The following is a 57671-nucleotide window of genomic DNA, read 5'->3' on the forward strand; positions in this document are numbered from 1 at the left end:
CCACGCTGCACGCGATCATGACCGAAGTGCCGTACCTGACCCGAGTGCAGGGGCCGCTCGGCGCGGTCATCCTCGGCCTCCTGGTGGCGAATCCGGAAGCCCGGCTCACCGCGACGCAGGCCCGGGCGCAGCTCGCGCACGCCACCGGTCCGACGCAGCGCCCGGCCACCGCCGTGCTGCCGCGGCAGGAAACCCGGGTGGGCGGGCAGCCGACCCGGATGGCCGCGAAGCCGGAGGGCAAGAGCCGCCGCGGCCTGTGGGCGGGCGCGATCGCGGTGCTGGTGGTCGCGGCGCTGGCCGGCGGGTTCTTCCTGGGCAAACCGGTGTGGTCGCCGAAGAAGGACGCGCAGCAGGCCGAGACCGTCAGCTACGGCCCGGACGGCTATCTCAAGACCCAGATCTCCTCGTACCAGATCTGCTACAACGCCGTGGTCCAGCCGGGCGTCGTGATCAGCTCGGACAACAACGTCGACTGCAAGAAGAACCACACGCTCGAGGTCTACGACGTCGCCGACCCGCTGCCGCTGGAGAGCTGGAGCGACAGCGACGCGATCGTCGCCCCGTATCCCGGCCTGGAGGACATCAGCCGGGCCGCGGAGGCGCGCTGCGCGGCCGCGTTCCACTCCGCGGTGGTGCCGCAGCAGCAGCGCGCGGGCCTGTCGTACCGGGCGATCGTGCCGACCCAGCAGGCGTGGCAGGTGCAGCCGGACAACGACAGCAGCAGCGGCCCGAACCGCAAGATCTACTGTGTCCTGTCGCGCACCAGCAACGACCAGATCCCGGCGCAGATCACCGCCAAGGTCAAGTAGCCGCGCGAGAAGTTCCGCCGGGAGCGGCGCGGCGGCGGAAATTCTCCGAAGTTCCCGGTGGCACACCAGGTCGAGGCCTGGTTCGGCGGCCTGAGGAGGTACCGTCGGGGCCATGTCCACCTCACCTGCCGCCGCGCCCGGACGTCCGTTCGGCCGCGTGCTCACCGCGATGGCGACCCCCTTCGACCGAGCCGGGGCGCTGGACGTGAAGCGGGCCCAGGAACTGGCCGAGTACCTCGTGGACCTCGGCAACGACGGCCTCGTCGTCAACGGCACCACCGGCGAGAGCCCGACCACGACCGACCAGGAGAAGGCCGCGCTGATCCGCGCCGTCGTCGAGGCGGTCGGCGACCGCGCGACCGTCGTCGCGGGGGCGGGCACCAACAACACCGCGCACAGCATCGAGCAGGCCCAGTCCGCCGCCGAAGCGGGCGCGCACGGCCTGCTCGTGGTCACGCCGTACTACTCGCGGCCGAGCCAGGCCGGGCTGTTCGCGCACTTCACCACGGTCGCGGACGCCACCGAGCTGCCGGTCATGCTCTACGACATCCCGCCGCGCTCGATCGTGCCCATCGAGGTCGACACGCTGCAGCGGCTGGCCGAGAACCCGCGGATCGTCGCGGTGAAGGACGCGAAGGGCGACCTGATCGCCGGCTCCGAGGTCATCGCGAACACCCACCTCGCCTACTACTCCGGCGACGACGGCCTGAACCTGCCGTGGCTGTCGGTCGGCGCGGTCGGCGTGGTCAGCGTGATCGGGCACGTCGTGGCGGGCCGGATCCGCGCGATGATCGAGGCCTACGAGGCGGGCGACACGTCCACCGCGCGCACGAACCACCGCGCGATGCTGCCGGTGCTGCGGGCGATGTCGCGGGTCGGCGGCGTCGCGTTCAGCAAGGCCTCGCTGCGCCTGCGCGGGTTCGACATCGGCGAGCCGCGGCTGCCGATCGTGGCCCCGTTCGACGACCAGCTGGAGCAGATCGCGGCCGATCTCGCCCAGGGCGGCGTGCCGCTGGAGGACAGCGCGGCCTCGGACTGGCATGGTGCACGGGTGGCACAAGCAGATTCGCAGGCGGCCTACACCGCCCCCACCTCGCACACCAGCGTTGGGACAATGCCCCGGTGACCTCACTTCCCGCCGGACCCGGTCCGACGCACCTCCCGCCCGCACTTCCCGAGGGAGCCCTGCGCGTCGTCGCGCTCGGCGGCATCGGCGAGGTCGGGCGCAACATGACCGTCTTCGAATACGACGGCAGGCTCCTGATCGTCGACTGCGGCGTCCTCTTCCCCGAGGACGACCAGCCGGGCGTCGACCTGATCCTGCCGGACTTCCGCGCGATCGAGGACCGGCTCGACGACATCGACGGCCTCGTGCTCACCCACGGGCACGAGGACCACATCGGCGCCGTCCCGTTCCTGCTCCGGCTGCGCCCGGACGTGCCGATCTACGGTTCGCGGTTCACCAACGCGCTGCTCGCGGCCAAGGCCAAGGAGCACCGCCAGCGGCCGAAGCTGATCGAGGTCCGCGAGGGGGAGCGGCGCAAGGTCGGCGCGTTCGACCTCGAGTTCTTCGCGGTGAACCACTCGATCCCGGACGCGCTCGCGGTCGCCATCCGCACGCCGGCCGGCGTCGTGCTGCACACCGGCGACATCAAGCTCGACCAGCTGCCGCTCGACGGGCGGCTCACCGACCTCGCGGGCTTCTCGCGCCTGGGCGACGAGGGCGTGGACCTGTTCTGCGTCGACTCCACCAACGCCGAGGTGCCCGGGTTCGTCATGCCCGAGCGCGACATCGGCCCGGTGGTCGACGACGTGATCCGCAAGGTCGACCAGCGCGTCATCGTCGCCTGCTTCGCCAGCCACGTGCACCGCGTGCAGCAAGTGCTGGACGCCGCTGTCCGGCACGGCCGCCGCGTGGCGTTCGTGGGCCGGTCGATGGTCCGGAACATGGGCATCGCGGCCGAACTGGGCCTGCTGAACGTGCCGGACGGCCTGCTCGTGGACCTGGACCAGGCCAGCAACCTGCCCGAAAGCAAGGTGCTGTTCGTGTCGACGGGTTCCCAAGGCGAGCCGCTGTCCGCGCTGTCGCGGATGGCGCGCGGCGAGCACCGGCAGATCTCGATCCGCGCGGGCGACACCGTCGTGCTGGCCAGCTCGATGATCCCCGGCAACGAGACCGCGGTGTTCGGCGTCGTCAACGGACTGACCCGGCTCGGCGCGAACGTCGTGCACCAGGGCAACGCGAAGGTGCACGTGTCCGGCCACGCGTCCGCGGGCGAGCTGCTCTACCTGTACAACGCGGTCCGGCCGAGCAACGTGATGCCGGTGCACGGCGAGTGGAAACACTTGCGCGCCAACGGAGAGCTCGCGATCCGCACCGGCGTCGCGCCGGACAACGTGGTGATCGCCGAGGACGGCGTGGTCGTGGACCTCGTCGACGGCAAGGCCTCGCGCACCGGCCGCGTCGAGGTCGGGCACGTGTACGTGGACGGGCTGTCCGTCGGCGACGTCGGCGAGTCGACCCTGTCCGACCGGCTGGTGCTCGGCGAGGGCGGCTTCATCGCGATCACCGTGGCGGTCGATTCCAACACCGGCCGCGCGGTGACCAGCCCGACGATCTCCGGCCGCGGCTTCTCCGACGACCCGAAGGCCCTCGACGCCGTCGTGCCGCTCGTGGAGATGGAGCTGGCGCGGACGGAAGCCGAGGGCATCACCGACACCCACCGCATCGCGCAATCGGTGCGCCGGGTCGTCGGCCGGTGGGTCGCCGACACCTACCGCAGGCGGCCGATGATCGTGCCGACGGTCATCCCGGTCTGAGTCAGCTTTGAATCAGCTCTGATTCAGCGGCGCGCGCCCGCCAGCAGCAACGCCATCATGACGATCGCTGCCTGGCGGGCGAGCGCGTTGCGCGCTCTGCGTTGTTCAGCTCTGCTCGGTCGGTTGTCCATGAGATCCCCCAGGCGTCTCGTGCGGCTCGCTCCAGTGTGGCGGGCCCGCGGATAGGACACATCCCGCCCGAGGTTGGTTCCCGTCTCCGCCCGCAGGGGGAGTCAGGCCACCGCGGCGGTCTGTCTTTGGACCAGGTACGCGCCGCCGAGCAGCAGTGCGGCGCCGACCGCTTGCGGCCAGGCGAGGGCTTCGCCGAGCAGCGCCCACGCGAACGCCGCCGCCGCGACGGGCTCGAGCAGCCCGACGACGCTCGCCACCGAAGCGGGCAGGTGGCGCAACGCGGAGATCCCCGCGACGTAAGGGATCGCCGTCGACAGCACCACCAGGCAGATCAGCAGGAGCCACAGCGGGGGAGTCCACGGTCCGAACGGGACGGTCTGGCCCGCCATGCTCAGCGGCAGCGTCCACGGCGGAGCGGTGACGCTCACGAGCACCCCGCCGATCACCATGCCCCAGGTGACCAGCCCGAGCGGCTCGCGGTCGGCGACCGCGCGCTCGCCGAGCAGGAAGTACCCGGCCGAACAGAGCGCCGCGCCGCACCCGGCCAGCACGCCGATCGCGTCGAGCCGCAGCCCTTGCCACACCTGCGCGACCAGCGCCAGCCCGATCAACGCCACCGCCATCCCGAACCACAACATGCGCGGCAGCCGCTTCCGCCGCACCACGCGCACCCACAACGCGATCAGCACCGGTGACAGGAACTCCAGCAGGATCGCGATGCCGACCGGGATCCGTTCCGCGGCAATGAAATACAGCAACTGCGTGCCGGCGACGCCGAGCGCGCCGTACGCCAGCAGCATCGGCCATTCCCCGCGCCGGACCCGCAGCGTGTGCGGGGCGAAGAGCGCGGTGCCGATCAGCAGCAGGACTCCCGCCGTCCCGATCCGCAGCACCGCCACCTGTTCCGGCGTCATGCCCGCTTCCATCACCGGTTTGGCGAGCGTTCCGGACGTGCTGAAGAAGACCGCGGCGAGCAGCACGAGCGAGAGGCCGCGGCCCCGGTGGATCACCCGGGGTCGTTCCAGGACAGGGAGTTCGGTGGTCACGCGCGGGACACTACGGAGCGGAACGAGCGGGCGAAACTGAGTTATTCCCCGGTTTTCAGACCTGTCGCGACGTGTGTCGTGATCGTTGCCAGCCGTCGCCCCTGAATCCGCAGTGCCCGCAGTGCGGTGTCGTCTGGTGCCGCGGATTTGCGCGAGACGAACGAGCCGCCGTACGGGTTGCCGGACTCCATCAGGTGCGGGTCGGCGTAGCCGAGGGGGACGACGATCGCGCCCCAGTGGTAGAAGATGTTGTTGATTGCCAGCACGGTCGCTTCGAGGCCGCCGTGCGCGGTGGACGCCGACGTGAACGACGTCGCCACCTTGTCGGCCAGTTTTCCTTGCGCCCACAGGCCGCCCGTGGTGTCCACAAAGGACTTCAGCTGCGCGGCGGGCCCGCCGAACCGGGTCGGGCTGCCGAGCGCGAGCCCGTCCGCCCACTCGAGATCGGCCAACGAGGCGAGCTCATGATGCGGCCCGTCGTCGACCCAGGCCTGCCACCGCCGATTGCTCGCCACCGCTTCCGGCGGCGCGGTCTCGGCCACGGTGCGGACGCGTGCCTCCGCCCCGGCTTCGCCCGCCCCTTCGGCGAGCGCGCCGGCGAGGGCGGCGGTGTTGCCGGTAGCGCTGTAGTAGACAACCAGAATGCGGGTGCTCACACCTCGCGACCCTAGCCGGGCCGGCTGGGGTGTCCCACGATCCGGACTCAGCGCTGCGGCTTCCAGGGACTGACCGTGTCGGTCGGCCGGGTCGGGTCGTGGAAGCGCGGACGAATGGGTTCGTGGCGGCGCAAGGGGAGCATGCCGTCGGTGATGGCCTGCATGATTTTGGCGTGCGCGCGAACGCCCGCGCCCGGCCGCTCCGGCTCGACGTCGGACAGGTCGACCGGGGTCCCGAAATGCACCTTGAACCGAGGCCGCCGCAACGGCGCGCTCAACCCGGATTTCGCCAGCGGCAGCAGATCCGCGGGCCCGTTCACGGTCTCGGTGCCCCAGTACACGGCCTCGTGCGCGCCCCACTGGCTGATCGGAATCACCGGCACGCCCGCCGCGAGCGCGAGCCGGGCCGCCCCTGTCTTGCCGCGCTCCGGCCACAGCCCCGGATCGTGGCTGATCCGCCCTTCCGGATAAACGACGATCGGCTCGCGCGTAGTCCGCAACGCCTCGGCGGCTTCAGCGAACTGCCCGATCGCGGTCGCCGCCTTGGCCCGGTCCACGCGCAAGTGCCCGCTGACTTTGAGCGCCGGGCCGATCACCGGAGCGTCGAGAATCCCGCCGGCGAGCATGAAGCGGGGATTGATGCCGATCCGCTTGCAGGCCGCCATGAGCACGAAGGCGTCGAACACGCCGATGTGATTGGCCGCCATGAGCAGCGGTTTGCCCCGGAGCTCCCGCGGGACCGACCCGGTGACCGTGAGCCGCCCGACGAGGTTCACCAGCCCCCGGTCGATGTTGAGCATCGTCCGCCAGATCGCGGGGGCACGGCGCGGAGCCTCGTCCTGTTGCAGCGCGAACATGGGCAAAGCATTTCACGGGTGAGTCCACCTGGGACAACGCGGTTCTCGGTGAGGTGGGCCGGTGAGTGTCCTGGAGGCTGTCGTGGCTGCTCAGGGCGTCTGTGGGCGCTAGAGGTCCTTGGCTGCTGGAGTGTGCTCGGAGCGGAGGGACTCAGTGGTTCCTGCTGCTCAGGAAGCCGCTGCCGGTCGCGACTCGGTGGATTCCGCGTAACCGGAGTCCAACCAGCGAGTGCAGCCCCCGATGGTCGCCCCGTCGTCCTCGGCATTCCGGATCTGCAGCAACATCCCGGTCGCCGGATCGAACACCAGTTGCCGCGTACTGGCGAACGCCGAATCCGGAACGCTCACGACCACTCCCGGCAGATCCGCGTCTTCCACAACCAGCCCCGGCCGCCCGGCCAGCCACAGCAGCAACAACCGCTGCAACCGCGGCGGCACCACCTGCACCAGCCAAACCGTGGTGAAAGCCTTGGCCGCTCCAGCAGGACTCATCCGGCGACTCAGCGCGGCAGTCACCGACGACAGATCCGTCGCGACCAGAAAGTCCCCCATCAGCCCGCCGGGCGGGAAATAGCCGCTGGGCCGGACGACCGCGCTGCCCTGGGTGATCAGCAACCGTCCGGATCCATCCGGGGCGACCCAGTCCTCGCGGTCGAAGAACTCAGTGCTGGCGGACAGGATCCGGCCAGTGGTAGTCCGGTCGGTGTGCTGATGCCACCCGGACGTCCTGCGGTAGTGGTATCGCCCAGTACCGCGAGGAACAGGAGCGGAAGCGGTCCGGTCGGCAAGCGCGCGCACGACCTCGGCGGGGCTCGGCATCAAGGGACCTCGGCTTCCAGGGGAACGGCGAGGGACACCGTCGATGCTTCCACAAGATCCACTGTGATCTGGAGACGATTGTTTCGGGTGCGCTGCGAGTGGCACATGTGACTATCGGTCCGCGCCCGTTACCGTGGAGGCATGGCTGGGTCGGCGACGAGGAAGCGGAGCACGGCGGGAAGCGGCGGGAAGGCACCGGCGCGTAGTTCGCGTACTCCGGCGAAGTCTCGGACGGCTGCCTCGAGCAGGTCGTCCCAAGGCTCGGCCAGGGGCAGGAGCAGCTCCCGGCCGCGGACGTCGAGCGCTCGGCGCCCAGCCCCCCGGCGCAAGAACGGCGCGTTCGGGCGCGGAGTGCGCAGCACCTGGAACCTCGCCGCCAAGGGGATCGGTTCGCTGGCCCGCACAGTCGGGCGCACGCGGGAACTTGAAGCGGAACACCGTCGTGACGGGCTGGCTCTCGGGCTGATCGCGCTGGCGATCGTCGCGGCGGTCGGCGTCTGGTGGCGCGCGGCCGGGCCGATCGGGGCGGGCGTCGAGGTCGCCACCCGGACGGTGCTGGGCGCGGGGGCGGTGACGCTTCCGCTGGTGCTGCTCGTGGTCGCCGTCGCGTTGATGCGGTCCGAGCCGCAGCCGGAGACCCGGCCGCGGATGGTCATCGGCACGGTGCTGGTCGTGTTGTCCGTGCTCGGGATGCTGCACATCTTCACCGCGCTCCCGGACACCAACGACGGCCGCATGTACGCGGGCGGCATTCTCGGCGCGTTCTCCGGCGGGTTGCTGACCAAGGGCGTCACCACCTGGGTCGCGGTGCCGCTGCTGATTCTCGCGCTGCTGTTCGGCGTGCTCGTGTTCACCGGCACGCCGGTCCGCGACATCCCGCACCGCCTGCGCACCTGGGGCCTCGACGAGCAGGAACTGGCCGAGTACGAGGGCGGCCAGCACGAAGACGAGCACGACACCGAAGAACCCGAGCCCGAGCCGAAGGCCGTCCGGCTGCGGAAGCCGTCGCGGCGGCGCCAGGCCAGCGCCGACAAGGACGGCGAGCAGCTCGACATCGACGCCGCGCTCGCCGAGCCGGCCACGCCGATCCGGCCGCCGAAGCCGGTCGCGCCGCCCGCCGAGGTGCCGGAGAAGAAGCAGAAGAAGGCTCCGGAACCCGCGCTGTCGGTCACCCGCACCGTCGAGGGCGACTACGCGCTCCCTCCGCCGGACCTGCTGAAGCTCGGCGACGCGCCGAAGACCCGCAGCAAGGCCAACGACCAGATGATCGAGGCGATCAGCGGCGTCCTCGACCAGTTCAACGTCGACGCGCAGGTCACCGGCTTCACCCGCGGCCCGACGGTCACCCGCTACGAGGTCGAGCTCGGCCCGGGCGTGAAGGTCGAGAAGATCACCGCGCTGACCAAGAACATCGCCTACGCGGTGGCCACCGACAACGTCCGGCTGCTCGCGCCGATCCCGGGCAAGTCCGCGGTCGGCATCGAGGTGCCGAACTCCGACCGCGAGATGGTGCGGCTCGGCGACGTGCTGCGCGCGCCGTCCACGGTCAAGGACAACCACCCGATGCTGGTCGGCCTCGGCAAGGACATCGAGGGCGAGTTCGTCACCGCGAACCTCACGAAGATGCCGCACTTGCTGGTGGCCGGTTCGACTGGTTCCGGCAAGTCCAGCTTCGTGAACTCGATGCTGGTGTCGCTGCTGGCCCGCTCGACGCCCGCCGAATGCCGGATGATCCTGATCGACCCGAAGATGGTCGAGCTGACGCCGTACGAGGGCATCCCGCACCTGATCACGCCCATCATCACGCAGCCGAAGAAGGCCGCCGCCGCGCTGGCCTGGCTCGTCGAGGAGATGGAACAGCGCTACCAGGACATGCAGGCCAACCGGGTCCGCCACATCGACGACTTCAACGCCAAGGTGCGCTCTGGCGACATCACCGCGCCGCCGGGGAGCGAACGCGAGTACCAGCCGTACCCGTACATCATGGCGATCGTCGACGAGCTCGCCGACCTGATGATGACCGCCCCGCGCGACGTCGAGGACGCGATCGTCCGGATCACCCAGAAGGCCCGTGCCGCGGGCATCCACCTGGTGCTCGCGACGCAGCGGCCGTCGGTCGACGTCGTCACCGGCCTGATCAAGACGAACGTGCCCTCGCGGCTCGCGTTCGCCACCTCGTCGCTCACCGACTCGCGGGTCATCCTCGACCAGCCGGGCGCGGAGAAGCTGATCGGCATGGGCGACGCGCTCTACCTGCCGATGGGCGCCGGGAAACCGGTCCGCATCCAGGGCGCGTTCGTCGGCGACGAAGAAATCGCCGCAGTCGTCAACTTCGCCAAGGAACAGGCGCAGCCGGACTACAACGAGGGCGTCACCAGCGCCAAGGCGGGCGAGAAGAAGGAAATCGACCCGGACATCGGCGACGACCTCGACGTCCTGCTGCAGGCCGCCGAGCTGATCGTCACGTCGCAGTTCGGGTCCACCTCGATGCTGCAGCGCAAGCTCCGCGTCGGGTTCGCCAAGGCCGGACGCCTGATGGACCTGCTGGAAAGCCGCGGCATCGTCGGCCCGTCGGAGGGGTCGAAGGCCCGCGACGTGCTGATCAAGCCGGAGGAACTGGAGTCGGTGCTGTTCATGATCCGCGGCGGTTCCGACGCGGGCGGGTCGCCCGCCGGTGGCGAAGAAGAAGACTTCTGAGCCGCGCGTGCCAGGAACTTGAGCCGCGACCCCGGCCCGCTAAACCGTCCACAAAGGACGCCAAATACGCCGAAATGCCCGATTTGTCAGCATGTGGCCGGGTCTTGAAGTCCGTGAGGGGAACCCTGAGGGAATCTGATTCCCTCAGGGTTCCCCTCACGGACCACTACCGGCTTCCGCTCCCGGGCCCGAGGCCCACAGCGACGTGCGCTCAACCGGGCCGAATCAGCTGAGCTGGGGAAACAAGCCGGAAGCGCGTCCACATCACAGCCTTAAATTCCTGGCATGGGACTCAGAGTCCCTCAGGGTTCCCTCACCGACAGTCTGGTCCCGCCCGACTTAAGTTCTGGCATTGATTCTGAGCCGCGCGTGCAACCTGCCGGCCCGTCCGGCTCGTCCACTGCGCATGGACCTCAAGAAGCTCGCACTGGGTATCGGGACGGCCGCCGCGCTGGCCGGGTGCGCGGGCGGCACGGTCGCCGTCGCGCAGACACCGTCGCGACCGCCTGCCGCTGAACTGGGCGGGAACGTGGCGCTCACGCCCGGCCAGGAGGTGCAGGTCGCCGGCCGGGACCTGACGGTGCGCTACCGCCAGCTGGTCTCGGATTCGCGCTGCAAGCCGGGCAGGCAGTGCTTCGTGGCGGGGGAGGCGGTAGTGGCGCTGGTCCTGACCGAGCCGGGTCGCGGCGAGCACACGTCCGTCCAGCTGCACACCGGCCGCCAGGGCCCGGACGCGACGTCCTTCGCGGGCACGACGGTGAAGCTCGAGGCCGTGGACGGGTCGGGGAACCGGATTCTCGTGCGGTTCTCGTGAGGGTTCAGAACTCGAGCAGCATGCGCGAGTTCCCGAGCGTGTTCGGCTTGACGTAAGGCAGGTCGAGGAATTCCGCGACACCCGGGTCGAGCGAGCGCCGCATTTCCGCGTACACCTCGTGCGACACCGGGGCGCCGTCGATTTCGACGAACCCGTGTCCGGAGAAGAACGACGTCTCGAACGTCAGCACGAACAGCCGTTTCAGCCCCAGTTCGCGGGCCTCTTCGACGAGCCTGCCGACCAGCGCGCGGCCGATCCCGCGGCCGCGCGCCGCTTTGTCGACCACCACGGTGCGCAGTTCGCCGATGTCCTCCCACAGCACGTGCAGCGCGGCGGCGCCCAGCACGTCCTCGGTACCGGCTTCTTCGTCGGTCGCGACCCAGAATTCCTGCACCGCCTCGTAGAGCGTGACCAGATCCTTTTCGAGGAGCACGCGGCCCGCGTCGGAGTCGACGAGGGCCTTGATCTTGCGGACGTCGGCGATCCGCGCGCGGCGGACGGACGGAGGGCGGGAATCGGGCACCCGGTCAAGATAACTACCGCGAGGACCGGGTGTGCCGAGCGGCTCCATCGGGGGACCCCGGATGCGTGACGCTACGAGCCGTCACGTATAGCTAGTGTCCGCACATGACCAGTAGCCGGCGGCCACTGGCCGGCTACCGGCCCTCGGGAGGAACCTGCATGTCCGGCAGCACTGTGGCCGCCCCCGAACGATCCGGCCATCCTCCCGCCGGGCCGAGCGCGCAGGCGCGGTTCCGGCCCGAGCTGCAGGGCGTGCGGGCGCTCGCCTCGGTGCTGGTGGTCGTCTACCACGTGTGGTTCGACCGGATCTCCGGCGGCGTCGACGTGTTCTTCCTCGTCTCCGGGTTCCTGATCACCGGCCAGCTCTACCGCGCGCTGCTGCGCGGCCGGATCGAGCTGCGCGCCACCTGGGGCCGGATGATCAAGCGGCTCTTCCCGGCCGCGATGACGGTGCTGCTGACCGTCGTGGTCGTCTCGCAGCTGCTGCTGCCCCAGGACCGCTGGTTCCAGACCATCCGCGAGGTCGTCGCGTCGGCGCTGTTCTACGAGAACTGGCAGCTCGCGGCCGATTCGGTGGACTACTTCGCCCAGCACAACAGCGCCAGCCTCGTGCAGCACTTCTGGTCGCTGTCCATCCAGGGCCAGTTCTACCTGGTGTGGCCGCTGCTGTTCGTCGGGCTCGGCCTGCTCGTGCGCCGCCTCGGCTGGTCGCTGCGCGGCACGGTGAACCTGCTGCTGGTCGTCCTGTTCGCGGCCTCGCTCGCGTACTCGGTCTACCTCACCGCGGCCGACCAGCCGCTGGCCTACTTCCACGGCCTCACCCGCGTGTGGGAGTTCGCGCTCGGCGGCCTGATGGCGATGTTCCTCGACCAGGTGACGCTGCCGCGCCTGCTGCGCATCGTGCTCGGCTGGGTCGGCGTCGCCGGGCTGGTGCTGTGCGGCGTCCTGCTCGAGGTCGACAGCGTGTTCCCCGGCTGGATCGCGCTGTGGCCGACCGTCTCGGCCGGCCTGGTGCTGGTGGCCGGGCAGACCGGCAGCGTGCTCGGCGCGGACCGCTGGCTCAGCTCGAAATTCCTCGGCTACGTCGGCAATCTCAGCTTCTCGCTGTACCTGTGGCACTGGCCGGTGCTGGTGTTCTACCTGATCATCCGCGACCGGGCGGCGGTCGGCCTGCTCGGCGGCACGTTCGTGGTCGGCGTGTCGTTCCTGCTCTCGATCCTGACCTATCACCTGATCGAGAACCCGATCCGGCTGTCGAAGATCGGCACCGCGAAACACTGGGGCTCCTACCGGTTCGGCGTGCTCGCGCTGGCCCCGGTGCTCGTCGCGAGCGGCGTCTGGCAGGGCGTGAGCAGCGCGCGGGCGAACTACGAAATCGCCATCGGCGACCCGGACCACCCCGGCGCGATCGCGCACGCGCCGGGCTTCGTCTACCGCGGCACGCCGGCGCCGTCGATCGTGCCGCCGACGGTGAAGCTCGCCGACGACTGGGCCCGCATTTCGCCGGACCAGTGCTCGAAGTCGCCGCGCAACAAGGAACTGGAGATCTGCACGGAGGGCCCGGAGGGGCCGCCGACCAAGCGGATCGTGCTCGTCGGCGACTCGCACATCCAGCAGTACCTCGCCGCCTTCCGGCCCGCGGTCGTCTCCGACGGCTGGCAGGTCTCGACCATGCTGAAGGGCGCGTGCCCGTACTCGTCGGGCTCCGAGCTGATGCCCGGCGACAAGAACTGCATCGACTGGAACAAGGCCGCCACCGACGAACTGCTCGACACGCGCCCGGACGCGGTCGTCATGCTCGGCACGGTCAACGCCAAGCCGGGGCCGAACGAGTCGACGCCGAAGGGCTTCGTCGACGTCTGGTCCGAGTTGAACGACGCGAACATCCCGGTCGTGGCCGTCCGCGACAACCCGCGCTACGCGTTCAACATGGCCAGCTGTGTCGCGCAGAAGAGCCCGACCGACGCGTCGTGCTCGGTGCCGCGGCCCGCCGCGGTGGCCCCGGCGCCGTCGTGGGAGCGGGTCGAGGACATCCCGGACAACGTGTCGTTCCTGGACTTCACCGACTACTACTGCGACCAGAAGCGCTGCCGCGCGGTCGTCGGGAACGTGCTGGTCTACATGGACGACAACCACCCGTCCGCGACGTTCAACACGACACTCGCGCCGATCGCGGTCAAACAGCTCAAACAAGCCCTGCAGTGGTGACCGCGGGCGAGGGGCGAACGGGCGACTTCGGCGACTAGCCGTCGCGGAGCGTCCCGGGTTGGGCACAATGGGGCGGCGGCGGGCTTGCCGCACGGGCACCTGAGGGGGAGCTGGTTTTTTTGACGCGCGCAGGGTGGGACGCATTCCAGGCCGCACAGTCCGAGGCGGCGGCGGGCCGGACGGCCGCGCTGACCGGCCCGGACGGCGTCGGATGGCTGCTCGTCCCCGGCCAGGCGTGGCAGCGGCGGCTGCCGGACGGGAGCTGGCAGTACACGCAGCCGCCCGCGGACTCCGGCTACCGCGCGGCCGCCCGGCTCGCTCCGCCGCCGGGCGCACCCGCACCGGGAGCGCCGGGCGGGTACGGCGCGCCGCAGCAGTACCCGGGCGGCCAGCAGGGCTACCCCGGCAACGGACCTCGGCCGCAGTACCCGGGCCCGCAGAGCAACCCGGGCGGATTCCCCGGACCGCAAGGAAACCCGGGCGGTTACGCCGGTCCGCAGGGCAACCCAGGCGGCTATCCCGGTCCGCAGGGCAATCCCGGCGGATACGCGGGACCGCCTGCGCCGCAAGGGAACCCGGGCGGCTACAACGGCCCGCCTTCTCCTCCGCAGGGCTACCGTCCGCCGCAGCCCGGGTTCCCGCCCGCGCCGCAGGGCGGCCCGTGGTCCGGGCAAGTCCCGGCCCAGCCGCCGCCCGCGCCTTCGGGACCGCCGCCCGCCGCCCCGCCGTCCGCGCCGCCGCTCCCCGCGAGCGCCCCGGCGCCGAATACCGCGACTGCTCAGCCGCCGCAGATCCGGGTCGAGAACCTGGGCCAGTCCGGGATGTTCGTCGCCGGAACCGAGTCGATGGCCGAGTTCGTCGCGCGCGCCACCCGGATCGTCGCCTGGGCGGACGCCACCCGGCACGGCACCGCGAACGGCCCCGGCGAACCCCCGCCGCCCGAACCGGAACGGCCGGGTTCGGACGGCTCCGGCAACAACGTGCTCGGCGACATGGCGCGGCATAGCCGGTCGGTCACGCTGGACCTGCTGGCCGCGGGCAACCGCATGTGGCAGCGCAAGGAGCAGTCCCGCTACGAGAAGGCGTACGAGGAGTGGCAAACGGCCTACGCCGAGTGGGAGAAGCGCGAAGCGGCCCGGATGACGGCGGGCACCAAGCAGCCGAACCCGTTCGTCCTGCTCGTGGGGGAGGCGAACACCGGCCAGCGCCGGTTCACCCGGGCGATGAAGGCGTCGCTGACCGAGGCCGAGGTCGGGTTCGACACCGCCCAGTTCTTCGACTGCGCCGCCCTGCTCGCCGAGTACGCCGACGATCCGATCGAGCGCTCGGTGCCCGCGACGATCAACGACATCGAGAACGGCGGCTCCGCGCTGCTGCTCGCGGAGCGGGTCGACGCGCTGTTCGACAAGGATGTCGCCGCCACCGTCCGCCTGCTGCGCAATTACGCGCGCGACCAGGACAGCTGCCGCCTGATCATCCTGGACGGCACCGAGAAGGTGCTCGAACAGCTCCGCACCGAGGCCCCTGACCTGGTGCAGAACATGCTGCAGTACCGGCTGCCCCGGTTCGACCGGCCCGCCGCGGCGGCCGCGCTGCTCGACGTCCTCGCCCAGGAGCGCTCGTTCGGCCTGCCGTCCGACGTGCGCGACCGGCTCGCCGCGCTGGCCAAGGAACCCAGCGCCCGCACGGTGGAGGCGCTGCTGGACGCGTCCTCGCGGCAGGCGATCAGCCGCGGCGCGATGCCGGGCACCCGGATCGAAATCGGCCACCCGGACATCGAGCCACTCGTGGCCGCGGCGGGCCAGCGCGGCGGATCCTCGATCGAGGAGCTGCTCGCCGAACTGGACGGGATGATCGGCCTCGCCGCGGTCAAGGAGCGGGTCCGCTCGCTGACGTCGGAGATGACGATCGACGCGCGGCGGCGGGAAGCGGGCATGAAGGTCGCCGTGCGCAGCCGGCACCTGCTGCTGACCGGAAATCCGGGCACGGCCAAGACGACCGTCGCCCGGCTGCTCGGCAAGATCTATCAAGCGCTCGGCGCGCTCCCGAAGGGCCACGTCGTCGAGGTGACCCGCACCGACCTGGTCGGCGAGTACGTGGGCCAGACCTCGCTGAAGACCCGCGCGGCGGTCCAGCGGGCCGTCGGCGGCGTGCTGTTCCTCGACGAGGCCTACAACCTCGTGAACGACAAGGACGACGACTTCGGCCGGGAAGCCGTCGCGGAACTGTTGGTGCAGATGGAAAACCACCGCGAGGACCTGGTCGTCTTCGCGGCCGGTTACCCCAAGGAGATGGACGCTTTCCTGGAGTCCAACTCCGGCCTGCGCTCGCGGTTCGCCGGCACCATCGAATTCCCGGACTACTCCAACGACGAGCTCGCGCAGATCTTCCGCGCGATGGCGAAGGGCCAGGGCTACGAGCTGTCCCCGGACCTGCTCGCGTCGCTGCCCGAGGCGGTCCGGCGGATCCCGCGCGGCCGCGGCTTCGCGAACGGCCGGTCCGCGCGCGTGCTGCTGGAAGCGGCGATCGGCAAGCAGTCGACCCGGCTGACCACCGACGGCGGCGCGGACCTGGTCACGCTCGTCGCCGCAGACCTGCCGCAGCCTGGCGAGTCCGGAGTGGGCGCGGTGGACGATTCCGGACCACGGCGCAGTCTTCCGGAGCTGCTGGCCGAGCTGGACGCGATGATCGGGCTCGACTCGGTGAAGCAGCGCGTGCGGTCCATGGTGGACGAAATGGCCGTCGACGCGCGGCGCCGCGACGCGGGCATGAAGGTCGCCGTACGCAGCCGCCATCTGCTCTTCACCGGCAACCCGGGCACGGCCAAGACGACCGTTTCACGGCTGGTCGGGCAGATTTACCGCGAGCTGGGCGTGCTTCCGTCCGGACATCTGGTCGAAGTCGGCCGCGGTGACCTTGTCGCCGAATTCACCGGTCAGACCGCGCCGAAGACGCGCGAGGTGTGCGAGCGGGCCGCGGGCGGCGTGCTGTTCATCGACGAGGCGTACAACCTCGTGCGCGACGACAACGACGACTACGGCAAGGAAGCCGTCACCGAACTGCTGGTGCAGATGGAAAACCATCGCGAGGACCTGGTGGTCTTCGTCGCGGGCTATCCCAAGCAGATGGACGAGTTCCTCGAGTCCAACCCCGGGCTGCGGTCGCGGTTCTCCGGCCGGATCGAGTTCCCGGATTACTCCAACGACGAACTCGCCGGGATTTTCACGGTGATGGCGAAGGGCCAGGGCTACGAGCTGTCCGCCGACCTCTCCTCGGCGCTGCCCGAGGCGATCCGCCGCATTCCGCGCGGTCGCGGGTTCGCGAACGGCCGGTCCGCGCGCGGCCTGCTGGAAGCCGCGATCAGCGGGCAGTCCAGCCGCCTGGCCGCCGCGCCGGACACGCCGTCGGATCAGCTGGCCGTCCTGGTCGCCGCAGACCTGCCGGGCGAGGCCGGGGTCGCGGTCAGCGACGACGCCGGGCCGCGCCGGGGACTGGACGATCTGCTGGCCGAACTCGACGGGATGATCGGCCTGGACGAGGTGAAGTCGCAGGTCCGTGCGCTGGTCGCGGAAACGCGGCTGGACGCGCGCCGCCGCAAGGCCGGGCTGCCGGTCGGGGCGCGCAGCAGGCACCTGGTGTTCACCGGCAACCCGGGCACGGCGAAGACGACCGTCGCGCGCCTGATGGGGCAGCTGTACCGCGAGCTCGGCGTGCTGCCGTCCGGGCACCTGGTCGAGGTCGCGCGGCCGGACCTGGTGGGCGAGTACATCGGCCAGACCGCGCCGAAAACCCGCGAGGTGTGCGAGCGGGCGATCGGCGGGCTGCTGTTCATCGACGAGGCGTACAACCTGGTCCAGACCTACTCGAACGGCGCCGACTTCGGCGGCGAGGCGGTCGCCGAACTGCTGGTGCAGATGGAGAACCACCGCGAGGACCTGATCGTGATCGCCGCGGGCTACCCGGCGGACATGGACCGCTTCCTCGACGCCAACGCGGGCCTCCGGTCCCGCTTCGGCGCCACCGTGCACTTCGCCGACTACGACAACGCCCAGCTCGCCGCGATTTTCACGGCCATGGCGGGCAAACAGGGCTACCGCCTCGACGCCGGGCTCGCCGAAGCGCTGCCCGGATTCATGGCCGGTCTCGACCGCGGCGCCGGTTTCGCGAACGGCCGTTCGGCCCGCGGCCTGCTCGAACGCGCGATCCGCGCGCAGGCGATGCGGCTGGCCGGCCCGGACGTCGACCTGGAGGCGCTGGACGACGCGGAGCTGACGCTGCTGACGGTTCCGGACGTGTCCACAGCGGAGTGACCCGCTCGGGCCCCCAAGCCCGGCGATCCGGGTCCGCAGGTCCGTGAGGGGAACCCTGAGGGAATCTGATTCCCTCAGGGTTCCCCTCACGACCGCCAAGAGCCCCGAACCCCGACGCGACTTGATCGCGCCCCCTGGCGGCACCTCGAGCCCTGGGCATCGGCGGAGCGACCCGGCCGGAGGAGACCGGGTCACCGCACTGGGCGACGCCGTCGCGGGGCGGTCCGAATGCGACGGCTACCCTGAACGTCGTGCCTTCTCCAGCCGCTGACTCCGCTCGCGCCCGCCGTGTCTCCCTCGTGACCTTGGGCTGCGCCCGCAACGAGGTCGATTCCGAGGAGCTGGCGGGCCGGCTGGCCGCGGGCGGCTGGGAACTGGCCGCCGAACCGGAGGACTCCGACGTCGTCGTGGTCAACACGTGCGGCTTCGTCGAGTCGGCCAAGAAGGACTCGGTCGACACGCTGCTCGCCGCGGCCGACACCGGCCGCAAGGTCGTCGCGGTCGGCTGCATGGCCGAGCGCTACGGCAACGAACTGGCCGACAGCCTGCCCGAGGCCGACGCGGTGCTCGGCTTCGACCACTACGCCGACCTGTCCTCGCGCCTCGACGACGTGGTCGCCGGCCGCGCGATCGCCGCGCACACCCCGTCCGACCGCCGCAAGCTGCTGCCGATCAGCCCGGTGCAGCGGCCCGCCGCGACCTCCGAGGTCGAGGTGCCCGGGCACGCGCAGCACGGCTGGGGCCCGCGCGTCCTGCGCACGCGGCTGGACGATTCCCCGGTCGCCGCGCTGAAGATCGCCTCCGGCTGCGACCGGCGCTGCTCGTTCTGCGCGATCCCGTCGTTCCGCGGGTCGTTCGTGTCCCGCCAGCCCGACGAGATCGTCGCCGAGGCGGCCTGGCTCGCCGAGAACGGCGCGAAGGAACTGTTCCTGGTCAGCGAGAACTCCACGTCGTACGGCAAGGATTTCGGCCGCGACGGCACCCGCGCGCTCGAGCTGCTGCTGCCGCGCCTCGCCGAGATCGACGGCATCGAGCGCGTCCGCGTGTCCTACCTGCAGCCCGCCGAGACGCGGCCGCAGCTGGTGCGGGCCATCGCCACCACGCCGGGCGTCGCGGACTACTTCGACCTGTCCTTCCAGCACTCCAGCGAGCAGGTGCTGCGCCGGATGCGCCGGTTCGGCTCCACCGATTCCTTCCTCGCGCTCACCGAGCAGATCCGCGAGTACTCGCCCGAGGCGGGCATCCGCACCAACGTGATCGTCGGCTTCCCCGGCGAGACCGAGGACGACCTGGCCGAGCTGGAGCGGTTCCTCACCGGGGCCCGGCTCGACGCGGTCGGCGTGTTCGGCTACTCCGACGAGGACGGCACCGAGGCCGAGACCTTCGACGGCAAGCTGGACCCGGCCGTGGTCGCCGAGCGCGTCGCGCGCATTTCGGCGCTGGTCGAGGAGCTGACCGCGCAGCGCGCCGAAGACCGGATCGGCACCTTCGTGGACGTCCTGGTCGAGCACGACGGCACCGACGGCGACGACGCGGTCGGCCGCGCCGCGCACCAGGCCCCCGAGGTCGACGGCGAATGCGTCATCCTCGAGGACGAAGACACCAAGCCGCTCGCGGTGGGCGACATCGTCCGCTGCGAGGTCGTCGACTCCGCCGGCGTCGACCTGGTCGTCCGCCCGGCGCCGGACGCCGGCCGGTGAGTGCCGCGCCCAGCGGGGCGGGCGAGGGCGTGCCCCGCGCCGCTTCCGAGGGCGGGGCCCAGCTGCCCGAAGCCACCCCGGTCCCGACGCTGAACCTGGCGAACCTGCTCACCATCTCGCGGCTCGTCCTGGTCCCGCTGTTCGTGGTGGCGCTGTTCACCGGCCACGGCGAGGACACCACGTGGCGCGCGATCGCCACCGGGCTGTTCGCCGTCGCGTCGGCCACCGACCAGGTCGACGGCTGGGTCGCCCGCCGCTACGGGCTCATCACCGACTTCGGCAAGATCGCCGACCCGATCGCGGACAAGGCGCTCATCGGCGCCGCGCTGATCGGGCTCAGCGCGCTGGGGGAGCTGGGCTGGTGGGTCACCATCGTGATCGCGGTGCGCGAGATCGGCGTGACGCTGCTGCGGTTCTGGGTGATCCGGCACGGCGTGATCCCGGCCAGCCGGGGCGGCAAGGCGAAGACCATGGCGCAGATCATCGCGATCGTGACCTATCTGCTGCCGCTCCCGGCCGGAGCGGACCCGGTGCGCTGGGTGCTGATGGGGATCGCGGTCGCGCTGACGGTGGTCACCGGCGTCGACTACCTGGTCCGCGCGATCCGGCTGCGCGCTGCCGGCCGGCGCGCGATGGGCTCGTGATGACCGAGGCGCGCGAACTCGTCGCGACCCTCACCCGCCGGGGGGAAACCGTGGCGGCGGCGGAGTCGCTCACCGCCGGTCTCGTCTGCGCCACGCTCGCCCAGGTACCGGGTGCGAGCGCGGTGCTGCGCGGCGGCCTGGTGGTCTACGCCACAGAGCTGAAGACCGCGCTCGCCGGGGTCGACGAGCAGTTGCTGGCCGAGCACGGAGCGGTGCACCCCGAGGTCGCCGCGCAGCTGGCCAGGGGCGCGCGCGAGCGCTGCGGGGCGACCTGGGGCCTCGGCCTGACCGGTGTCGCGGGGCCGGATCCGCAGGACGGCGTGGCGCCGGGAACGGTGTACGTCGGGCTCAGCGGACCAGGCGTGACCACGGTGCGTGAGCTGGCCGAGCCCGGTGACCGGGACACGATCCGGACGGCGTCGGTGCGCGCCGCGTTCGCGCTGCTCGGGGAACAACTAGACTGAAAACGGCGTTCGCCCTTGGCGTACGTACGTGTCAAGTCCTGCACTCGGGGCACCGCTCTGGGTAACGTAGGAGGCACCAGTTCGGGAAGGGAGGCGCGTGATGACCGTGCTGTTGCGCGAGGCGATCGGTGATCGGCTCCGTCATGCCCGCACCAACCAGCGTCGGACGCTGCGTGACATCTCCCGCGCCGCCCGGGTGAGCCTCGGCTACCTGTCCGAGGTCGAGCGCGGCCAGAAGGAGGCTTCCAGCGAGCTGCTCGCTTCGATCTGCGAGGCGCTGGAGCTGCCGCTGGGCGAGCTGCTGCACAAGGTCGCCGCCGACGTGTCGGCTCTCGACAAGGTCGAGGTCGCGCCGGTCGAAGAGGTGGAGACCGCGCCGAACCAGACCGTGCCCGACCGCGGCGAGGCCGGGTTCGAAGGCGGCCGCCTGGTGTCGGAGCTGATCGGCGACGACCTCTCCGACCTGCGGCTTCAGCCCGCTCCGCGGATGAACACGACGTTGCGGACCACGATCGGCGCGCCGAAGCTGGCGTCCACGATCGCGGCGTAACGCCCGCCCTGTTTCGCTGCACGGCCCCGGGGATCTCCCCGGGGCCGTCGGCGTGCGCGGGGTTCCCCTTCCGGGCCGGTCCCGACCGCCGGTCAGGGCTGACCCTGAATTCCCCCGGGGTCGCCTGGAACGGCGGAGGCCGACCTGACACGATGGAACCCAACGCCGGGGTCGGTACGTTGTGCGACTAGGGGAGCGACGCCCCGCCCCGAAGCAATCAGGGCCCGTGGGACGCAAGAAGGCAGGCGGAGGAGATGGCCAACCCGTTCGTGAAGTTCTGGAAGTACATGATGGCGGCGTTCTCGTCGAAGATCGACGAGCACGCCGACCCGAAGGTACAGATCCAGCAGGCCATCGAGGAGGCGCAGCGCAACCACCAGGCGCTGACGCAGCAGGCCGCCTCCGTGATCGGCAACCAGCGGCAGCTGGAGATGAAGCTCAACCGCCAGCTCGGCGAGGTCGAGAAGCTGCAGGCCTCGACGCGCCAGGCGCTCGTGCTGGCCGACGAGGCCCGCGGCAAGGGCGACGAGGCCAAGGCCACCCAGTTCGAGACCGCGGCGGAGAGCTTCGCCGCGCAGCTGGTCACGGCCGAGCAGAGCATCGAAGACCTCAAGACGCTGCACGACCAGTCGCTGCAGGCGGCCACGCAGGCCAAGCAGGCCGTCGAGCGCAACGCGACGATGCTGCAGCAGAAGCTGGCCGAGCGCACCAAGCTGCTCTCGCAGCTGGAGCAGGCGAAGATGCAGGAGCAGGTCTCCGCGTCGCTGAACCAGATGAGCCAGCTGGCCGCGCCGGGCAACACGCCGTCGCTGGAAGAGGTCCGGGACAAGATCGAGAAGCGCTACACCACCGCGCTGGGCTCGGCGGAGCTGGCGCAGAACTCGGTGCAGGGCCGCATGATGGAGGTCCAGGAGTCGGCCACGCAGATGGCGGGCCACTCGCGGCTCGAGCAGATCCGCGCGTCGATGCGCGGCGACTCGGTCGCCCAGGTCACCGACGGCGGTGCGGGCGCGGCCGCGGCCAAGCCGGCCGCCGCCTCGGGCGACATCCAGCGGGAGATCCAGGCCCGCGTGCAGGCGGAACAGGGCAAGAACCCGGCCTGACCGGCCGGGCACGAGCGGCGCAGGGGGTAGCGCGGATGGCCAAGCGGCGGGACTTCAGCGAGTTCAACGCCAAGCTCGAGAAGCACATCGAGCGGTTGCCCGACTACGCCCAGCGCGCTCAGGAAAAGCTGCAGCGGTACTTCCCGCCGGCCGAGGAGGCCGGCGGGAAGCCGCAGCAGAACGGCCGGACCGAACGCGGTCCGGGCTCGCCGCCGCCGGTGCCCCGCCGCCCGTCGAGTGCGGCTGCGTCCGCGGCGTTCTCTTCGGTCGCCGGGCAGGTGCCCGCGGTGGCCGAGGTCCGCGCGAAGTGGCAGCGCTGGAACGAGCCGAGCGCGAAGCACCAGCGCCGGATCCGCCGCACCTCGCGCGTGCTCACGTTGTGGGTGCTGGTCACGATCCTGCTCGGGATCCTCACCGTGCTCACCGCCACCGGCCTGCTCGGCGGAGCGGTGGCCGGTCCGGAGATCGGGCAGGCGGTGTTCTCCGGTTTCGCGACGCTGGTGTTCGGGACGTTCAGCGTCCGCACCGGGATGCGGTTGCGAGAGCTGAAGAAGGTCGAACTTCCCGCCGCGCCCAGCGGCCCGCCGCCGTTGCCCGCAGCCGGTTCGGCCGCGCGCGAGCCGATGGAGCGCTTGGCCGAGTCGGAGGCTTCGCTGCGCGAACTCCTGCGCCAGCTTTCGGTGCCGACTTCGCTGGGCACCACCGCGGTCCCCGAGGTCTCGGTCGCCGACGCCCGCGCGACGGCAGACGAGGCGGCCCGCGCACTGCGCGGCTTGGCGGACCGGATCCAGGCGATCGAACGGGGCCGCAATTCCGCGCCGGAACGCGAACGTTCGGCGTTGCAGGCCGCCGTGGCGAAGTTGCGCGAACAGCTCGACGACGGGATCGAAGGCTACGGCGGATTGGTCGCCGCGGCCGGTCGCGCGGTGGCAGCGAGCAGTGACGGAATGGTCACGTCGCGGGAGGCGCTGACGGACGCGACGGATCGGCTCGCGGGGTTGGCGCTGGCGCTGAAAGACCTTGGCTGACCAGCCTGGTCCGGCCCTGTCGTGGGGCCGTGTGGCGCGGAAGTCCGCTGCGAAACGCTGGGTCTCGGGGCGAATGTGGTCCGGGTGCGTGGCCTCGTGCCGACTCGGGGAATCGCCGCAGCCGGGCGAGCGGTGACGGAATGGCCACCTCGCGGGAGGCGCTGACGGACGCGACGGACCGGCTCGCCGGGTTGGCGCTGGCGCTGAAAGACCTTGGCTGACCAGCCTGGTCCGGCCCCGTCGCGGGGCTGCGGGACGCGGTAATCCGCCGCGGATCTCGGGGGCGAATGTGGTCCGGGTGCGTGGCTTCGTGCCGACTCGGGCAATCGCTTCGGCCGGGTGAGCAGTGACGGAATGGTCACGTCGCGGGAAGCCCTGACAGACGCGCCAGACCGGCTCGCCGGGTTGGCGCTGGCGCTGAAAGACCTTGGCTGACCAGCCTGGTCCGGCCCCGTCGTGGGGCCGCGAGACGCGGTAATCCGCCGCGAAACGCCCGATCCAGGGGTGAATGTGGTCCGGGCGCCCTGGTTCGCGGCGACTCCGGGAATCGCAGCGGCCGGGCGGAAACGCCGTCCTGATGGCCGAGTTTGGGATTCCGGTCGGCGCAACCGGACAGTCCGGCCGCGACGGTGCGTGAGTTTCCCCCGCATACCGCAACAATCGCGTAATCCGATCCTGCTGGTGACGGAAACGTCTGCGGTTTAACGTTTTTCTCATGAGGTCGGTGTTGGCACCCGCCAGGCCCGGCGTCGAGGGCTGAGGTTCGCGGCGCCGGACGTACACAGTGGACTCCTCCGATCCCGCCGAGGAAAGGACGCCCTCGTGACTACGCTCCCGCCGGAACCTGATCCTGTTCCCGTCCCCCCGCCCAGCTCGCACGAGCGGGTCCGCACCGCGTTCGAGCGGCTGGCGAAAGCCGACCGTCCCGGACTCTGGGTCTCGGTGCGCACCATGGAGGAAGTGCTCGTCGAAGCGAAAACCGTCGACGAGCGCGTCCACGCGGGCGAAGACCTCCCGCTGGCCGGAACGGTCTGCGCGGTCGACGCCGACGGCCCGCCCGCGCTCGCCCGCCTGACCGACGCCGGCGCGGTGGTCCTCGGAACCACCGTCGCGGACCCGGAAAGCGCGGCGATCGGTCTCGAGATCGTCGACCTGGCACTGAATTCGTCCGCGCGGGAGATCGCCGCCCCGGCCGGGGTGCTGACCCTCAAGCCGACGCCCGGGCTGATCCCGGCGACGACCGTTTCGGTGTCCGCGCACCGCCTCACGACCGCCCAGCGGGCCGTCGCGGCGATGTTCGGCACGGACTCGGCAATGCGCGAATGGCCGGCCGACGTCCGTCTCGCCGCCGGACGGCATCCCCGCCTCGGCATCCCCGCCGAAGCCAGCCTCCCGCTGCCCGCGAGGAGGGCGTTCGACGTCGCCGCTGCCTCTCTGGAGGCTTCCGGCGCTGTCTTGGTCCCGGTAGACGTCAGCGCGTTCTACGGGGCCGGAGACGCCCCTGGAGCCCGCTCGCTGCTGGCGGATCTGGATGCGTTGCTGCTGCCGACTGTCGGCGTCCTGGAGGCGACTCTGAACGCACTGGACGTCGCCGCGGTGACCGTGCCGGGGGACCGGCGGCCGTACGGGATCACTGTGGTGACGCGGGCGTTCGAGGACCAGATCGGCATCGACCTGGCTTCGGTGCTGACTGGCGAGCAGTCGCCGGACCCGTATCCGAGCGAGAGCGTCGATGTGGTGGTGTTCGGCGCGCATCTGTGCGGCCAGCCGCTGCATGACGAGCTGCACGGGGCGCGGTTCGGTGGTCTGGTCCGGACTGCGGAGCGCTATCGCCTGGTGCTGCTCGACGGGGTCGCCCCGCCCCAGCCCGGAGTGGTCTCCGGCTCGGCTGGCGTGGACGGCGAACGCTGGCGGCTGTCTCCGGCGGCGTTCGGCCGTTTCGCGGAGGGCTTGGCGGCGCCGTTCGTGGTGGGCCGGGTCGAGCTGGAGGACGGAAGCTCGCCGCTCGCGGTGCTGTGCGAACCGTCGGCCGCGGTCGGCGGGGAAGGTCTGGACCGGTACGCGTCTTGGCGGGGGTACCTGCGGTTCGTGAGCACTGGCGGACCGCGGTTCCCCGGCTGAGGCGGAGGGGCCCGAGCGCGCACTCGGGCCCTGCCGAACCGGGGTTCCTGGGCCGGGGACGACGACCTCGGGCCGAAGCTGTACCTCCGGTTCCGCCGAGCAGTCGTTCGCCGATGCGGGCCCCGGCTTGTGTGTCGGTGCCCGGACTTCGCCGTCGGACAGGTGCGCCCGGCCCCGCTACCGGGCGGCGAGTCCCCGGCCGACGCGGCGGACCAGACCGGGCCCGTGCAGTGCGAAGCCGGTGTAGATCTGGACGAGGCTGGCACCGGCGTCGAGCATGCGGCGGGCGTCGTCCGGGCCGAGGATGCCGCCGACGCCGATGATCGGCAGCCTGCCCTCGGTCTTCTCGTGGACGAAGCGCACGACTTCGGCCGAGCGTTCGGTCAGCGGGCGGCCGGACAGTCCGCCGGTTTCCGACGCCAGCGCGGCTTCGGCGGGGGCGATGCCCGCGCGGGAGAGGGTCGTGTTGGTCGCGATGATCCCGGCTACACCGTGGTCCAGACAGACTTCGAGGAGTTCGGCGAGCGCGTCGTCGGTGAGGTCGGGGGCGACCTTCACCAGCAGAGGAGTGTCGCCGCCCAGCTCGGCGCCGGTCTTGCGGAGTTCCGCGAGCAGTTCGGCGAGTGCGGATTTGTCTTGCAGCGCACGGAGGCCGGGGGTGTTCGGGGAGCTGACGTTGATCGCGAAGTAGTCGGCGAAGGGGTGCAGGGTGCGGAGCGAGTAGCGGTAGTCCTCGACGGCCTCGTCCAGCGGCGTCACCTTCGACTTGCCGATGCTGATTCCCAGCGGCACCGCGGGTTTTCCGTGCGCGGCCAGCCGGTCGGCGAGGGCTTGGGCCCCGTCGTTGTTGAAGCCCATGCGGTTGATGACCGCGTCGGTGGCCGGGAGGCTGAAGAGGCGGGGTTTGGGGTTGCCCGGCTGGGGGTGGCGGGTGACCGTGCCTACTTCGACGAAGCCGAAGCCCAGGGCCGGCCAGGCGTGGAGGGCTCGGCCGTTCTTGTCCATGCCCGCGGCCAGACCGATTCGGTTGGGGAAGGTCAGGCCCAGGACATTGGCGGGATCGTTCGTCCGGTACGCCTTGGCGACGGGGCGGAGGGCGGTTCCGGCTCGGCTCAGGAGCGTGACTGTGCGCTCGTGGACTACCTCGGGGTCGTGGTAGGCGAGCCGGTACATCGCTGGGCGGACGATCCTGTCGAAGAGCACGTTGTCCATGCTGCCGTATCGGGGGCGGGTTGGCTGGGGTGGCTTGGGGTTCTTGTGGCGGGGGTCGCGTCTTGGGTGGCTCGTCGCCTGGCGGCGACATCGCTGCGTTGGTTGCGTGGGGCACCCCGAAGGTTGATTGTGCTGACGGTCTGGGGGTGCTTGTCAAGGCGGGAAAGATGCCTTGACAAGCACCACCAGACCGCAGGGAGGCTTCGTATCGGGGTGCGGGGGAGGGGCTGGGTGCCTCGATCGTTGGGTGCGTTGGTTGCGGTTGGGTGGTGCCGGGTTGAGTAGGTGGCTGAGTTAGTCCGCGAGTGTCGGTTGGCGGGTTGCTGTGAAGGGCCTTCGCTCAACCGCAGCTTGAGTGCTTAAGGTGGCCAGCGGAGTCCTGCAAGGGGACGCGCCCACTCGCTTGCCTCGCGCCCGCGCACCCAACTTGACCAGCTACGCAGCCCGCGTCCACCCGTCGAATCGGCACCTGGGGGCCACTCGGCCGGTCACGCAGCCTCCCGTCGAATCGCGGTACGCGCGGACCACTCGGTTACTCGCACAGCTCCGCGCGCGCCCGTCAAACCGGCACCTGCGGACCCAACCTGGCCAGCCGCTCCACCATTGAAGGAATCCAGGTCCGTGAAGGGAACCCTCACGGCACCAACTGCTGCCACCTCAAACGGGCGATGTCTGTGAAGGGCTCCTTGGGAGAATCAGATTCCCTCAAGGAGCCCTTCACAGCACCTAGCCATACTGCGGGCGTCCCAAGATCGCGCCCGGCATCCGTGCCCGGCCACCGCCTTGAGGCAGGCCAGCCTTCACCGGGAGGCCAGTCGAAACATCCGCACTCCGCACCCGCCCAGCGGCGTCCGCGAACTGCCTGGCCACAACCGTCCCGGGCATCAGTTCAACCGGGCGGCGCCAGCTTTCCACTCGTCTTCAAGCATGGCGTAGACCAACTCGTCGGTCCATGCGCCTTTGACGATCTCGTTTTCCCGCAGCCTTGCTTCCTGCCGCATGCCCAGGCGCTCCATCAACGACGCCGACGCGGTGTTGCGGCCGTCGCAGCGGCCGATGATGCGGTGCAGGCCCAGGTCTTCGAAGCCGAGCCGCAGGACTTCTCTCGTTGCTTCCAGGGCCAGGCCTTTGCCGTGGTGGTCGGGGTGGAAGACGAAGCCGATCTCGCCTTGGCGGTGTTCGGCGCTGAGGTATTCGAGGTTGAGGTCGCCGATGAGCTGCCCGGTTTCGGCGAGTTCCACGGCGACGGCGAGGAACTGGCCTTCCTCCGACAGCGTCGCGCTGTGGACGCGCTTCGCCAGCGCGGCGGCCGATTCCGCGCGGCTGCGCGGTCCCCAGTACAGGTAGCGGACGACGTCCGCGCGGGACTGGAACGAGTTCAGGGCATCGAGATCTTCGTCCCTGAAGGGGCGGAGGAGCAGGCGTTCGGTGCTGATCGGGTAGTCCGGCCTGAGCATTCTCCCAGCCTAGCGACTTCCGCGGGTGCGCAGGAACCGCGGTGGTGATCGCCCATCGGGAACAACATGCGGCGAACACCGAAAGCGGACATGGAAATTCCCGGGGCGCCTCCTGGACGCCGTCAGCGTCCAGGCTCGAGCCGGACCGGTGCTCGAGAACCCCGGGAACCCGGTGACTGCCTGATATTCGTCAGCAGGCAGCACGTGAAGCAGGCGATGAGCCGAAGGTGGCTCTGTTGCATCGCTGCTCAAAGTCCCAACACGTGCCATCCGCTAGCGGACAGCCACCTCACGAGTCCTGTGTGAATACAACTTAGGACCACCTCCTCTCTCGTGTACTGTCACGCTAACCGCGAACCTCTCGGTACGGCAACATCATTTGCGCGGCGGTCCATCGGCCGGGACGGGTCCGGGCTGGCAGCGCGGGCAGCACCAGGTCGGGCGCTGGTACGGTCCGTCGCCCTGCTGGCGCACCAGCAGCGGGCCGCCGCAGCGGAAACAGCCTTGGCGGGTGCGTTCGTAGACCCAGGTGCGGCGGCCGCGGCGGAGGTCGCCGGTGGTGGCTTGCTCGTGCCGCCACGCGTTGGCGACCAGCAGCTTCCTGGCGAGCGCCACCGCGCGTGCGGGGTCCACTCCGGACACTGGGGTCCACGGGGAAACTCGCAGCAGGAAAGAGATCTCGCACTTGTACAGGTTGCCGACGCCGGCCATGATCCGCTGGTCCAGCAGGGCGTCGCCGAGTTCGCGGTCCGGTTTCACGGCCAGGTTGGCGGCGGCCAGTGCGGCGTGGTCCTCTGTCCATTGTGGATCCAAGAGATCCGGGCCCAAGTGTGCGACGAGGTCGTGTTCCTCGGCGGTGGGCACGAGTTTCAGGTCGTGCAAACGGAAACCGATCGCCTGGACGTCATCGGTCATTAGCACGACGCGCGCGTGATGAGCGGGCATCGCCCATTTCGCGCCGGCGGGCTGGATCTTCCACGAGCCGTCCATCCGCAGATGGCTGTGCAGCGTCAGGTCGCCGGAGAAGCGCGTGAAGAGGTGTTTGCCGACGGTGCCGACGCCGTGCACCTCGCGGCCCGCCAGGTCCACAGTGGCCAGTTCGGGATGGCGAAACTGGCCGCGCACCAACGTTTTCCCGGCGAGCGCGCGGTCGAGCAGCTTCCCGGCCAGGAATACGGTGTCGCCCTCGGGCACGGTTCAGCCCGCGGTTTCCGACACTTCCGCCTGCGCGGCTTCTTCCTCGGCGCGCACGCGGTGCCGTCCGGCGCGGTTGGAGCGCAGGATCTTGGCGAGGACCATGTTGAAGGTCAGCGCGATCTCCTGTGCGCCAGGGGAATGCCACTCGTGGATCGGGCTGCACGCGCCCTGGGCCTGCTGCACCGCGAGCCGGTCCGGGATCGCGGTCGGCATCACCAGCGAGCCGAAGTTCTCGCGCAGCTCCGAGACCCGGAACTGGTGCTCGTACGACCGCACGCGCAGCTTGTTCACCAGCACGCCGATCGGCCGCAGCGCCGGATTGCTGTCCTCGCGGATCCGTTCGATCGCTTCGAGCGCGCGCTGGGCGCCCGCGACCGCGTACATTGTGGGCTCAGTCACAATAAGCGCGCTGTCGGCCGCCACGAGCGCCGATTTCGTGAGCCGGCCCAGCGACGGCGGGCAGTCGATGATCGCCAGCTCGTACGGTTCCTCGCGCAACGGGTTCTGGTGCAGCTCGTCGAGCGCGCGGGAAAGGTTTTCCAGGCGGCGGCCGTCGGAGTCGGGTTCGTTGAGCGACTCCAGCTCCTCGGCGCCGACCAGCACGTCGATCTCCTCGCTCCACACGCTGGGCGCGATCGCGCGTTCGAGGACGGCCCGCGCGGGCGTCTCGAGCACGTCGGCGAGCGTCGCGTCGGTGAACGGCGGGTCGAGCGAGGTGGTGGCGTTGCCCTGCGGGTCGAGGTCGGCTACGAGCGCGCGGGTTCCCCTACGCAGCGCGGCCGACGCGATACCGAGCGCGACCGTCGTTTTGCCGACACCACCCTTGAGGCTGAGAACGGCGACCGTGTGCACTCGACACAGCCTACGGGCCGTCCGCCGGGGCGGTAGTGCGGAAGGTGGCGAACGCCGCTGCGGCGCCCACGCGGGTCACGGCAAGTGACCGGCGGCCATTACCCTGTCGGCCATGAAGACCGACACCGTGGCCGCCCGGGGTTCGGGCGCTGTTCGCCGGGCGCTCGAGGCCGAACTGCGGGCCGCCCGCGCCCGCGGCGTTGAGCAGCCGGTCGTCGTCGACGTCGGCGGCGGGAGCGGCGGCTGGGCGGTGCCGTTCGCCTCGGCCGGATGCCTGGTCACCGTGGTCGAACCGAACCCGAACGCGCTCGCGACGCTGCGCCGGCGCGCCGAGGAGGAGGGCGTCTCCGGCCGGATCACGGTGATCGCGGACGACTCCGACGCGCTGGGCGCGCACGTCCCGGCCGGGTCGGCGGACCTGGTGCTGGCGCACGGGCTGCTGGAGGTCGTGGACGACCCGCGCGCGGTGCTCGACGCACTCGCCACGGCCGTCTCGCCGGGCGGTGCCGTGTCGGTGCTGGTGGCCAACCGCACCGCGGCCGTGCTGCATCGCGCGCTGGCCGGCCGGATCACCGAGGCCCAGCGGCTGCTCGAAGGTTCTGATGGGGTTGTCGCGGGGGACACCGTACTGCGCAGGTACGACAGTTCCGGGCTGACCGAGTCGCTCGTGGCCGCCGGACTGGAGGTCACGCTGTTGCAGGGCGACCGGGTGATCTCGGACGTCGTGCCGGGCGGAGTCCGTGAGGACGAGCTGGCCGAATTCGAGCTGAGCGCTTCGGCGGTGCCCGCGCTGCGTGACGTCGCGGGCCGGTTGCACGCGATCGCCCGGCGGGGCTGAGAAGCCAGCTGTGTCGAGGTGCGGGAATCGTCCTGGCGGGACGGCGAACCACCCGTAAGCGTGGCCGCCGCGGCTCGAGCGCCGGGAATTGTCGGTGGCGGCAGGTAGCGTCCGGAGGCGTGGGGAGAAACGCCGAACTGCCGAGCGGGATGGCCCGCTACCGCGTCACCACGGGCGCGACCGAGCTGCCGGACGACACCGGCTGCTCGATCCTGCACGTGGACATGGACGCCTTTTTCGTATCGTGCGAACTGCGCACGCGGCCGGAGCTGGCGGGCCAGCCGGTCGTCGTGTCCGGCGGCGGCCCGCGCTCGGTCGTCGCCGCGGCGAGCTATCCGGCGCGGCGCTTCGGCGTGCGCTCGGCCATGCCGTTCGCCACGGCCAAACGGCTCTGCCCGCAGCTGGTGTGCATCCAGCCGACGCCGGGGCTGTACGGCGAGGTGTCGCGCGGCGTCATGGGGATTTTCCGGCAGCTGACGCCGCTGGTCGAGCCGCTGAGCCTGGACGAGGCGTTCCTGGACGTAGGAGGCGCGCTGCGGCGGTTGGGCACCACTCCGGGCGTGCTGGGGGCGCGGATTCGGGAGCGGGTGCAGGCGGAGCACGGGATCGCGTGCTCCGTCGGCGTCGCGAAGGTGAAATTCGTGGCGAAGCTGGCTTCGGGGATGGCCAAACCGGACGGGATGGTGATCGTTCCCGCGGCCGAGACGCTGGAATTCCTGCACCCGCTGCCGGTGTCGGCGCTGTGGGGCGTGGGAAAGCGGACCGAGGAACAGCTGCGGCAGCACGGCTGGCACACGATCGCGGACATCGCCGCCACCCCGCCCGCCCGGCTGCGGCGTTCGGTGGGCCGGGCCGTCGGGGATCACCTGTGGGCGCTGGCGAACGGCCATGACGACCGGGCCGTGGAACCGGAGTCGGCGGAGAAGTCGATCGGAGCCGAGCACACCTTCGACGTCGACGTCCTGAGCCGGGACGAGCTGAGCCTGGAGCTGCTTCGCCTGTCCGAACGGGTCGGGGCGACGCTCCGGTCGCGCGAGCTGCGCGGGAGGACGGTGTCGATCAAGGTGCGGTTCGCCGATTTCCGCACGATCACCCGGGCGCGCACCGTGCTCTCGGCGACGGACGTGGCCCGGGACATCCACCGCACGGCGGTCGAGCTGCTGACGGAGCACGCGCCGACGGGAGCGGTCCGGCTGATCGGGGTGCGAGTGGAAGGCCTGGACACCGGGGACGACGGGGAGCAGCTGTCGTTCACCAATGACGAGCCGCGCTGGCGGGACGCCGAGGTGGCGGCGGACGTGGCAAGGCTGAAGTTCGGCTCGGCGGCGATTCGGCCTGCTTCGCTGCTTTCCCCTCGGGAGGAGTGAGGCCTGGCGGGGTGGGAGAGGGCGTCCGCGAGGCCGGGCTTTCGGTGCGGGGCTGGAGCGGGGTCGGCAGGGAAGACGGTGCGGGCTTGGTCGGGAGGCGCAGGCCGGATCTGGTGTGGGGAGGAGGCGCAGATCGGATCTGGTGTGGGGAGGAGGCGCAGGCCGGATCTGGTGTGGGGAGGAGGCGCAGATCGGATCTGGTGTGGGGAGGAGGCGCAAGTCGGATCTGACGTGGGGAGAACGCCGCGATCCGTGCCGCCGGTCGGCCCGCAGCCGCCTTGCGCGGTGCGGGAACCACCGGGCTGAGGAGCTGGTCTGGATCAGCCAGCCCATCGGTGCTGCGCGGCTCGGTGCGGTGGCGAAGGTGGGTGGTGCCGAGCGGCTAGGCGTCGGGACGGGGCCGAGGTGCACGGTGCCGCGCAGCTGAGTGCGCTCGTGGTCCTTGCGCGAGCCGTGCCGGGTTCGCGGCTGAGCCTCCCGGCACCGGCACCGGCACCGGCACCGGCGTCGGCGGAAGAATCGTCCCCCTCGGTGGTTTCGTGGGCAATTCGCCGGGACAGGCACTTCGTCGGCAATAAGCGTCCGGCGCGGACTCGGCGGCCGCGGTCCGAAAGAGGTCCGGAATAGGGGTTTCGGCGGTCGCTCTGAGTCAGCGGGATCCGTGCTGTCCGCGCGGTGGGGGATTGCCGATCTCGGGGGCGGGCAAGTGAAAAAGTATCGGAGGGTATCGATCGGCGGAAGATCGTCCCGGCCGGGGTGTCGGCAGGGCGGGTGGTCGGCGCGGGGACGCTCTCTCTCCGTGACGAGGGACCCCGCCCGGGGGAGGCCGACAGGGCGGCAGGGGGCTCTGGACTGCGCCGAAGGGGGTGACTTCCGTCGCGGTGACGCACTGTCAACCCGCATCTTGCGGGATTTCCCCCGATTCGATCATTTCCGGATCGGGGATCGGGTAGTCGGACGAGCGCGGGGCTCGTATCCTGGACAGTGCCACCCCGCCTGGGGTTGGCTGTTGGGTCCAGGACGTTGCGCGGCCCGGCGCCCGCGACAGCTGTGCCGGAGGAGGAAAGATGCCACTCTCCGAGCATGAGCAGCGGCTGCTCGACCAGATCGAGCGCGAGCTCTATGCCGAGGACCCCAAGTTCGCATCCACGGTGCGCGGCACCCGGTTGCGCCGACCCGCGCGCCGTCGGCGCATCCAGGGGATCGCCCTGTTCGTGGTGGGCGTTGCGCTGCTGGTGCTCGGTGTGGTGATCCCGGTGTTGCGGGTCGCCGACGTGCCGGTGGTCAGCGTGCTCGGGTTCCTCGTGATGTTCTTCGGGGTCATGATGGCCGTGACGTCGCTGCGCCACAGCGACAGCGGCGGCAAGAACGGCCATGACGACGGAGGCGGCGGGGGGAAGCCGTCCGGCCGCAAGAGCTCTTTCACGCAGCGCATGGAGGAACGTTTCCGCCAGCGCTTCGAAGGCCAATAGCACGTCGGCGAATCCGCGCTTCTCCCCTCGGGGCGGAGCGCGGATTCTCGTGCGTGGGCACGGACTGCACCGGCTAGCGGGACACGGGTTCCCTGCCGGTGGCCTGCGACCTGTGGCCTGCGGGCAAGACGCGTGCTCGGCCTGCGCTGGCTCCGGTTTGCTCCAGTCCGGTGCGGGGCTCGACGCGCTCCCGGTTCGGGAATGCTCGGCCGGAAGCCGGAAGCCGGAAGCCGGAAGCCGGAAGCCGGAAGCCGGAAGCCGGAAGCCGGAAGCCGGAAGCCGGAAGCCGGAAGCCGGAAGCCGGAAGCCGGAAGCCGGAAGCCGGGTGCGCGGCGTTCCCGGGCGACTGTCGGAGAGGCTTGGCGCGGTGGCTGGATCCGGCCTGCCGTGGGAACGGTTCTGAAGCAACGCTTTGACCGTGCCGGTTCGGATGGCGGCCCGGGCTGGTCGGGCGGGCCGTTGCGGTGACCTCGGCGTGTGCGGCTGCCTGCCCGTCCGAGCCCGGGACTGGTCGGAATGGCTTCAGGTGCCTAGCCTGCGGGCGGCCGGGAGCATCGGTCTGAGCAAACCCCCGGCTTCCTCGGACCACTGCTTCTGCGCCGGACCTGCGAAATCAGGGGATCTCGGCCTCGATCTGGGCGAGCTGCGCGGCGAGGATTTCTTCGAACGCAGCGTGGCGGTCCGCTCCGAGGGGGCGGACGTCGCGGGCGAAGAACGCCAACGCGGGAAACCGTTCGGGATCGGCGCCGAGCACCGCGACGCGGAACTGCTCCAAGCCCTGTTCGTACTCCTCCGCGGTGATGGTGCTGATGCCTGCCTCGGACGCGATCAGCGCGGCCAGGAGGATCACGACGCGGTGGTATCGCACCGGGACCTGCTCGTCGGGCAGGCCGGACGCGCGCAGGGCCTGCAGCAGTTCCTCCATGACCAGCCGGGATCCGGTGCCGCCGGAGGCGTAGCGGCCCCACACCGTCGCTAGCTGGGGCTGCTCGCCGAAGGCCGCGTGCAGGCGCAGGCCCAGTGCGGTGATGCGCTGCTTCCAGTCGCCTTCGGGGCGGTAGCCGTCCATGGCGGCCAAGAGGATCCGGTCGGCGACGGCGCGCAGCAGCTCGGTCTTGTTGCGGAAATGCCGGTAGAGGCTCGACGGATCGGTCCCGAGCGCCGCGGCGAGTTTGCGGACGCTGAACGACTCGGCGTCGCTCGTGCGCAGCAGGTCCGCCGCCGTGTCCAGGATTTCGTCGGTCGACCATCGCCTGCGGCCAGTCATCTCGCCCCTCTCGTCGGGGTCAGCATAGCGTATGCACTTGACGATGCACACGGTGTGTGCATAATGAGGACAAAGCGCTGGGCGGACTCCGAGCCGCGCCCGGCGCCTCGACTGGGGAAGAAGGAACCATGAGTGAACTCGCTGCTGAGACGCGCCCGCCGGAGCCGGATTTCTCGGTGATCACGATCGAGGAACTGCTGGTCTACCGCGAGGCGGAGAACCGCTTCCGGGCCTCCGGTGCGGCGCGGGCGATCCTGGGGGAGCCGCATCCCGATGCTGCGATCGAGTGGCGGGAGATCGCGCTGCCTGGCCGCGACCTGCCGGTCCGGGTCTATCGGCCAGCGCGAGACCGAACCGGGCTGCCGCTGGTGGTCCATGTCCACGGAGGTGGCTTCGTGGGCACGGCGGCGCAGTGCGATTGGACCAACAGTCACCTCGCCGCACGGCTGCCCGCGGTCGTCGTTTCGGTCGAGCACCGTCTCCTTGCTCCTGGCAGCCCGCTCGCGAATGCTGCCGACGATGGCTGGGACGTGCTTCGCCACGTGGCGAAGCAGGCGGCGGAGTGGGGTGTCGACCCGGCGCGCGCGGCAGTGTTCGGGGAGAGTTGCGGAGCGCTGATCAGCGCGCTGGCGGCCGTCCGCGCCAGGGAAGCCGGTCTGGAGCTCAAGGCACAGGTGCTGGTCAACCCGGTAGCCGACGTCACCGAGACGATGTTCGACTACCCCTCGATCGCCGAATACGCATACCGCCCGAGCCGGGCCTTGCCGCTGCTGCAGCTTTTCCAGCGGCTCGCCGTCCCGCCGGGAGCCGACGCCAGCGCTGTTTCGCCACTGTCCACAGAGGACCTGAGTGGGCTCGCCCCGGCGCTCGTGGTGGTGCCGACCCAAGACGCGGTCGCCGACCATGGCCGCCGCTACGCCGAGCGGCTGCGCGAGGCGGGAACCTCGGTGCGGCTTACCGAATACCCGGGCGCGAAGCACGCGTTCCTCACCCTGCCCGGCGTGGAGCCGCAAGCCGAGGCCGCTCAGGCGGAGATCGTCGCGTTCCTCCGTGCGGCTCTGGCGAAGTGACGGCGAAAGCGCTGCCGCGCCATGACCGGAAACGAGAGAAGATCCTGATGACACAACGACTTCAGGCACGAGGTCCGCTCGCAGCGATGTACGCGGGCCTCGTGCTCACCGTCCTCGCGACGATCGCCGTCTACCTCGACCGCGGCACCACTCACCTGCTCGCTGACCAGATCCGGACCGGCTATCCCGCCTATTCCCCGGCACGGGTCGACTCGGCCGTCACCACCTACCTGGTCGTGTTGTCCGCCATCGGAGCGCTCGGCGTCCTTGGCTGGCTCACGGCGGCCTGGGCCGTCAAAGCAGGCAAGAAATGGGCCCGCCCGGCCGCGAGCGTCCTGCTCGTGCTCGGGACAAGCGTCGGACTGGCCGGACTGCTGACCAAGGACACCTCCGGCGCGACCGGCCTGCCGCCGGAACTGGGCTGGGCCGGGACGATTCCCTGCCTGGCGGGCGTTCTCGCGGTCGCCTTGCTGCGGACCGGAAGGCGGACGACGTGACGAGCCACGACGCACCATGGAGGACCACCCAATGCAGCGAATAGGCATCATCGGCGTGGGCGAGATCGGCAAGGCCGTCGTCGAGGGTTTGCGCGGCGAAGGTGGTGCGGCACCGGAGATCTTCCTTTCTCCCAGGAGTGTCCGCGTCGCCGCCGAGCTGTCCGAGCGTTTCGAGGGCGTCCAGGTGTGCGCCGACAATCAGGAGGTCGTCGACCGCGCGGACCTGGTAATCATTGCCATGCGCCGCCAGGACCATCGCGAGGCACTCGGCGGGTTGAAGGTGGGTGACGACAAGACCGTTGTCAGCCTGATGGCCGGTGTCGCCATCGACGATCTGCGCCGGACCCTCGCCACTGGTGCCCCGATCGTCCGCGCCATTCCGCTGCCTGCCGTGCGCGAGCGTCGCTCCGTCACGGTGACCTGCCCTTCGCACCCGGCGGTGGACGCTCTTTTCACACAGCTAGGCGGTGCACTCTCCGTCGCCGATGAGGACGCCTTCAACGTCTTCTCCGCACTGACCGGGACTTTCACCGCCCACTACGCCTACCTCGGCACGCTCACCTCGTGGGCCGCCGGCCACGGCATCTCGCCAGACGTCGCCGACCGGTATGTGCGCGGCCTCTTCAAGAACGTCGGCCGCGCGCTGAATGACGAGAGCCGCACCCTGGATCAGCTTGCCGCCGACCACGAGACGCCCAAGGGGAACAACGAGCGGATCCGCACCACGTGGTTCGACCAGCCCAACGCCGCGGCTCTCGCCACAGCACTGGACGGACTCCTCGCCGATCTGCGGTAACCGAGTTCACCGCCGTCGGCGAAGCACCGACCGGGGGAACAACCGTCCCCGCATCGACAACGGAGCTGTCCGGCGCAGACTGTCCCGCAGCTGCCCGAAAGCAGGCTCCAACGTCGCGTCCGGGGCCGGTTCGTCGCTGTACCAGCTGCGTTCCACCGCGCCCAGCACAGTGCGCAAAGCCTCTCGGCCCGGCTCGTCCAGGCGGTGGCGTTCGGCGATCTTTCCGCCGGCTACGCGGACCGTGTCGCTGTCGGCGATCGGCAGGTCCCGGTCCGCGCACTCGGCTTTCAGCTCGCGCCACGCCGCGTCGGCCGCGCCGGGGGAGTGCGTCGCGATCGTCTGGAGGCGGCGGCGGCGCACCAGGTCCCGGATCGCGGCGGGGCCGCCGGTCGCCGCCAGGATCAGCACGACGACCAAGGCGAACCACCACGACACGGTCCCGGCGAGCAGGCCGAGCGCGGCGACCAGCAGGACGGCTCCGGTCAGCGGTAGCCACAAGGCGGCCAGGTGCAGCGGAGTCGGTGCGGTGACGGGGTTTCTGACCAGCACGTTGCCCTCGGGTGCGGCTCCCGGCGGGACACCGGACGGGGTCAAGCCGGGCCGCGGGCGGCGGCGCAGGAAGTAAGCCGCCGCGACGGCCGCGGCGCCGAGGACGGCCAGGGTCAGCGCGAGCCAGGTCAGCCAGCTGTCGTCCGGGGCGGTGTCCGCGGGCGCGGCGGGCGCGGCCTGGTCGTGGGTCTTGTCGGCCGACGCGCCGGTGGACGGCGACGCCGAGCGCGGGGCCGTCGGGAGGTCGTCGGTCGCGTTGGGCTGCTGCGGGTTGTGGGTGTTCTGCTCGAGGTACGGCGGGACGATGCCGCGTCCGTCGGCGAGCGGGGTCGGGTCGAAGCTGACCCAGCCCTTGTCCCCGAAGTACGCCTCGACCCACGCGTGCGCGTCCTGCGAGCTGATCGACTGGTAGTCGCCCTTGGCGACGCCGGGGGTGAAGCCGATCGCGACGCGCGCGGGGATGTGCGCGACCCGCAGCATCACCGCCATCGCCGACGCGTATTGCTCGCAGTAGCCCCGTTTTCCCTTGAGGATGAAGTCGGCGAGCGCGTCGGCGTCGGTGGCGTCGGCGGTCTTGGTGTCGTACACGAAACCGTTCTGCGCGCTGAAGTACTGCCACAGCGCGGTGGCCCGGTCGAAGTTGTTCGTCTTGCCCGAGGTGAGCTGGTCGGTCAGCGCCGAGACCCGCCGGTCGACCTGGCCGATCCGCGTGTACAGCGCGGGGACCTCGTCGGACTTCGGCGCGGCGTCCCGCAGTTCCTCGGCGGTCGGCTCCTTCAGCGACGCGGTTTCCACGTAGGCGGGCGCGGGTTCGCTCGCCGTGGTGAACACCGAGCCGCTGACCCGGTCGTACAGCCACTGCGGCGGCACGCCCCGGAGCGCGCGCGGGGCTCCGTAGACGGGCAGCCAGTTGTCGACCCAGCGCGTCGGCTGGATCTGGATCTGCCGCGACACCCCGGTGCCGTCGTCGCCGGGCGCGGCGGGCAGCGTGCTGTTCGCGAGCACGCCGGACTGCGCCTGGCCGCCGGCGCGCAGGCCCCAGCCCTTGTTCGGGGTGTAGGTGTCCAAGGTGAACGCGCGCATCAGCCGCCGGTCCGCGCCGAGGCCTCGCACCTGGAACAGTTCGGTGTTCTGGCCCTGGTCGAGCAGCCCGCGCAACTGCGTGAACGGCGCGATGCCGAACCCGCCGGTCCCGTCGCCGTCGCCGCCGGGGCCGGACCCGAACGGGATCTTGCCGACGGTCCCGACCACGGTGATCCCGCCGCCCAGCAGGCCGAGCACGATCGCCGAGCTGACCACGGCCACCGGGGCTTGCGCGAGCCGCAGCATGCTGCCGGACCCGGGCGCGTCGCGGTTGCGCCAGCGGCGGTGCCGGTGGTTGCCGTCGAGCGCGAGCAGGCAGGCGAAGGCTCCCGCGCCGAGCACGAACGTCCACCACGGCATCAGTTCGTCCGACAACGCCGCGGGCACCGCGTACACGCAGAGCAGCACGAGCCCGGTCGCGGCAGGCGCCGCGGCGGCGACGGCGAGCGTGTCGACCAGCACCGCGACCAGCCCGACCGCGATCGTGACCAGGCAGAGGATCGGCTGCGTGCTGTCGACCGGCGGGAGGCCGGTCCGGATCTGGTCGGCCGCCGCGGTGAGCGTGGCCTGCAGTTCGCCGAAGGCGGTCGGGCCGGGGAAAATCGTGAGGATGCCCTGCGTCGTGAACGCCCCGGTGATGAGGAAGAGCAGCACGAGCAGCTGCCCGAACCCGGCGACGACCGTCGGCGCGCGCAGCGAGCGCAACGCCAGGCCGGTGCCCGCGACGAGCACGACGGCCACGAAGAGGTACCCGAACCAGGCCCATCCGGAGACGACGCTGGTCAGCGACGTGGCCGCGCACAGCGTCGCGAGCCCGGCGGCGATCGGCGGCAGCACGCTGCTCCGCCACGCGGGCGGCGGATCGGTCGGCTGCGGGGTGGGGGTGTGCGGGATCGGCGGCGCGCCGGACGGGCGGGGAGCGGTGGTGGTCATCGGGTCCCCTTGCGTGCTCGTGAGCGGCAATGCCGGTGAGAACCGGCATTGCCACCCACGACGGTCGTCGTCAGGTTCATCGCGTTCCGCCGATCACCGTTGAGCGATGGGTGCCCGCGCTGCACAGCAGTCCCCACACCTCGGGCATCGGCGTCTTCGGACCGGCCACCACGACGCCCCAGCCCGCTCCGCGCAGCAGCTCCGCCGATTCCTTCGTCGCGGCGGCGAGGTGGTCCGGCGAGGCCGATCCCGCCCAGGTCGGCGTGTCCAGGAGAACGGCGAGGCTGCGGACCCCGCGCGCCCGGTACCGGGTCAGCTCGTGGACCGATTCCGCGCTCACCGTGCCCAGGATCGCGATCAGTTCCTGTCCTTCGGCGGGATCGTGGCCGAGCGTCACGTCTCGCTGGTGCGCCGGCTGGAGTGCGGCCAGCGCGTCGAGCACCAGGTTGTCGTAGCCTTCGCCGCCGTCGCCGGGAGAGTCCGCGAGCGAGACGCCGTGCTCGGTCACCAGCCGGACCCGGTGGCCGGTCCGTCGCAGGTGCAGCGACACCGAAGCGGCGAACGACACCGCCCACTCCAGGCTCGCCGTCGGACCGCTCCCGTGGTGCGCCGCCGCGCGGTGGTCCAGCAACACAGTTGTGCCGCCGCGCCAAGGGCGTTCCTCGATGCGGACCATGATCTCGTCGCGGCGCGCGGTCGAACGCCAGTGGACTTTCCGCATGTCGTCGCCGGTGCGGTAATGCCGCACGATCACGTCCGGCTCGCCCTGCCCGGAATGCAGCCGGACGCTTCCGTCGTCGCCCGCTCCCGCTCCGGCACCGCCGGGCAGACCCCACAACGGCACCACGCGCGGCACGACGACCAGCCGCGAATGGCCGATCAGCTCCCGCTCGAACTCGCACAGCCCGAACGGGTCGGTGATCGTCGCGCGCAGCGGGCCGACCTGCTGGATCCCGCGCATGGCCGGCCGCAGCGGATACCGCAGCAGCACGCGCCGGTCGTGCGGCAGCCGTTCGACCACGAACCGCGGCCGGGAGCCCAGCGCGTACGGCACGCCGTCCTCCAGCAGCACCTCGCCGCCGGGCAGCCGTCCGCTGCGCCACAGCTCAAGGTCGACCTCGCCGGTCGTGCCCGCCGCGACCCGGTCCGGGCGCAAGGCGCGCGCGGCGCCGAGACGCAGCCGGGTGGCCGAGATGTAGGCGGCGACCAGCAGCGGCAGGGCGACCACGAACACCGCGACCCGCAGCAGGTCGCGTTCGTTGAGCACCAGCGAGCACACCGCGGCCGCGATCCCGGCGGCGAGGAGGCAACGGCCTCGGGTGGTGAGGCCGGACAGCGCGCGCAGCATGCGGATTCCCTGTTTCGGGTAGCGGGACGCGCCTCAGCGGGCCGAGCCCTGGGGGACGGGAACGCGGTGCAGCACCGCGCGGACCACGTCGGTCGCCGAACGGCGGGCGGCGTGCGCCTCGGTGGTGAGCACCAGCCGGTGCGCCAGCACGGGCACGGCGACCGTGTGCAGGTCGTCGGGCACCACGTAGTCGCGCCCGGACAGCGCGGCCTGCGCCCGCGCGGCCCGGACCAGGTGCAGCGTCGCGCGCGGCGAAGCGCCGAGCCGGATCTCCGGCACCTGCCGGGTCGCCGACACGACGTCGACGGCGTACCGGCGGACCTCCGGCGCGATGTGCACGCCGCGGACGGTCTCGATCAGCCGCAGCATCGTCTCGCCGTCGGACACCGGGGTCAGGTCCGCGAGCGGATTGTGCCCGGAGTGCTCGTCGACCATGGCCAGTTCGGCCTGCTGGTCGGGGTAGCCGATGGACACCCGCGCGGTGAACCGGTCGCGCTGGGCCTCGGGCAGCGCGTAGGTGCCCTCCATCTCGATCGGGTTCTGCGTCGCGATCACCATGAACGGCGCGCCGAGCGTGTACGTGCTCGTGTCGACCGTGACCTGGTGCTCCTCCATGCACTCCAGCAGCGCGGACTGCGTCTTCGGCGAGGCCCGGTTGATCTCGTCGCCCACCACGATGTTCGCGAACACCGGGCCGGGCCGGAACTCGAACTCGCCGGTCTGCCGGTTGTAGATGGAGACGCCGGTGACGTCGCTGGGCAGCAGGTCGGGGGTGAACTGCACGCGGCTGACGGTGCAGTCGATCGAGCGCGCGAGCGCCTTCGCGAGCGAGGTCTTGCCGACGCCCGGCACGTCCTCGACGAGCAGGTGGCCCTCGGCCAGGAGGGTCACCAGCGCGATCCGGATGACGTCCGGCTTGCCGACGAGGACGCGCTCCACGTTCGCGGCGATCCGGCGGGCGGTGTCGTGCAGTTCGCCGAGCCCGGCCGCCGGGACTTGAGCCAGCCCGTCCGCGGACTCGACCGCCGGGTACGGCGGCTGCCCGGACCCGTTGCCGTGCGGTCCGGCAGGGGAAGCGGACTGGATTCTCGACGTCACTCGACCTCCTGGTGGCGCAATAGCTGGACGCGAACCGGCGGGGATGCGCGCCTTGTCCAGCGTTCTCCCCAGTGTGTCAAACCCGGGAGAACTGGGCGGCGGAACCCCGAGATCGTTTCATGGTGACGCCCAGCCACCCCAGCACTCCTTCTTACGGGTGATTATGAGGCATTTTCAGGTGATCCCGCTGACCGTATGCACTGTCGTATGCTCCGAAACGAAGTCGCCCGACCACGGTTCGACGTCGGAAGAGGTGCATCCGCGCATGAGCGAGGCCGAGGCGGAACGGAAAGCCGGGCTCCCGGGACTGGCCGGCGGCCGGTTCGCGGTCACGCCCGAACTGGCGTCCGCGACGTATTCGAAGCTGGGCGAACTGCAGGACGTCGTCGGCGAGATGGTCCGCGAGGCCGCGGTGCTCGGCCGGTCGGTGCCGCTCGGCGGCGGGTACGCCGGCGAGGTCGGCGCGTTCATGGCGAAGTACGGCCTCGGCCGCGACGGTTCGGCGGTCGACCAGCTCACCGCGTTCGGGAAAGAGATCGCCGGGCTGAAGAAACGCATCGGCGGCGCGCTGGAGAAATACCGCGACCAGGACAGCGAAGCCGCCGAGGGCGTGGACTGCGCCGGTGGCTGACCGTTTCGCGGCGCGCGCCGCGCTCCTTCTTCTCCCGCTCGCCGGGCTTGCGGTGCTGGTTTCGTGCGGCCGGATGCCCGGCATCTCGCACGCCGCTCCCGCGGACGGAGGCCCGCCTGCTCCCGCACCGCCGTCCTCGTCGGCTCCTTCGCTGGCCAAGCTCGACCCGTGCACGCTGCTCTCGCCGCAGGACCGGTCGTCGGCCGGGCTCACCGGACAGGGCAAGCCGAAGACGATCGGCGAGGCGCGCGCCTGCGACTGGACGGTGCCCTCGACCTTCGGCGTCACCGTCACCCTCGACGAAACCAACGGACTGGCCAACCTCGACCTCTCCGACGGCAAGCGCACCAGGAAAGACGTCGGCTCGCACCAGGCGTTCCAGGTGTCCGGCAGCCGCGGCACCTGCGCGGTGCTGCTCGACGTCGGCGGCGCGCAGAGCGTGCAGGTCGACGTGAACAACGCGAACTTCGCCGACTCCGCGCTCGCCTGCTCGCGGGCGGGCGACGTGGCCGGACTGCTCGAGCCGAAGCTGCCGTGAACCCCGTGCGAGGAGGAAAGTCGTGACCGACACCCCGGCTGAGGCCCCGGCCCCCGAGCCGACGGCCCGGTACGAAGCGTTCAGCCACGCGGCGCTGGCCGCGCAGGCGGTCGACGGCAACGACCCGGCCGCGGCAGGCGAATCGGGCACGCGGTGGGCCGGGCTGTCGCAACAGCTCGAGGATTCGATCGGCGGGCTGGTCGCGTTGTCCGCGGGCAGCGAGGAATCCTGGCAGGGCGACGCGGGCGACGCGATGCGGAAGGTGCTCGGCACCGCGTCCGGCTGGCTGGCCGAGACCTCCGTCGTGTCGGCGAAAGTCGGGGAGGCCGTGCAGGGACAGGCCGAGGTCGCCGCGCGGGCCCGGGCCGACATGCCCGCGCCGGTGGACTTCGACCCGGCGGCGATGATCCGTTCCGCCGCCGCGAGCGGGAACCTGGTGCGGCTGGCCGGGCTGTCGTCCGCCATGGACGAACGGCGGGCCGAAGCCGAGGCCGCCCGGCAGAAGGCGATCGACGTCCTGCGCACTCGCGACACGGCGTTGCGCGGGCTCCTGCCCGAGGGGCAGTTCCCCGCGGTCCCGCCGCTCGGCGCGGGGCCGGCTTGATCAGCCTCTCGGCGTCCGCGTTCGACATCGTCTGGGCCGACCTCGGCCTCGACGCGCCGCCCGCGCCGCTGGCGGTGCGCAGCGTCGGGGAGACCGACGCCGACCGGTCCGCGATCCGCGCGGAGGTCTACCGGAACCTCGGCGAACGCGGCCTCTTCGACGGCCGTCTCGACGCCGCCCTGGAGAACAGCCTGCGGCTGCTGGCGTCCGCGGACCGGTATGTGGAGTGCGAGGCGCTCGCGGACATGACCGCCGACGAACCGTTCCGCGCGGTCGCCGCGATCCGGGGACGGAACGCGGTGCTGGCCGTGCAGCCGGCGCGGACGATCGGCGTGCGCGGCATCGGGGAAAGCGAACTGGCCTCGGCGATCGTCGACGTGCTGCCCGAGCTTTCGGCCGGTCCCGGCTATGGCGTCCGGCTGCCCGCGGCGGGCGAGCCGCCCAGCGGCGCGCAGGGGGAGGAGCTGCGGGCGATCCAATCCCGGCCGGTGTACGCGGCGGGGCAGTTCACCGTCCACGTCCGCGACCGGGCGGGGAAACTGTCCCGGACCGGTGGGCTGACGTGGTTCGACACGGACGCCGGGGCCTATTCGGCGGTGTCCTCGCCGGGCTGCGGCGGGCAGGAGTGGGTGACGGTGTCGCCGGTCGACAGCCCGCGGCTCGTGGAGCGGGTCATGGAGCTGCTGCCCGGCTGACCCTCCGGCGGGTCTGAAGTGGACAGTCGCTCGTGCGTGTTCGTGCCGGTTAGCGCGGACACCGCGTGCTGGCTGCCTGCGGTGGGAAGCGCCCCAATGTGGCATTGGGTGCGTCAGACGCACCCAATGTGGCGTTCGGTGCGTTGAACGCACCCAATGCCACATTGGGTGCGTAAGACCGCGCACAACCCGAACCCGCAGAGCGCCACGGCCTCGTGAGTGCCTGCGCCGGTGAGAACCGGCATGAACACTCACGACTGCGGTCAGCGGGCTGCCGATCACTGCCCGTGCGGCACAGCGGCCCCACTCGCCCCCACCGCGCCTGTCCCAGTGCCGCTGCGCGGTTCCCCACCCGCCCCCACCGCGTAATCCGGCCGAGCCATCCGGCTCCCCACGACGGCCTCCACCGGGCCCCACCGAGGTTCCCCACCCCGCTCCACCCGCGTCCCCACCAGCCCCCACCGGTTCCCCCACCAACCTCCACCAGCGGTCCCCACGCTGCCGAAACTCGGACGTTTCACGCGTCCCGAGGTTGCGGAAGACCCCGGTGCGGGGGATCTTCGCCACGGTCCCCCCACCCGGCCCCCACCTGGACCCACCTCCGTGACCTGCGCAAACGCGCCACTCGACGGAGTGGCACGCGCGCAAGACTCGTTGACTGTGGTGAAAAGTGGGGTACGGTGGTGGCCAGTGGGGCGGAAGGGAGCCCCCGAGCCGGAACCGGGCGGGGAGCCAACCGGATCCGGTAGGGAGGTGGAGGCCGGTGTTCCTCGGCACCCACACCCCGAAGCTGGACGACAAAGGGCGGCTCACGCTGCCCGCGAAGTTCCGCGAAGCCTTGGCAGGCGGGCTGATGGTCACCAAGGGGCAGGACCACTGTCTCTTCGTCTTCCCCCGTGCCGAGTTCGAGCAGATGGCCAGGAAGGTCGCCGAAGCCCCGTTCACGAACGAGGCGGTGCGGGCCTACCAGCGCTACCTGTTCGCCGGGACGGACGAGCAACGTCCGGACGGGCAAGGGCGCGTAGCCATCGCGCCGGAGCTGCGCCGGTACGCGGGGCTGAACAAGGAGTGCGTGGTGATCGGAGCGATCACCCGGCTCGAAATCTGGGACGCCCAGGCGTGGCAGGGCTACTTGGACGAACACGAGGACAGCTACGCACAGGCTCGGGAGGAAGTTCTGCCGGGCGTCTTCTAGGAGACGCCTCAGGCGAACCTGCGTCGTCGGGGGACGCGGGTACGCCGTTCGACGCGGATGCCGTGAGGCCTCTGTCCGCTCTTTGACCCTGGCGCACCTTCCCCGGTGCCAGGTCAGCAAGCGGGCGGGCAGGGACCTGACGGCATCCGCCGCATCTTCCCCGGAAACACTCGCGGCAGAAAGGGGGAAGACATGACGGACGCGGCTGAGCACGTTCCGGTGCTGCTGGACCGCATCGTCGAGCTGTTCGCCCCCGCGCTGGCCGATCGCGACGCCGTTCTGGTCGACGCGACCGTGGGCCTCGGCGGCCATTCCGACGCGCTGCTCGCGGCCTTTCCCCGGCTCCGGCTGATCGGGCTGGACCGCGATCCCGCCGCCCTCGAGCGCTCCGCGGAGCGGCTCGCGCGGCACGGCGACCGCGTCGACCTCGTGCACACGGTCTACGACGGACTTCCCGAAGCGGTGTCCGGACTGGGACTGTCCCAAGTGGACGGAATCCTGTTCGACCTCGGCGTCTCGTCGATGCAGCTCGACCGCACCGAACGCGGGTTCGCCTATTCGCAGGACGCGCCGCTGGACATGCGGATGGACCCGACCACCGGGTTCACCGCCGCCGACGTGCTCAACACCTACGCGCCCGGCGAGCTGATCCGGATCCTGCGCGACTACGGCGAGGAACGCTTCGCGCAGCGGATCGTCCGCGCCGTGGTGGCGGAACGGGAGAAGGAACCCTTCACCCGCAGCGGAAGGCTGGTCGAACTGCTCTACTCCGCGGTGCCCGCGGCGAGCAGGCGCACCGGCGGGCATCCGGCGAAGCGCACCTTCCAGGCGCTGCGGATCGAGGTCAACGGCGAGCTGGAAGTGCTGCGCCGGGCGATGCCCGCGGCACTGGGCGCGCTGGCGATGGACGGCCGGATCGTCGTCGAGTCCTACCAGTCCCTCGAGGACCGGCTGGTGAAGCAGGCGATCGCGGAACTGGCGAAATCCCGGACGCCGGAAGGGCTTCCGGTCGAACTTCCCGGGCACGGGCCGGAGTTGAAGCTCCTCACGCGGGGAGCGGAGAAGGCCGGCGAGAGCGAGATCGAGCACAACCCGCGGGCCGCCTCGGTGCGGCTGCGCGCAGCACAACGGATCGGAGAGCCGCGATGACCGCACCTACGAAGTCCCGCCGCTCGTCGTCGACCGCTGCGGAGCGGGCACCGCGGAACACCGTCACCGAGACGGAAGCCCCGGGGCGGCGGCGCACGACGGCCGCCGAGCGCGCGTACGCCCGGCGGGCGCAGCGGGCCGACCTGCTGCGCCAGCGCGCGCCGAAAAGGCCTGCCGCCGAACCGGAAACCGTCGTAGCGAAGGCCGTGCCCGCGCGGTTCAAACTGCGCTGGCCGCGGTCGCGCGCGTCGTTCGTGCTCGTGATGATGGGGCTGCTGGCGGTCGGGGTCGCCGCGACGCTGTGGTTCACCACGCAGGCGATCGCCGATTCGTACCGGCTCGAAAAACTGCGCACGGACAGCGCTTCTCTCATGGAGACCAAAGACCGGCTGGAGCGCGAGGTCGCGAAGGCCCAGTCCCCGGCGTCTCTCGCGCCCGCGGCCAAGCAGCTGGGCATGGTGCCCGGCGGCGACCCGGCGCGCATCGTCGTCGGCAAGGACGGCAAGACGACCGTCGTCGGCGAACCGAAGAAGGCCCAGCCGGACGAGCAGGACGCGGTCGCGCCTCCGGCGCAGCCGGCCGCTCCGCCGGAGGGCGGTATTGAAGGCGACCTGTCGGGCACGCCCGCGGGGACCGCGGGAGGGCAGTGATGGCGGCAGGGGGCAACAGCCGTTCCCGGGCGGCGGGCAGCGCGAGGCGGACTTACGCCGCGGGCACCCGCCGCGCGGTCGCGAAGCGGGGCAACGGCGGACAGCGCAGCCGGTTTTCGGCGGTGCGCATCATGCTGGTCGTGCTGATGGTGGTGGCGGGCGCGAAACTGGTGCAGGTGCAGTGGTTCGAGGCCCCCACGCTGTCGGCGGCGGCCGAACGCCAGCGCACCCTCACCATCGACATCCCCGCGCAGCGCGGGTCCATTGTGGACCGCAACGGCGCGAAGCTGGCGTTCAGCGTGGAAACCCGGACGCTGTCGGTGAACCTCCGGGCGCTGCACAAGTCGATGGACGAGTACGCCAAGAAGTACCCGGACAAGGGCCGCAACTTCGAGACCGAGGTCGCCGGCGCGGCGAAGCTGATCGCGCAGAAGGTCCCACACCTCACCACCGAGGCCGAACAGCTGGCGCTGCTGCACAAACAGCAGTCCTTCACCTACCTCGTCGACAACGTCGAGCCTTCGGTGGCCGACCAGATCGTCAAGAAGTACGCGTGGATCAGCGTAGAGAAGCGGGCCAAGCGCGAGTATCCCGGCGACACGCTCGCGTCGAACATCGTCGGTCTGTCGAACTGGCGGATGGACGACCCCGACGTGTCGAAGCACAACCTGCACGGTGTGATCGGACTGGAGAAATCGCGCGACGCGGACCTGGCAGGCACGCCCGGCCGCGAGATCGTGAACACCCAGAACGGCAACGACAATCTGTACCTGCCGGGCACCGAGCACGTGCTCAATGCCGCCGTCCCGGGCTCCGACCTCGAGCTGACCATAGATTCCGACCTGCAGTTCGAGCTGCAGCGCCAGTTGAGCGACTACGTCTCGAAGTCGAACGCCAAGGGCGGCCAGGCGGTCATCATGGACGCGAAGACGTCCGAGGTGTACGCGCTGGCCGACGCCAGCACGTTCAACCCGAACGACCCGTCCACGATCAAGGACGACCTGCTCAACAACCGGCCGGTCACCACGCCGTATGAACCCGGTTCGGTGAACAAGGTGGTCACCGCGACCGCGGCGATCGACGACAAGATCGCCACGCCCACCTCGACGCTGGAGGTGCCGGGCTCGATCAAGATCGCCGACCGCACCGTGCACGACGCGTGGGTGCACGGCACGCAGACGTTCACCACCACCGGCGTGTTCGCGAAATCGTCCAACGTCGGCACGCTGGAGCTGGCCCAGCAAGTCGGCCCGGACCGGTATCTCGCGCTGCTGAAGAAATTCGGCATCGGGCAGAAGACCGGCATCGGCCTTCCCGGCGAAAGCTCCGGATACGTGCCGCCGCGCAAGGACTGGTCGGCGTCCACGTTCGGCAACCTGCCGATCGGGCAGGGCCTTTCGATGACCGTGGTGCAGATGGCCGGGATGTACCAGGCGATCGCGAACGACGGCCTGCGCGTCGAACCGCGGATCGTGAAGGCGAAGAAGAACCCGGACGGCACCGTGACGCCGGAAGCGCCGCCGAAGACCGAACGCGTGGTGAGCCCGGAAACCGCGAAAACGGTGCGGGACATGCTGCGGTCGGTGGTGCAGAACGCGAAGAGCCCGAACAGCGGCACCGCGCCCTCGGCTGGGCTGGAGGGCTACCAGGTCTCCGGCAAGACCGGCACCGGCCAGCAGATCGACCCGCGCACCAAGGCGTACAGCTCGAGCCTGGCGAACATCACCTTCGCCGGGATCCTGCCCGCCGACCACCCGCGCTTCGTCGTTGGGATCCGGCTCGACGCGCCGGACACCACGCTGCCCGCCGGGCATTCCGCGGGGCCGCTGTTCCACTCGATCGCGTCGTACCTGTCGCAGCGGTACCAGATTCCGCTGTCGGACGGGCCGTCGCCGGTGGTGCCGCTCGTCGTCGGCTGACCCGCCTCGCTCGTCTGAGGCAACCCCAATGTGGCGTTGGGTGCATGTAACGCACCGAACGCCACATTGGGTGCGTCGCATGCACCCAATGTGGCATTGGGGTCGCGTGACGCAACCGATGCCGCCTCGGGGCGAGGCCGGCGATTGTCCACACGGGCCGGTGCGCACTCGGGAAAGGGTTGCGCCGCAACGATCTTGGCCCTCCCGCCTAGCACACTCGCGGCGGGGCCGCGCGTTCGCCGTACCGCGTTGGGTCACCCGGATCCGGCCTCGGTAACCTCTCCGGCGTGTCCGTGTCCTCGTCCCAGCCCCGAAGCGGGCCCGCTGCCGCCTCGTTGCCGGACAGCCCGGCCAAGGCAGCCGCCGCGCCGCCCCGGCCGGCCCGGATCGACCCGGTCCCGCTGGCCACTCTGCTCGCCCGTGCGGGAGCCCGGCTCATCGCCGACCGTCCCGAGGCAGCCGACCTCACCGTCACCGGCGCCACTCTGCGTGCGCAGCACGTGCTCCCCGGCGACCTGTTCGCCGGCCTTCCCGGAGCCCGCGCGCACGGAGCCGACTTCAGCGAGCAGGCGCTCGCCGCCGGAGCCGCGGCCGTCCTGACCGATCCGAGCGGGGCCGACCGGCCCGCGCTGCGCGACGCCCCGGTGCCGGTCCTGGTGCACCCGGACCCGCGCGCCGCGCTCGGCGAGATCGCCGCGTGGATCTACGGCGAGCCGTCGCTGCACCTGTCGGTCCTCGGCGTCACCGGAACCTCCGGCAAGACCACCACCTCGTACCTCGTCGACGCGGGCCTGCGCGCCGCCGGGCGCACCACCGGCCTGATCGGCACGGTCGAGACCCGCATCGCCGGCGAGCGCCTGGCCAGCGGGTTCACCACGCCGGAGGCCCCGGACCTGCAGGCGCTGCTCGCGGTGATGCTGGAGCGCGGCGTCACGCACGTGCCGATGGAGGTCTCCAGCCACGCGCTGGCGCTCGGCCGGGTCAACGGCACCCGGTTCGCGGTGGGCGCGTTCACCAACCTGTCGCAGGACCACCTCGACTTCCACAAGGACATGGAGGAGTACTTCGCCGCCAAGTCCCTGCTGTTCGACGGCCGCTCGACCACCGAGGTCGTCGTGGTCGACAGCGCGTGGGGGCAGGCGCTGCTCACGCCGCAGACGGTGACCGTGTCGATCGAAGCCGGGGCCGACGCCCTGTGGCGGGCCGCCGACATCGAGGCGACCCCGGCGGGGGAGCAGACCTTCACGCTGCTCGGCCCGGACGGGCTCGGCCGCGCGGCGAAGATCCCGCTGCCGGGCACGTTCAACGTCGCCAACGCGGTGCTCGCCGCGGCGATCCTGGACAGCGCGGGCATCGCCGCCGGCGACATCGTCGCCGGGCTCGCCGCCGTCGAGGTGCCCGGCCGGATGGAGCGGGTCTACCTCGGCCAGGACTTCACCGCGGTGGTCGACTACGCGCACAAACCGGCGGCGGTGGCGCAGGGCCTCGACGCCCTGCGCGCCCGCACCGACGGCCGGATCATCACCGTGCTCGGCTGCGGCGGCGACCGCGACACCGCGAAGCGCCCGATGATGGGCGAGGCCGCGGTGCGCCGCAGCGATCTCCTGATCGTCACCGACGACAACCCGCGTTCGGAGGACCCGGCCGCGATCCGCGCCGCGATGATGGCCGGGGCCCGCGCGGTCGGGCCGGCGGCGGGCGGCGAGGTCGTGGAGATCGGCGACCGGCGCGAGGCGATCGCGTCCGCGGTGTCGCTCGCCAGGGCGGGAGACATCGTCCTGATCGCAGGCAAGGGCCATGAGACCGGCCAGGAGGCCCAGGGTGTGGTGCACCCGTTCTCCGACCGGGACGAGCTGGAGGCCGCCATCCGCAAGCGTCTCGAGGTGACCGCGTGATCGAGCTGAGCCTTGCCGAGATCGCCGACGTCGTCGGCGGCAGGCTGCACCGCACCGACGGATCCGCTGTCGTGACCGGCAGCGTCGAGTTCGACACCCGCGAGCTCGGTCCGGGCGGGCTGTTCATCGCCCTGCCCGGCGAACGCGTCGACGGGCACGACTTCGCCGCGAAAGCGGTCGAGTCCGGCGCGGTCGGCGTGCTGGCCGCGCGGGAGGTCGACGCTCCGGCGATCGTCGTGCCGCCCCTGCCGCCGGGACAGGGCAACGCCGGGTCGGTCGCACTGACCGGCGACACCGACGGCTCCGGTGCCGCCGTGCTGGCCGCGCTGGCCAAGCTCGCCCGGCACGTCGTCGACCGGCTGGCGGCGGGCGGGCTGACCGTCATCGGCGTCACCGGCTCGTCCGGCAAGACCTCGACGAAGGACGTCATCGCGCAGCTGATCGAGCCGATGGGCCCGACGGTCGCGCCGCCCGGGTCGTTCAACAGCGAGCTGGGCCACCCGTGGACCGCGCTGCGCGCCGACGCGTCGACCAAGTTCCTCGTGCTGGAGATGTCCGCGCGCGGCGTCGGGCACATCGCCGAGGCGGCCGCGACCACGCCGCCGCGGATCGGCGCGGTGCTCAACGTCGGCAGCGCGCACGTCGGCGAGTTCGGCTCGCGCGAGGGCATCGCCAAGGCGAAGGGCGAGCTGGTCGAGGCGCTGCCGGAAGACGGTCTCGCAGTCCTGAACCTGGACGACCCGCTGGTCGCGGCCATGGCGAGCCGCACCAAGGCCCGCGTCGTCGGCGTGGGGGAGTCGGCCGGGGCGCAGGTCCGGGCCGCCGACATCACGGTCGACGACGAGGCCCGCGCGTCCTTCCGGCTGATCACGCCCGAGGGCGAAGCTCCGGTGACGCTGCCGCTGCACGGCGAGCACCACGTCGGCAACGCGCTCTCGGCCGCCGCCATCGCGCGCGAACTAGGCGCGAGCACCGAAGAGATCGCGCGGCGGCTGTCGTCGCTGCAGCGGCGCTCGGAGCGCCGGATGGACGTCACGACCCGCGCGGACGGCGTCACGATCCTCAACGACTCGTACAACGCCAACCCGGAATCGGTCCGGGCCGGGCTGAAGGCGCTGGCCTCGATGAGCCGCTCCGGCCGCCGCGCGTGGGCGGTGCTCGGCGTGATGGGCGAGCTGGGCGAGGACTCGGTGACCGCGCACGATTCGATCGGGCGGCTCGTGGTCCGGCTGAACATCGAGAAGCTCGTCGTGGTCGGCCAGGACGCGGCCGCCATGCACCAGGGCGCGTTCCAGGAGGGTTCCTGGGGCGAGGAGTCGGTGCTGGTACCCGATGTCGAGGCCGCCGTCGCCGTACTGCATGATCAGCTCCGTCCCGGGGACGTGGTGCTGGTCAAGGCGTCCAAGGCCGCCGGTCTCTGGCGGGTGGCCGAAGCGCTGCTGGCCGATCCCGGGAACTCCCCCTCCACGTTGAACTCTGAACGCTCGAACGGTGGTCACGCGTGATCAACATCATGATCGCGGCCGCGGCGGGTCTGCTGGTCTCGATCCTGCTCACGCCCTACCTCATCCGGGTCTTCTCGCGGCAGGGCTTCGGCCAGGAGATCCGCGAGGAAGGCCCGCAGGGGCACAAGTCGAAGCGCGGCACCCCGACCATGGGCGGCGTCGCGATCATCATCGCGATGGTCGTCGGCTACTTCGTCGCGCACCTGATCACCTGGATCGGCAACTCGCGCTCGGCGGCCCCCTCGGCGTCCGGCCTGCTCGTGCTGATGCTCGCGGTCGGGCTCGGCGTGGTCGGGTTCCTCGACGACTTCATCAAGATCCGCAAGCAGCGCAACCTCGGGCTGAACAAGACCGCGAAGCTGGTCGGCCAGCTCGTGGTGACGATCCTGTTCGCGGTGCTGTCGCTGCAGTTCAAGGACGCGCAGGGGCTCACCCCGGCGTCGCAGAGCCTGTCCTACGTCCGCGACCTGGCGCTCATCACGTTCCCGTCGGTCGTGTTCGTGATCTTCTGCTACATCGTCATCTCCGGCTGGTCGAACGCGGTGAACTTCACCGACGGTCTCGACGGCCTCGCCGGCGGTGCGGCGGCGATGGTGCTTGCGACGTACGTGGTCATCTCGTTCTGGCAGGCCCGGCTCTCGTGCTCAACCCAGCCGTTGCCCGCCTGCTACGACGTGCGGGACCCGCTGGACCTCGCGGTCGTCGCGGCGGCGGCGACCGGGGCCTGCATCGGGTTCCTGTGGTGGAACGCCGCCCCGGCGAAGATCTTCATGGGCGACACCGGTTCGCTCGCCCTCGGCGGGCTCGTCGCCGGGCTGTCCATGACCACGCGCACCGAACTGCTCGCCATCGTCATCGGCGGCCTCTTCATGGTCGAGATGATCTCGGTGGTCACGCAGATCGCGGTCTTCCGCACGACGCGGCGGCGGCTGTTCCGGATGGCGCCGTTCCACCACCACTTCGAGCTGGCCGGGTGGGCCGAAACCACGGTGATCATCCGGTTCTGGCTGCTCTCGGCGATCTGCTGCATGTTCGGGCTCGGGCTGTTCTACAGCGAGCAGCTCAACTTCGGAGGCTGAGCCTTGCAGCTGGACGGCAAACACGTTCTCGTCGCGGGCGCGGGCGTTACCGGCAAATCGGTCGTTCCCGTGCTGCGCGAGCTGGGCGCACGGGTCACGGTCACCGACGGCAACGCCGAGCGGCTCGCCGAGCTGGAGGGCCTCGGCGCCGAGTTGGTGCCGGGGCTGACCGAACCCCCGGCGGACACCGTGCTCGTGGTGACCAGTCCGGGCTGGCGGCCGACGTCCCCGCTGCTGGTCGCGGCGGCGGAGGCGGGCATCGAGGTGATCGGCGACGTCGAGCTGGCGTGGCGGATCGGGCAGTTGCGCGAGCATCCGCCCGCGTGGCTGGTGATCACCGGGACCAACGGCAAGACGACCACGGTCGGGATGCTGGAGTCGATCCTGCGCGCGGCCGGCGCGGACGCGGTGGCCTGCGGCAATGTCGGCTACCCCGTGCTGGACGCGGTCCGCGGCGGGCATCAGGTGCTGGCCGTCGAGCTGTCGAGCTTCCAGCTGCACTGGTCGTCCACGATCGCGCCGGACGCCTCGGTGGTGCTGAACCTCGCCGAGGACCACCTCGACTGGCACGGCTCGATGGAGGAGTACGCCGCGGCGAAGGGCCGCGCGCACCACCGTTCGCGCGCTGTCGTGCACAACGTCGACGACCCGTGGTCCACGCGGATCGCCGAGGAGCACGCACCGGAGGACGCCCGGCGGATCGGGTTCGTGCTCGACACCCCGCGCGCCGGCGAGCTGGGCCTGGTCGAAGACCTGCTGGTGGACCGGGCTTTCGGGGCCGATCCCGAGACGAGCGCCGAGGAACTGGCCGAGATCGCCGACGTCCGCCCGGCCGGACCGCACAACCTCGCGAACGCGCTCGCCGCGGCCGCGCTGGCCCGGGTGCACGGAGTGCAGCTCGCGGCGGTGCGGAAGGGGCTGCGCGCGTACGAGCCCGCGCCGCACCGCGCGGTGGAGGTCGCCGAGGTCGGCGGCGTCCGGTACATCAACGACTCGAAGGCCACCAATCCGCACGCCGCGCTCGGCTCGCTGCTCGCGCACGAAAGCGTGGTCTGGATCGCCGGCGGACAGCTCAAAGGCGCTTCGGTGGACGAGCTGGTCGCCGCGGTCGGCGGACAACTGCGCGCGGCTGTCCTGCTGGGTGTCGATTCCCCCGTGATCGAAGCCGCTCTCTCGCGACACGCGCCGGATGTCCCGTGCAACCGCCTCCTTCCGGGTGACGATGAGCCCATGACTGCGGCGGTGAATGCGGCCAGCGCCCTGGCTCGTCCTGGTGACGTGGTGCTCCTCGCGCCCGCCGCCGCCTCGCTGGACATGTTCCGCGGCTACGGAGCGCGCGGCGACGCGTTCGAAGCCGCAGTCCGTGCTCTGGCCGACGGCGCGGCGGGGGCGGCGGATGACAGTCGTTGACGAGAAGAAAGCACGCCCGCGGCGCGTCCGCAAGGAAAGCCCGTTCGTCGCGCTCCGCACCGGGCTGACCGCCTGGCTTTCCCGGCCGCTGGCGTCGTTCCACCTGGTCCTCGCGCTCACCGGCATCCTCACCGTGATCGGCGCGGTGATGGTGCTGTCCGCGTCGTCGGTGGCCTCGTACAACCCGAAGACCGGCAGCGGCGTGTACGCGCTGTTCTTCCGGCACCTGATGTTCGTCGCGCTCGGCGGGATCGTGTTCTGGGTGGGCCTGCGGGTCCGGCTCGAGCGGATCCGCCGGATGTCCGCGACCATGACGGTGATCTGCCTCGGCCTGCTGATGCTGGTGCTGACGCCGCTCGGGTCGACCGTGAACGGCTCGCAGGGCTGGTTCAAACTCGGCGTGTTCACCTTCCAGCCGGTCGAGGCGGCGAAGGTGGCGCTGGCGTTCTGGGGCGCGCACATCCTGGTGATCAAGTACAGCAAGCTGCACCAGTGGCGGCACCTGCTGGTCCCGGTGGTTCCGGTGGCGCTGCTGATGTTCGCGCTGGTGATGATGCAGCCCGACCTCGGCGGCACGATCACCCTCGCGGTGGTGCTGCTCGGCCTGCTGTGGTTCGCCGGCGCGCCGAAACGGCTCTTCGGGGTGATCCTGGCCGGCGGCCTGAGCGGCGTGCTGGTGCTGGCGATCATCGCGCCCTACCGGCTCGCCAGGGTGATGTCGTTCCTGTCGCCGGACGCGGACACCTCGGCCGAGGGGTTCCAGGCGAACCAGGCCAAGCTGGCGCTCGCCGACGGCGGGCTGTTCGGCAAGGGGCTCGGGCAGGGCGCGTCGAACTGGGGCTACCTGCCGAACGTGCAGAACGACTTCATCTTCGCGCTGATCGGCGAGGAACTGGGCTTCGTGGGCTGCGCGGTCGTGCTGGCGCTGTTCGCCGGCGTCGCCGTGGTCGGCCTGCGCATCGCGACCCGCAACATCGACCCGTGGATCCGGATCGTCGCGGGCACGCTGACGGTGTTCCTCGTCGCGCAGGCGGCCATCAACATCGGCTACGTGGTCGGGCTGCTGCCGGTCACCGGCGTCACGCTGCCGCTGATCTCCTACGGCGGCACGTCGCTCGTGATCACCATGCTCATCATGGGCGTGCTGGCCAACGCCGCGCGGCACGAACCCGAGGCGGTGGCCGCACTGCGCTCGCACGGGCCGGGTAAATTCGGACGCCTGCTGCGGCTGCCCGCACCCGATCCGTACCGCCCGCCGTCCACCCGCAAGGGAACGCGCGCCGCGGGGAGCGGGACGAAGGCGGCCAGGCCGGCGCCGCGTGCGGCCCGGCCCGCACCGGCACAGGAACGCCGCCGGTCGGCGCGGCGGACTACAGCGAACCGCGGTGCCCGGGGCACCGCGAACCGGAGAGGTCATTGGTGAGCAAGCCCGTCAAGGGAACTGAGCGGTCGGCGGCAGGCCGGTCGCCGGTCGTCGTGGTCGCCGGCGGGGGCACCGCCGGGCACATCGAGCCCGCCCTCGCGCTGGCCGACGCCGTGAAGCGGCTGCGCCCGGACGCCGAGGTGGTCGCCCTCGGCACGGAACGCGGCCTGGAGAACAAGCTCGTGCCCGCGCGCGGGTACCCGCTGGAGCTGATCCCGCCGGTCCCGATGCCGCGCAAGCCGACGCCGGAGCTGCTCCGGCTGCCGCTGAAGGTGCGCGATTCGGTCCGCCGCACCCGCGAGGTGCTGGACCGGGTGCACGCGGACGTCGTGGTCGGCTTCGGCGGCTACGTCGCGCTGCCGGCGTACCTCGCCGCGCGCGGCCGCACGCCGATCGTGGTGCACGAGGCGAACAAATCGGCCGGGCTGGCCAACAAGGTCGGCGCCCGGTTCGCGTCCCGCGTCGCGGTCGCGGTGCCGGGCACGCCGCTGCCGAAGGCCGAGGTGGTCGGCATTCCGCTGCGCCGCTCGATCACGACGCTGGACCGGGCCGCGCTGCGGGCGCAGGCTCGCGAATTCTTCGAGCTGGACCCGGACGCGCCGACGCTGCTGGTGTTCGGCGGCTCGCAGGGCGCGGCGTCGA

48 protein-coding genes (2 of these 48 cut by a window edge) are annotated in these 57671 nt (G+C 71.2%); 34 read left to right on the forward strand and 14 right to left on the reverse strand.

From position 1 onward, the window contains the following. From ACFORO_RS13355 to ACFORO_RS13365, 3 genes are all read left to right on the forward strand, one after another. On the forward strand, positions 1–809 hold the 3' portion of the coding sequence (locus ACFORO_RS13355) for a serine/threonine-protein kinase (RefSeq protein WP_377870128.1). 694 nt of this gene lie to the left of the window's left edge; the window shows 809 of its 1503 coding nt (coding positions 695–1503); the start codon falls outside the window, past its left edge; the stop codon is at positions 807–809. Between the two features lie 112 nt (positions 810–921). Next, positions 922–1935: a 4-hydroxy-tetrahydrodipicolinate synthase gene (dapA, locus tag ACFORO_RS13360; protein WP_354746849.1), complete on the forward strand. Its 1014-nt coding sequence runs from the start codon at positions 922–924 to the stop codon at positions 1933–1935. Next, positions 1932–3629 carry a ribonuclease J gene (locus tag ACFORO_RS13365; protein WP_377870127.1) on the forward strand — a complete coding sequence of 566 codons (1698 nt, stop codon included), beginning with the start codon at positions 1932–1934 and terminating at the stop codon, positions 3627–3629. The genes dapA and ACFORO_RS13365 overlap by 4 nt, the downstream gene beginning before the upstream one ends. 233 nt (positions 3630–3862) lie before the next feature. Here ACFORO_RS13365 and ACFORO_RS13370 read toward each other — a convergent pair whose 3' ends face one another. From ACFORO_RS13370 to ACFORO_RS13390, 5 genes are all read right to left on the reverse strand, one after another. Further along, on the reverse strand, positions 3863–4807 hold the full coding sequence (locus tag ACFORO_RS13370) for an EamA family transporter (protein ID WP_377870126.1): 945 nt from the start codon (positions 4805–4807) through the stop codon (positions 3863–3865). Between the two features lie 41 nt (positions 4808–4848). Further along, positions 4849–5463, reverse strand: coding sequence for an NAD(P)H:quinone oxidoreductase (gene wrbA / locus ACFORO_RS13375; protein ID WP_377870125.1), 615 nt, complete (start codon positions 5461–5463; stop codon positions 4849–4851). A gap of 47 nt (positions 5464–5510) precedes the next feature. Next, a complete protein-coding gene (locus tag ACFORO_RS13380; RefSeq protein WP_377870124.1) occupies positions 5511–6320 on the reverse strand; it encodes a lysophospholipid acyltransferase family protein in 810 nt (269 codons plus the stop codon). Positions 6321–6488: 168 nt separating this feature from the next. After that, positions 6489–7139, reverse strand: coding sequence for a hypothetical protein (locus ACFORO_RS13385; RefSeq protein ID WP_377870123.1), 651 nt, complete (start codon positions 7137–7139; stop codon positions 6489–6491). A gap of 128 nt (positions 7140–7267) precedes the next feature. Continuing rightward, positions 7268–7501 (reverse strand): hypothetical protein, encoded by a 234-nt coding sequence (locus ACFORO_RS13390; RefSeq protein ID WP_377870122.1) that lies wholly within the window; start codon positions 7499–7501, stop codon positions 7268–7270. Between ACFORO_RS13390 and ACFORO_RS13395 the strand changes: the two genes are divergently transcribed. Next, positions 7491–9836 (forward strand): DNA translocase FtsK, encoded by a 2346-nt coding sequence (locus tag ACFORO_RS13395; protein WP_377870121.1) that lies wholly within the window; start codon positions 7491–7493, stop codon positions 9834–9836. The genes ACFORO_RS13390 and ACFORO_RS13395 overlap by 11 nt on opposite strands. 352 nt (positions 9837–10188) lie before the next feature. Continuing rightward, positions 10189–10650, forward strand: coding sequence for a hypothetical protein (locus ACFORO_RS13400; protein WP_377896557.1), 462 nt, complete (start codon positions 10189–10191; stop codon positions 10648–10650). Between the two features lie 4 nt (positions 10651–10654). Here the strand turns inward: ACFORO_RS13400 and ACFORO_RS13405 are convergent, their stop codons facing one another. Continuing rightward, the gene (locus tag ACFORO_RS13405) at positions 10655–11173 is read right to left on the reverse strand and encodes an amino-acid N-acetyltransferase (RefSeq protein WP_377870120.1); all 519 of its coding nucleotides are present in this window, start codon (positions 11171–11173) and stop codon (positions 10655–10657) included. 158 nt (positions 11174–11331) lie between these two features. Between ACFORO_RS13405 and ACFORO_RS13410 the strand changes: the two genes are divergently transcribed. The 9 genes from ACFORO_RS13410 (at position 11332) to ACFORO_RS13450 (ending at position 25300) form a co-directional block, all read left to right on the forward strand. Next, positions 11332–13380 (forward strand): acyltransferase family protein, encoded by a 2049-nt coding sequence (locus ACFORO_RS13410; RefSeq protein ID WP_354751206.1) that lies wholly within the window; start codon positions 11332–11334, stop codon positions 13378–13380. Between the two features lie 119 nt (positions 13381–13499). Next, positions 13500–17690: an AAA family ATPase gene (locus ACFORO_RS13415; RefSeq protein WP_377870119.1), complete on the forward strand. Its 4191-nt coding sequence runs from the start codon at positions 13500–13502 to the stop codon at positions 17688–17690. Between the two features lie 251 nt (positions 17691–17941). Continuing rightward, entirely contained in the window at positions 17942–19390 is a 1449-nt protein-coding gene (rimO, locus tag ACFORO_RS13420; protein ID WP_377870118.1) for a 30S ribosomal protein S12 methylthiotransferase RimO, read from the forward strand. Next, the gene (gene pgsA, locus ACFORO_RS13425; protein WP_377870117.1) at positions 19387–20034 is read left to right on the forward strand and encodes a CDP-diacylglycerol--glycerol-3-phosphate 3-phosphatidyltransferase; all 648 of its coding nucleotides are present in this window, start codon (positions 19387–19389) and stop codon (positions 20032–20034) included. Before rimO ends, pgsA begins: the two co-directional genes overlap by 4 nt. Next, a complete protein-coding gene (locus ACFORO_RS13430; protein ID WP_377870116.1) occupies positions 20034–20498 on the forward strand; it encodes a CinA family protein in 465 nt (154 codons plus the stop codon). Before pgsA ends, ACFORO_RS13430 begins: the two co-directional genes overlap by 1 nt. Before the next feature lie 100 nt (positions 20499–20598). Beyond that, complete coding sequence (locus ACFORO_RS13435) at positions 20599–21048, forward strand: helix-turn-helix domain-containing protein (protein WP_354751172.1); 450 nt, start codon at positions 20599–20601, stop codon at positions 21046–21048. A 254-nt stretch (positions 21049–21302) separates the two neighbouring features. Beyond that, complete coding sequence (locus ACFORO_RS13440; protein WP_182893389.1) at positions 21303–22151, forward strand: PspA/IM30 family protein; 849 nt, start codon at positions 21303–21305, stop codon at positions 22149–22151. 35 nt (positions 22152–22186) lie between these two features. Continuing rightward, positions 22187–23179: a phage shock envelope stress response protein PspM gene (gene pspM, locus ACFORO_RS13445; protein WP_377896558.1), complete on the forward strand. Its 993-nt coding sequence runs from the start codon at positions 22187–22189 to the stop codon at positions 23177–23179. An 822-nt stretch (positions 23180–24001) separates the two neighbouring features. Then, the gene (locus ACFORO_RS13450; RefSeq protein ID WP_377870114.1) at positions 24002–25300 is read left to right on the forward strand and encodes an allophanate hydrolase-related protein; all 1299 of its coding nucleotides are present in this window, start codon (positions 24002–24004) and stop codon (positions 25298–25300) included. Between the two features lie 177 nt (positions 25301–25477). Here the strand turns inward: ACFORO_RS13450 and ACFORO_RS13455 are convergent, their stop codons facing one another. The 4 genes from ACFORO_RS13455 to ACFORO_RS13470 form a co-directional block, all read right to left on the reverse strand. After that, positions 25478–26503, reverse strand: coding sequence for a quinone-dependent dihydroorotate dehydrogenase (locus tag ACFORO_RS13455; protein ID WP_377870113.1), 1026 nt, complete (start codon positions 26501–26503; stop codon positions 25478–25480). An 893-nt stretch (positions 26504–27396) separates the two neighbouring features. Then, on the reverse strand, positions 27397–27969 hold the full coding sequence (locus tag ACFORO_RS13460) for a GNAT family N-acetyltransferase (protein ID WP_354749887.1): 573 nt from the start codon (positions 27967–27969) through the stop codon (positions 27397–27399). A gap of 375 nt (positions 27970–28344) precedes the next feature. Continuing rightward, positions 28345–29163: a DNA-formamidopyrimidine glycosylase family protein gene (locus ACFORO_RS13465; RefSeq protein WP_377870112.1), complete on the reverse strand. Its 819-nt coding sequence runs from the start codon at positions 29161–29163 to the stop codon at positions 28345–28347. A gap of 3 nt (positions 29164–29166) precedes the next feature. Then, on the reverse strand, positions 29167–30018 hold the full coding sequence (locus tag ACFORO_RS13470) for a ParA family protein (protein ID WP_354749884.1): 852 nt from the start codon (positions 30016–30018) through the stop codon (positions 29167–29169). Positions 30019–30130: 112 nt separating this feature from the next. Here ACFORO_RS13470 and ACFORO_RS13475 point away from each other — a divergent pair, with 112 nt between their 5' ends. From ACFORO_RS13475 to ACFORO_RS13485, 3 genes are all read left to right on the forward strand, one after another. Beyond that, positions 30131–30856, forward strand: a complete 726-nt coding sequence (locus ACFORO_RS13475) for a methyltransferase domain-containing protein (RefSeq protein WP_370935916.1) — start codon at positions 30131–30133, stop codon at positions 30854–30856. A 149-nt stretch (positions 30857–31005) separates the two neighbouring features. Continuing rightward, positions 31006–32223, forward strand: coding sequence for a DNA polymerase IV (gene dinB, locus ACFORO_RS13480; protein WP_377870148.1), 1218 nt, complete (start codon positions 31006–31008; stop codon positions 32221–32223). 1067 nt (positions 32224–33290) lie between these two features. Then, positions 33291–33695 (forward strand): DUF3040 domain-containing protein, encoded by a 405-nt coding sequence (locus ACFORO_RS13485; RefSeq protein WP_354749880.1) that lies wholly within the window; start codon positions 33291–33293, stop codon positions 33693–33695. A 613-nt stretch (positions 33696–34308) separates the two neighbouring features. Here the strand turns inward: ACFORO_RS13485 and ACFORO_RS13490 are convergent. After that, entirely contained in the window at positions 34309–34962 is a 654-nt protein-coding gene (locus ACFORO_RS13490) for a TetR/AcrR family transcriptional regulator (RefSeq protein WP_377870111.1), read from the reverse strand. Positions 34963–35090: 128 nt separating this feature from the next. Here ACFORO_RS13490 and ACFORO_RS13495 point away from each other — a divergent pair, with 128 nt between their 5' ends. Genes ACFORO_RS13495 through ACFORO_RS13505 form a run of 3 tightly spaced genes read left to right on the forward strand, consistent with a single transcriptional unit; the run spans position 35091 to position 37325 of the window. Continuing rightward, a complete protein-coding gene (locus ACFORO_RS13495) occupies positions 35091–36032 on the forward strand; it encodes an alpha/beta hydrolase (RefSeq protein WP_377870110.1) in 942 nt (313 codons plus the stop codon). A gap of 47 nt (positions 36033–36079) precedes the next feature. After that, positions 36080–36529 carry a hypothetical protein gene (locus ACFORO_RS13500; protein ID WP_377870109.1) on the forward strand — a complete coding sequence of 150 codons (450 nt, stop codon included), beginning with the start codon at positions 36080–36082 and terminating at the stop codon, positions 36527–36529. A 16-nt stretch (positions 36530–36545) separates the two neighbouring features. Beyond that, positions 36546–37325, forward strand: a complete 780-nt coding sequence (locus ACFORO_RS13505) for an NAD(P)-binding domain-containing protein (protein WP_377870108.1) — start codon at positions 36546–36548, stop codon at positions 37323–37325. 6 nt (positions 37326–37331) lie between these two features. Here the strand turns inward: ACFORO_RS13505 and ACFORO_RS13510 are convergent, their stop codons facing one another. The 3 genes from ACFORO_RS13510 to ACFORO_RS13520 all read right to left on the reverse strand — a co-directional run bounded on the left by ACFORO_RS13510 (position 37332) and on the right by ACFORO_RS13520 (position 42336). Continuing rightward, on the reverse strand, positions 37332–39890 hold the full coding sequence (locus ACFORO_RS13510) for a transglutaminase family protein (protein ID WP_377870107.1): 2559 nt from the start codon (positions 39888–39890) through the stop codon (positions 37332–37334). Between the two features lie 76 nt (positions 39891–39966). Then, positions 39967–41238, reverse strand: coding sequence for a DUF58 domain-containing protein (locus ACFORO_RS13515; protein WP_354749866.1), 1272 nt, complete (start codon positions 41236–41238; stop codon positions 39967–39969). Positions 41239–41271: 33 nt separating this feature from the next. Further along, positions 41272–42336, reverse strand: coding sequence for an AAA family ATPase (locus ACFORO_RS13520; RefSeq protein WP_354749864.1), 1065 nt, complete (start codon positions 42334–42336; stop codon positions 41272–41274). A 265-nt stretch (positions 42337–42601) separates the two neighbouring features. Between ACFORO_RS13520 and ACFORO_RS13525 the strand changes: the two genes are divergently transcribed. The 14 genes from ACFORO_RS13525 to murG all read left to right on the forward strand — a co-directional run. Next, positions 42602–42967: a hypothetical protein gene (locus ACFORO_RS13525; protein WP_354749862.1), complete on the forward strand. Its 366-nt coding sequence runs from the start codon at positions 42602–42604 to the stop codon at positions 42965–42967. Beyond that, entirely contained in the window at positions 42960–43505 is a 546-nt protein-coding gene (locus tag ACFORO_RS13530) for a DUF3558 family protein (protein WP_354749860.1), read from the forward strand. The genes ACFORO_RS13525 and ACFORO_RS13530 overlap by 8 nt, the downstream gene beginning before the upstream one ends. 22 nt (positions 43506–43527) lie before the next feature. After that, entirely contained in the window at positions 43528–44109 is a 582-nt protein-coding gene (locus tag ACFORO_RS13535) for a PE-PGRS family protein (protein ID WP_354749858.1), read from the forward strand. After that, the gene (locus ACFORO_RS13540; RefSeq protein ID WP_377870105.1) at positions 44106–44804 is read left to right on the forward strand and encodes an ESX secretion-associated protein EspG; all 699 of its coding nucleotides are present in this window, start codon (positions 44106–44108) and stop codon (positions 44802–44804) included. Before ACFORO_RS13535 ends, ACFORO_RS13540 begins: the two co-directional genes overlap by 4 nt. 763 nt (positions 44805–45567) lie before the next feature. Then, on the forward strand, positions 45568–45999 hold the full coding sequence (gene mraZ, locus ACFORO_RS13545) for a division/cell wall cluster transcriptional repressor MraZ (protein ID WP_009080393.1): 432 nt from the start codon (positions 45568–45570) through the stop codon (positions 45997–45999). A 192-nt stretch (positions 46000–46191) separates the two neighbouring features. Beyond that, positions 46192–47148: a 16S rRNA (cytosine(1402)-N(4))-methyltransferase RsmH gene (gene rsmH / locus ACFORO_RS13550; protein WP_354749854.1), complete on the forward strand. Its 957-nt coding sequence runs from the start codon at positions 46192–46194 to the stop codon at positions 47146–47148. Next, positions 47145–47798, forward strand: a complete 654-nt coding sequence (locus tag ACFORO_RS13555) for a hypothetical protein (RefSeq protein ID WP_377870104.1) — start codon at positions 47145–47147, stop codon at positions 47796–47798. The genes rsmH and ACFORO_RS13555 overlap by 4 nt, the downstream gene beginning before the upstream one ends. Next, positions 47798–49717, forward strand: coding sequence for a peptidoglycan D,D-transpeptidase FtsI family protein (locus ACFORO_RS13560; protein WP_377870103.1), 1920 nt, complete (start codon positions 47798–47800; stop codon positions 49715–49717). The genes ACFORO_RS13555 and ACFORO_RS13560 overlap by 1 nt, the downstream gene beginning before the upstream one ends. 335 nt (positions 49718–50052) lie before the next feature. Continuing rightward, positions 50053–51612, forward strand: a complete 1560-nt coding sequence (locus tag ACFORO_RS13565) for a UDP-N-acetylmuramoyl-L-alanyl-D-glutamate--2,6-diaminopimelate ligase (protein ID WP_377870147.1) — start codon at positions 50053–50055, stop codon at positions 51610–51612. Continuing rightward, on the forward strand, positions 51609–53117 hold the full coding sequence (locus ACFORO_RS13570; protein WP_377870102.1) for a UDP-N-acetylmuramoyl-tripeptide--D-alanyl-D-alanine ligase: 1509 nt from the start codon (positions 51609–51611) through the stop codon (positions 53115–53117). The genes ACFORO_RS13565 and ACFORO_RS13570 overlap by 4 nt, the downstream gene beginning before the upstream one ends. After that, the gene (mraY, locus tag ACFORO_RS13575) at positions 53114–54196 is read left to right on the forward strand and encodes a phospho-N-acetylmuramoyl-pentapeptide-transferase (RefSeq protein ID WP_037812444.1); all 1083 of its coding nucleotides are present in this window, start codon (positions 53114–53116) and stop codon (positions 54194–54196) included. Before ACFORO_RS13570 ends, mraY begins: the two co-directional genes overlap by 4 nt. A 3-nt stretch (positions 54197–54199) precedes the next feature. Further along, entirely contained in the window at positions 54200–55606 is a 1407-nt protein-coding gene (murD, locus tag ACFORO_RS13580) for a UDP-N-acetylmuramoyl-L-alanine--D-glutamate ligase (RefSeq protein ID WP_377870101.1), read from the forward strand. Then, the gene (gene ftsW, locus ACFORO_RS13585) at positions 55593–57029 is read left to right on the forward strand and encodes a putative lipid II flippase FtsW (protein ID WP_377870100.1); all 1437 of its coding nucleotides are present in this window, start codon (positions 55593–55595) and stop codon (positions 57027–57029) included. Before murD ends, ftsW begins: the two co-directional genes overlap by 14 nt. Then, positions 57026–57671 carry the 5' portion of an undecaprenyldiphospho-muramoylpentapeptide beta-N-acetylglucosaminyltransferase gene (gene murG / locus ACFORO_RS13590; protein WP_377870099.1) on the forward strand. It continues 479 nt past the right edge of the window, so 646 of the gene's 1125 nt are visible here — the first part of the coding sequence; its start codon is at positions 57026–57028; its stop codon lies off the right edge, out of view. The genes ftsW and murG overlap by 4 nt, the downstream gene beginning before the upstream one ends.

The organism is Amycolatopsis halotolerans (assembly GCF_042647905.1).
Taxonomy (GTDB): Bacteria; Actinomycetota; Actinomycetes; order Mycobacteriales; family Pseudonocardiaceae; genus Amycolatopsis; species Amycolatopsis halotolerans.

Bases quoted from the DNA above. Each gene is read 5' to 3' on its own strand.
- dapA (WP_354746849.1), top strand. From the start codon at position 922: ATGTCCACCTCACCTGCCGCCGCGCCCGGACGTCCGTTCGGCCGCGTG.
- ACFORO_RS13380 (WP_377870124.1), bottom strand. From the start codon at position 6,320: ATGTTCGCGCTGCAACAGGACGAGGCTCCGCGCCGTGCCCCCGCGATC.
- ACFORO_RS13385 (WP_377870123.1), bottom strand. From the start codon at position 7,139: ATGCCGAGCCCCGCCGAGGTCGTGCGCGCGCTTGCCGACCGGACCGCT.
- ACFORO_RS13410 (WP_354751206.1), top strand. From the start codon at position 11,332: ATGTCCGGCAGCACTGTGGCCGCCCCCGAACGATCCGGCCATCCTCCC.
- ACFORO_RS13430 (WP_377870116.1), top strand. From the start codon at position 20,034: ATGACCGAGGCGCGCGAACTCGTCGCGACCCTCACCCGCCGGGGGGAA.
- ACFORO_RS13435 (WP_354751172.1), top strand. From the start codon at position 20,599: ATGACCGTGCTGTTGCGCGAGGCGATCGGTGATCGGCTCCGTCATGCC.
- ACFORO_RS13440 (WP_182893389.1), top strand. From the start codon at position 21,303: ATGGCCAACCCGTTCGTGAAGTTCTGGAAGTACATGATGGCGGCGTTC.
- pspM (WP_377896558.1), top strand. From the start codon at position 22,187: ATGGCCAAGCGGCGGGACTTCAGCGAGTTCAACGCCAAGCTCGAGAAG.
- ACFORO_RS13460 (WP_354749887.1), bottom strand. From the start codon at position 27,969: ATGCTCAGGCCGGACTACCCGATCAGCACCGAACGCCTGCTCCTCCGC.
- ACFORO_RS13475 (WP_370935916.1), top strand. From the start codon at position 30,131: ATGAAGACCGACACCGTGGCCGCCCGGGGTTCGGGCGCTGTTCGCCGG.
- dinB (WP_377870148.1), top strand. From the start codon at position 31,006: ATGGCCCGCTACCGCGTCACCACGGGCGCGACCGAGCTGCCGGACGAC.
- ACFORO_RS13485 (WP_354749880.1), top strand. From the start codon at position 33,291: ATGCCACTCTCCGAGCATGAGCAGCGGCTGCTCGACCAGATCGAGCGC.
- ACFORO_RS13490 (WP_377870111.1), bottom strand. From the start codon at position 34,962: ATGACTGGCCGCAGGCGATGGTCGACCGACGAAATCCTGGACACGGCG.
- ACFORO_RS13495 (WP_377870110.1), top strand. From the start codon at position 35,091: ATGAGTGAACTCGCTGCTGAGACGCGCCCGCCGGAGCCGGATTTCTCG.
- ACFORO_RS13500 (WP_377870109.1), top strand. From the start codon at position 36,080: ATGACACAACGACTTCAGGCACGAGGTCCGCTCGCAGCGATGTACGCG.
- ACFORO_RS13505 (WP_377870108.1), top strand. From the start codon at position 36,546: ATGGAGGACCACCCAATGCAGCGAATAGGCATCATCGGCGTGGGCGAG.
- ACFORO_RS13510 (WP_377870107.1), bottom strand. From the start codon at position 39,890: ATGACCACCACCGCTCCCCGCCCGTCCGGCGCGCCGCCGATCCCGCAC.
- ACFORO_RS13515 (WP_354749866.1), bottom strand. From the start codon at position 41,238: ATGCTGCGCGCGCTGTCCGGCCTCACCACCCGAGGCCGTTGCCTCCTC.
- ACFORO_RS13525 (WP_354749862.1), top strand. From the start codon at position 42,602: ATGAGCGAGGCCGAGGCGGAACGGAAAGCCGGGCTCCCGGGACTGGCC.
- rsmH (WP_354749854.1), top strand. From the start codon at position 46,192: ATGACGGACGCGGCTGAGCACGTTCCGGTGCTGCTGGACCGCATCGTC.
- ACFORO_RS13555 (WP_377870104.1), top strand. From the start codon at position 47,145: ATGACCGCACCTACGAAGTCCCGCCGCTCGTCGTCGACCGCTGCGGAG.
- ACFORO_RS13560 (WP_377870103.1), top strand. From the start codon at position 47,798: ATGGCGGCAGGGGGCAACAGCCGTTCCCGGGCGGCGGGCAGCGCGAGG.
- ftsW (WP_377870100.1), top strand. From the start codon at position 55,593: ATGACAGTCGTTGACGAGAAGAAAGCACGCCCGCGGCGCGTCCGCAAG.